Here is a 56,250-nt window from a genome sequence, read left to right as displayed (position 1 = left end):
CCAGCTGCCGCTGCGCGGCCTTGCCCAGCTCGTCGCGCTCCGCGGCGGTCAGCCGGTACGGGCCGACGGCGCGCGGATCGATGCCCGCGGCCGCCGCATCGGGCTTGAGCACCTGGTCGACCGCGAGCGGATCCACCACCGCGGACGGGGTTTTCGGCAACTGGGCGTCGTGCGGCCCGCCGGAGTCGGCGATCGGCACCCGCGACGTGGTCGTCAAGGTGATGCGCCGCCCGGTCTGCGCGGACAGGTCGGTGACCACCTGCTGGACCCCGGTCCACTGCGGATTCGCCGCCGCGTAGCCGAGCAGCGAATCGTAGATCTTGGCGTCGGTGGCCAGGGTTTCGCCGAGTTCCTGGTTGATCGCCCCGCTGGTGCTCTGCGCGGCCAGCCACGCGGTGGCGCCGATGGAACAGCCGGCCACCACCACCGACATCGCCAGCAGCCGGGCGAGCAGGCTATGCCGGCGCGCCATCGGCGGAGCCGTCCTGGAGCTTGTAGCCGACGCCGTACACGGTGAGCAGGTGGATCGGCCGCCGGGGATCGGGTTCGAGCTTGCGGCGCAGGTTCATCACGTGCACGTCGATGGTGCGCTCGGTGATGAACTTGTCCATGCCGAAGGCCTGGCTGAGCAGCTGGCCGCGGGTGAAGACGCGGCCGGGCTCGGCGGCCAGCACCGCGAGCATCCGGAACTCCGCGGGAGTGCAGTCCAGCGGGGCGCCGCCGAGGGTGATCTCGTGGCGCTGCTGGTCCACCACCAGATCGCCGACGCGCAACGGCTGCTGGTCGTTGTCCTGGCTGCGGCGGACGCGGCGCAGGATCGCGCGGATGCGGGCGGCGAGCTGGCGCGGGCTGTAGGGCTTGGTCACGTAGTCGTCGGCGCCGAGGTCCAGCCCGAGCAGCACGTCCTCCTCCGTGGTCCGCGCGGTGAGCAGCACGATCGGGACGTCCGATTCGGTCCGCAGGATCCGGCACACGTCCAGGCCGTCGACCTTGGGCATCATCACGTCCAGCACGATCAGGTCGGGTTCGCGTCGTCGCGCCTCGTCGATCGCCGCGCGACCGTCGTGCACGACCACCACGCGGTGGTTGTCGTGCTCCAGATATCGCCGGATCAACTCGGCCTGCTTCGGATCGTCCTCGGCGACCAGTACCTGTGCGCTCACATCGCGCATTATCGCTTTCCGTTCGCGCGCCGGGTGATCCGCCACCGGACCTTGACCACTGCTGAACGGGATCTTCACATTTCGGCGACCGGTGGCGGAATCGAACAGGTTCTTCACATCGATCAGACGGGATCTTGAAAAGACCGCCGCATGCTGAGTTTCGTCCGGCACTCCGGACGAACAGTCGAATGGAAGGACGCGATCGATGAAGCTTGGTCGTACGTGCGCGGCAGCCGCCCTGCTCGGCGCGGCGGCGCTGCCGCTGGCGGCGCCCATCAGCTGGGCCGACGAGGCGGGCACCGCGCCGGTGCGCGAGCAGCAGGCCCCGGAAGCGACCCGGGCGGAGCAGCCGAAGGAGTCGACCCCGGCCGCGCCGGTGCCCGAGGCGACCCGGTCGGAGCAGCCGAAGGAGTCGACCCCGGCCGCGCCGGTGCCGGAGGTCAGCGGCGATCAGGTGCGGCAGCGCCCGGTGGGCGCGCCGGAAACCGGTGGTGGGCCGGTGGAGTCGGGCTTCGACCCGGCCGTTCTCGGTGGCGCCGCCGCGGCCGTCGCGGTCGTGGGTGGCGGGGCCGCGCTGGTGCTGCGCCGCCGGCGCGCGGGCGCGAACTGAGGCGCACCGCATGAGCGTGCATCCCCGAGCACGGGGGAGCCGGGGTGGCCGCGGAACTGTCGCGGCCGCCCTGGTCCTCGCGGCCCTGGCGCTTTCCGGTTGTTCCTCGGGCGGCCAGCCCATCGATCTCGCCTCGCCCGCTTCGGCGCCGGTGCAGGCATCGTCGTCGTTGCCGCGATCGGAACCGGCGTGGATCGAGATCCCGCGGATCGGCGCGCGGTCGTCGCTCGTCCCGTTGGGGCTCAACCCGGACCGGACGATCGCCGTCCCGTCCGTTCATCAGCCGATGCAGGCCGGTTGGTACGAGTACGGCCCCACACCGGGCGAAACGGGACCGGCGGTGGTCCTCGGGCACGTCAACGGCGACGGCAAGGACGGGATCTTCGCTCGGCTGCGCGAATTGCGGCCCGGCGACGAGATCCTCATCGGCCGCCAGGACGGGCAGGTCGCCAGGTTCGTCGTCGATCGCATGGCGCAGCCGCCGAAGACCGGGTTCCCCGCCGACGAGGTGTACGGCGACACCGCGGGCCCGGAGTTGCGGCTGATCACCTGCGGCGGCTCGTTCGACCACACCGCCCGCAGCTACCGCGACAACATCATCGCCTTCGCCGCCCTGACCGGAGAGGTCCACTAAGGACAGTCTATTTCGGTCACGACGACTGGATCCCGGTGCTCAGGAGCATTGCGACGTCGAGCAGGGCGACGAGGACGACCGCGTGGAACGCGATGCGGGAGCCGGGGCGGCGGCCCAGCAGGAGACCGGCACCGAGCACGGCCGCCGCCAGCGGCAACACCACCCAGCTGGAAACGCCCGCCAGCACCGCCGACGCGGCCAGGACCAGGCAGGCCGCCACCGCAGTGCTTTTCGCCGCGCCGAGGCGGTGCGGCAGGCCGCGGACGCCGGTGGCAGCGTCGTCGGCGAGATCCGGCAACGCGTTCACGAAGTGCGCGGCCGAACCGAGCAGCGCCGCGGCGAGCATGAGCCGGACCGGCGGCCCGGTGCCGCCCAACGCCACGAACGCGGGCAGCAGCCCGAACGACAAGGCATACGGCAGCACCGAAAGCGGGCCTGCCTTCAAACCGAGGTCGTAGGCCCACGCCGACACCAGCGCGACGAAGTGGGCAGCCGTCGCGGCGACGCCGAACGGCAGCGACAGCACCACGGCCGCGGGCGCCGACATCAGCACCGCGATCAGCACCGATCGCCGCGAGACCTCCCCGGCCGCCACCGGCTTGCCGCGCCGCCGGACCCGGGCATCCCGGTCGGCGTCCACCAGGTCGTTGAGCCACCCGACGGACAGCTGCCCGGCCAGCACCGCCGCCGCCGTCAGGAGCACACCGCCCGCGTCGCGCCCGATGGTGACCGCGAGCCCGGCGGCGATCGCGGTGACCGCCAGCGCCGGCCCCGGATGCGAGGCCCGGAGCAGCGAGGACGCCGTTGCGAAATGCCGCACCCGGCCGAGTGTGCCAGCCTGGAGCGCATGGCACGCTCCGGACGGACCGTGCGGCGCAACGATCCTTTGCTGTACGAGGTTCTCGCCGACCAGTGGTGGCAGCCGCGTGGCGTCTTCGCGATGTTGCACTGGCTTGCCGCCGCGCGCGGCGCACTGGTGCCCACCGCCGCGCGAACCGGCGCGGTGCTGGCGGATCTCGGCTGCGGCGCGGGCCTGCTTGCCCCGCACGTGGCGGGCAAGGGATACCGGCACATCGGCGTGGACCGGTCGCGGACCGCGTTGCGGCAGGCCGCCGAGCACGGTGTGCAGCCCGTCGTCGGCGACGTCCTCGCGGTTCCGCTGCCGGACGGGTGCGCGGACTGCGTGGTGGCCGGGGAGGTGCTGGAACACGTGACCGATCTGCCTGTCGCGGTGGCGGAGGCCTGCCGGGTGCTGCGGGCCGGAGGCCTGCTGGTGCTGGACACGCTGGCGGCCACGACCCTGTGCCGGGTGGTGGCGATCGGGATCGCCGAACGCGTGCCGCACGTGGCGGTGCGCGGCGTGCACGATCCCGCGCTGCTGGTCGACCGCGCCGAGCTGATCGCCGAGGCGGCCCGGCACGGCGTCGCGTTGCGGCTGCGCGGTGTGCGCCCGTCGCTGCTCGACCTGCTGACCTGGGCCGCCGGCCGCGAGGGAAACGTTCGGATGCTCCCGTTCGCCTCGACCGCCGTGCTGTTCCAGGGCATCGGCCGGAAGAAGGGGTGAAAGCCGTTGTCGCTGTCCTTGGAACCGTCTTCGCCTGCCGCCGCGCACGAGGCGGCGTGCGACCTGGTGCCGCGCATCGCCGCGCGCGCCGGGCACTACGACGCCGAAGGTGCCTTTCCCCGCGAGGATTTCGCCGATCTGCGCGGCCGCGGGCTGCTGGGCCTCATGGTTCCAGTGGAACTCGGTGGGTTCGGCGCCTCGTTCGCCGATTACGCCGCGGTCGCGACCGAATTGGCCGGTGGCGCCGGTTCGACGGCGCTGATCTTCAACATGCACGCCTCCGTCACCGGAGCCCTCGCGCACACGCCGGAAGAACTGCTGCGGCAGCTGGGCGCATCGGAGAGCTGCTTCGCCGCGCGGGATCGGCTGCTCGCCGCGGCCGCCGATGGCGCGCTCTACTCGGTGGCGATGAGCGAACGCGGCACGGGCTCGCGGCTTTCGCGCACTGCCACGGTGTTTCGCCACCGCGACGGCGGGTACCGGATCACCGGCAGCAAGGCGTTCGTCTCCGGTGCCGGCCACGCCGACGCGTACCTGGTCACCGCCAAGGATGCCGACGCCGCCGAGCCGAAGGTGTCCTACTTCCTGGTGCCGGCCGGCGAGGGCATCCGGGTGGAGCCGACCTGGGATTCGCTGGGCATGCGCGCCACCGGAAGCCACGACGTGCATTTCGAGGTGTCGGTGGGCGCCGATGCGCTGCTGGGCGGGATCGAGGGCATCACGCTGCTGGTGGCGCAGGTGATGCCGCAATGGCTCGTCGCGTCGTACGCCGCCGTCTACGTGGGCGTGGCGCGGTCGGCGCTGCGCGAAGGCGGCGCGCACCTGCGCGAACGCGGGCTGCACACCCTGCCGTCCGTGCGTTCCCGGATGGGGCGGGCGGATGCGGCGGTTGCCGCGGCCGACGCCGTGGTGCGGGAGGCGGCTCGACGGGTGGCGCAGCGGCCGGGGGAGCCGGAGACGAACCGCTGGGTGTGGCGGGCGAAGCTGGTCGCAGGCGACACCGCCGCCGCGGTGGCCTCGTCGGTGCTGGAAGCGGCCGGGGCGTCGGCGACGCGGCGCGGCCATCCGCTGGAGCGGATCTACCGCGATGCCCGCTGCGGCGCGCTGCAGCCGGCGACCTCCGACGTCTGCGCCGACTGGCTCGGGGTGGCCGCGCTCGGCGGCGATCCCGACGATGAGACCGAGTCGCCCCGTTGGTGACGCCGTTGATCGCCGGACTCGGATCGGCGCTGCCGGACACCGCCGAGCAGCAATCGCTGTGGGACGGCTTCTTCCAGGAACACTTCCGCGGCAGCCGCCTCGCCCGGCGGGTGTTCGCCGGCTCCGGGGTGCGGCGCAGGCACACCGTGGCCAATCCGATCAAGGAGGACCTCTCCGGCTGGTCCACCGCGGCCCGGATGCGCCGCTTCGACGACGAGGCCCCGCGGCTGGGGCACCAGGCGGTCGCCGCCGCGCTGGCCGACGCCGGCATCGGTGTCGACGAGGTCGGTCTGCTCACCGTCGCCACCTGCACCGGCTACGGCACACCTGGCCTGGACATCAAGCTCGCCGATTCCCTCGGGCTGCGCCCCGACCTGCGGCGGCTGTTCGTCGGGCACATGGGTTGCTACGCGGCCCTGCCCGCGCTGGGCTGCGTAGCGGATTTCGTCGCGGCGCACGGCCGGGCGGCGGTGCTGCTGTGCCTGGAGCTGACCTCCCTGCACATCCAGCCGCCGACCGACGATCCGCAGCAGGTCGTCTCCCACGCGCTCTTCGGCGACGCGGCGGTGGCGGCGGTCCTGCATCCGGCGGCGGCGGGCCTCGCGGTCGTCGACATCGCCTCCTTCACCGACGCCACCGCGAGCGCGCACATGACCTGGGACATCACCGATCTCGGCTTCCGGATGGGGCTTTCACCGCAGGTGCCGGCCGTGCTGGCCCGGCACCTCGGCGCGGTGCTCGACGACCTGCTCGGCCGCAACGGCTTGCGGCGGGCCGACATCCGAGGCTGGGCGGTGCACCCGGGCGGCCCGCGCATCCTCGACACCGTGGCGGACACCCTCGACCTGCCGCCCGCCGCGCTGCAACCGTCGCGCGAGGTTCTCGCCGAACACGGCAACTGCTCGTCCGCGACGCTGCTGCTGGTCCTGGAGGAGCTCCTGGCCGGCGGGCTCCGCTCCGGAAACCACGTCGTGGCGCTGGCCTTCGGCCCCGGGCTGACGCTTTACGCCGCGCTGCTGAAAGCCATCATGTAGACCATGGAACCCGAACCGCTTGCGCCGCACCGCGTGCGCCTGTCGTTCAGCAAGCAGGGCTGGAGCGACGTCGTGTTCGTGCATTGGCCTTGCGCGGCAGGCGACATCGCGGCGCTGCTGCCGCCGCGCACCAGGCCCGACCTGTTCGACGGCACCGCCTGGGTCGGCGTGGTCGGCCTGGTGATGTCGGTGCGCAGCCCGTTCCGGACCCGGTTCACCGAGCTCAACGTGCGGACCTTCGCCGTCGACGAGCGCGGCCGCCGCGGGCTCGTGTTCTTCTCCCTGGAGGCGTCGCATCCGGCTTTCGTCCGCGTGGCCAGAGCGGTCGGCCGCCTGCCGTACCGGTCGGCGACGGTCGAATGCTCGAAGACGGCGACCGAAACCGCCTACCGAGTCGAACGATCCGGCGTCGGCCTGGAGCTGCGCGTCCGGCGTGGCGGCCGGATCGCGCCGACCGGCGCGGACCGGTTCCTCACCGAGCGCTGGCGGATGTTCTCGACCTGGCACCGCTGGCCCATCGAGATCCCGGTGGCGCACGAGCCCTGGGCCCTGGATTCCGCGGAACTGCTGGACTTCACGGACACCGGGCTGCTCGCCGAGTTCGGGCTGGCCCCGCCGAGCCGGCCCGTCGTCCGGTTCGCGTCCAGAGTGGACGCCCGGTTCGGCCTGCCCGCGCCGTTGTGACGCGACACGGCGGGCCCGGCTCCGAGTGGAGCGCGGGCCCGCCGGTTCAGGGGAAAAGCCGCTCAGTCGATCAATTGCCGCCGACGTTGAGGTCGATGCAGGCGTAGAAGGCGTTCGCCGTGTCGGCGACGTTCCAGACCGCCAGCACCTTCTGCTTGCCGCTGACGCCGCCGAGGTCGACGGTGTGCGACAGCTGCGACGGCGGCTGCTGGCCGCCCTGGTCGAACACGGCGACGCGGTTGCCGCCGATGAAGTACTCCCAGGTCGAGGTGCGGTGCGCGGCGGTGAGCGTCCAGTTGAAGGTCACGGAGTTGCCGACCGGCGTCGCGGTCCAGCCCTTGCCGTCGTCGTCGAGCTCCGCGAAGCCCTCGTTGCCACCGCTGCAGCTCTGCAGGCCCTTCGGCCCCTCGACGCTCTGCGGCTCGTACTTGATGGCGCCGCACGGGACGGTTCCCTGGGCGCACTGGGCCTGCCGGCTCGGCGGCGAGTTGACGTAGCCGTGGGCGCTGGCGGTGCTGGTCGGGATCGCGACCAGGGCGGGGGCGAGCGCCGCGCCGACGATGGCTGCGGCGAGTTTCGGCTTCTTGTTCATCTCAGCTCCTTCGGGGGAAACCGCCAGGTCAGATGGGTGGTGCCGGACCGGCGGTGCTGGGTGGAACTTGGCCGAGGAAGGGAGAGGGGACTCCGACGACCACCGGCCCCGGCGGGTCGGACCCCGCGTTGAGCCGATGGTCTGGACCATAAGTTTCGGACATTGCGGCGGTCAAGATTTGCCCGGTCCGCTTTTTTCCCAGGACGTTTGCCAGTTTTCACCTATCGTTCATGAAACGGACCCGGGATCACGTGTGTCCAAATAGGACTAATACGCCCTGTTGTGTCGGGTTCTCGCCGCGTTTTCGGGTGCCGGTCCGCGTGGTGGGACGATCGGTGCCGTCGTTGACATCCGGTGTCGGGCCGCTCGACGATTGCCCGGTGATGATCACGTTCACCCGCCGCCGGCACGTCGACCTGCGTCGCGTGGCGAGCCAGGCGTGTCGCCGGTGATGCCGCGCAACGCGGCGCATCGAGCTTTCCAGTCCGAATAGGACATTCCAATTCCGGATCTTTTCCCGGGTTGCCGTCGGTGACCCACCTGGAGGTGCGTGGACGTGCAGTTGGGCATCCTGAGTCTGGGCAGCACGGAGCCGGACCCGCTGACCGGCGAAACGCGGTCGGCCACCGAACACTTCGACGACGTCGTGCGCCTGGCCGAGTTCGCCGAGCAGCTGGGCCTGGACTACTTCGGCTTCGGCGAACATCACGCGGGCCGGACGGTGGCCACGGCGCCGCCGGTGGTGCTCGCCGCGATCGCGGCCCGGACCAGCCGGATCCGGCTGATCACCACGGTCACGCTGCTGAGCACCCTCGATCCGCTGCGGGTGGCCGAGGACTACGCGACGCTCGACCACCTGTCGCACGGCCGCCTCGAACTGATCGTGGGCAAGGGTAATTCCGCCGATCCCTACACCATGTTCGGCTACGACCGCGCGCACCAGTGGGACCTCCAGGCCGAGCACTACGAGCTGCTGCACCGGCTTTGGCGCGAGGAGGACGTCACGTTCACCGGGCGGTTCCGCAGCCCGATTGAGGGCGTCACCAGCCTGCCGAGACCGCTGCAGACCCCGCCGCCGGTCTGGCACGGCGTCGCCACCAGCCAGGCCTCGCCGGATCTCGCCGCCCGCTACGGCGACCCGATCTTCGTGGCCAACGCGATCCAGCCGATGGAGAACTACGGGAAGCTGGTCGACCACTACCGGGAGCGCTGGGCCGCCTACGGCCACGACCCGGCGCGGGCCAGGGTGGGCTCCGGCGGGCTGCTGTTCGTGGGCAAAACCTCCCAGCAGGCAAGGGAAACCCTGCGCCCGTACTACGAGGCTCAGTGGACCGACCGCGACCCCACCCGGGATCGCGGCGGGGTCGGCGACGAGCCGGCCGGGCAGACGCTGGAGAGCAACATCGCCGGCGGCGGGCTGTTCGCCGGTAGCCCCCAGGAGATCGTGGACAAGGTCGGCACCTACCGGGAGCGGTTCGGCCACGACCTGATGATCTTCGGCCCGCAGATCGGCGGCATGCCCTACGAGCTCGTCGCCGACTCCCTCGACCTGTTCGCCGCGGAGGTGGCACCGCACCTGCGATCCCTTTGACCCGCGAGCCGCGGCTCGTGGCGGAGAGCACAACGAACTCGGCGGCTCCGGAGCTCGACTTCCGCGCCGGTGCTGTGTTCGACTGCCGGGAGTTTTCGTGCGGCGAAGGGCGGTGTGGTGAACGCTCGTGTCGCGCTCTACATCGGCGGGTTGCTAGGACCGTTCGGTGGCGGCGTGGTCTCCGCCATGCTGCCGGAGCTCAGCCACGGATTCGGCGTTTCGCAGGGCATCGCGGCGACGTCGCTGACGGTTTACCTGCTGCCGTTCGCGATCGTCATGCTGGTCTCCGGCAGCCTCGGCGAGCGGTGGGGCATGAGCCGCAGCATCCGCGTCGCCTATGCCGGCTACGCGGCCGTGGCGTTGCTGGCCGCGGTCGCGCCGTGGTTCTGGCTCTTCCAGACCAGCCGCGCGTTGCAGGGCATCGCGAACGCGTTCACCACGCCGCTGCTGCTGGCCAAACTCGCCGCCGTCACGCCGAAGGAGCGCCTCGGGCGGGCCTTGGGCACCTACGGCGCGATGCAGGCGATCGGGCAGACGTCGGCGCCGCTGGTCGGCGGGCTCGCGGCGGAAGGCGCCTGGCAGTGGGCCTTCGTCGGCCTCGCCGCGATCGCCGCGGCGCTGGCGATCAGCCCGCTGCCGGCCGACTCGCGGGACGGCGCGGCGCAGCGTCCCGCCGCGCTGCGGGACGCCTGGCGGAAATCCGTGCTGCTGACCGGCGGCGTCGCCTTCGTCGCCTGGGCCTGCCTGGCGGGGCTGCCGTTCCTGGTCTCGTTCCGGCTGGACGACGCTTTCGCGTTGAGCCCGGGTGCGCGCGGGCTGGTGCTCACCGCCTACGGCGTGGCGGGCGCGGTCGGCGCCCGGTTGACCGGCGGGGCGGTGGACCGGTTCGGCCAGCGCGCCATCGTGTGCGTCGGGCTGCTGTTCGCCGCCCTGGCGGTCGGGGCCGTCGGTCTGGTCTCCTGGCTGCCCGCGGTCGCGGTCGCCTGGGCGGTCGGCGGCGTTTGCGGGCAGCTGATCCTGGTCGGCATCCACGCCACGGTGCTCACCGGCGGGGCCGGCGGGCGCGGCGGGATCATCTCCGTGGTGACCGCGCTGCGGTTCCTCGGGATGTCGGCCGCTCCGGCGGCGTTCACCGGCCTCTACCGGCACGACGCGGCGCTGGGCTTCCTGCTCCCGGCCGCGCTGCTGGTACTGACAATTCCCGTTGTTGCCGTTTGGTGGCCGCGCAAAACGCCCGGTTGACCGATCCCGGTGGCGGCATTTTCCCAGTTTGCGCCGGATCCGTGCCGATCTGGACACCGTGCGTTACCGAATCCGATCACCGTCCGACACCGGACCGCGCCAATTGGTTCACCCAATGGTGATCGTTCGTGTGGCAGGCTTCCTCCTGCTTGAACGACAGTCCCTGCCGGCCGGGCACGGGCGCGGATGTTGTGCGGCGCGGCCGGCGAAAGAGGCGAGAGGACAACGCCCGTGAAGATCGCCCGTTGGAAACCGCTAACCCTGTTATTCAGCGCCGCGTTGGTGGTCGTGCCCACGACCGCCACGCTGGCGGCCCCCGATGCCACGGCGGATTCCGCCGTCGAGGACTACTACCAGGACGCGATCGGCAAGACCGGTCCTGAGCTCAAGACCGCACTGCACGGGATCATCAGCAGCGGCACCGCCACCTTGTCCTACGACCAGGTCTGGGACGCGCTGAAGGTCACCGACGAGGACCCGAACAACAACGCCAACGTGATCCTGCTCTACACCGGCCGTTCGCAGGGCAAGGACACCAACGGCGGCGACGCCGACGACTGGAACCGGGAGCACGTCTGGGCGAAGTCCCACGGCGACTTCGGCACCTCGCCGGGCCCCGGCACCGACGTGCACCACCTGCGCCCGACCGACGTCACCGTGAACTCGGATCGCGGCAACAAGGACTTCGACATGGGCGGCACCGAGTCCGTGGAAGCGCCCGGCAACTTCACCGACGGCGATTCGTGGGAGCCGCGCGACGAGGTCAAGGGCGACGTCGCCCGGATGATCTTCTACATGTCGGTGCGCTACGACGGTGGCGACGGCTTCGCCGACCTTGAGGTCAACGACAACGTCGACAACGGCAGCGCGCCGTTCATCGGCCGCGTGTCGGTGCTGAAGGAGTGGAACCAGCAGGATCCGCCGGACGCCGGCGAGCAGCGCCGCAACCAGCTGATCTTCGACCAGTTCCAGCACAACCGGAACCCGTTCATCGACCACCCCGAGTGGGTCGCCGAGATCTGGTGACGATCCCCAGCTGAGGGGCGCCCTCCGTCGACTCGCTCGGCGGAGGGCGCCCCTCACTCCGTTCCGGGGGCGGCCGCTTCGGACAGGAAGCCGGCGAGGATTTCGTTCAGGCGGGCGGCTTTTCCGGTCGGGAGCGCGTGGTGACTGACGCCGGGTAGCACCGCCGTGCGGACATCGGGCACCACGCGTTCGGCCTGCGCGATCAGGCGATGCGGGTCGTGCGCCTTGCTGTTCTCCGCCGCCAGCACGAGGGTCGGCACGGTCAGGCGCGCCGGATCGGGATTCGGGCTGGTGATCGGCTTCGCCGCCCGGAAATCCGCGCCGCGGGCCTGCAGTTCGAGGCAGGCCGGATCGATACCGCTGCCGCCGGTTTCCCAGCGCAGGAAGTCCCGTGTTCGCCGCGGCGTGGGACGCAGCAACATCGGCAGGGCGCGCAGCAGGTAGCGCGGATTCCAGCGGGTGAAGCACGCCGTGGGGTCGAGCAGCGCGAGGCTGCGCACCCGGGGCGAATGGATGGCGTAGTGCAGGGCGATCCACGCTCCGTAGGAATGCCCGCACAGGTCCGCCGTTTCGACGCCGAGCTGGTCGAGCACCGCATCCAGCCACGCCATCTGGTCGCCGACGCCGGTGACGGCCTCGCCGTCGGCGACGCTGCGCCCCGCCTCGCCGATGAGGTCGATGGCGTAGATCCGGTGCCGCTCGCCGAGGTCGCGGACGTTGGCGAACCAGACCGTCGAGGTGGCGCCGCCGCCGTGCAGGAGCACCAACGGCGTGCCATCCGGTGCGCCGCAGGCGTGCACGCGGGTGGTGCCGTAAGCCGTCGGGACTTCGAGCGCGTCGACCGGGCCCGGCCATTTCGCCAGCACCGCGTCGTAGGCGGCGAAGAAATCATCGGCGCCGCGGGAGGTCCGGAAGGCCATCGTGCACCTCGCTCGTCGAGAATCTCGATGATCGAGAGACTAGCGCCTCCTCAGCCCTGATCGGCGCGCATCGCGGCCAGGACCTCGTCGCACCAGGCCAGCATCGACTCCTCGGTGCGGATGCCGCCCCGCAGCACCAGGTACTGGTGCAGCTGCTGCCCGGAAAGTCGTTGCGGCGCGGGGAAATCTCGCTCCTCGATCGCGCAGTAGACGGCCAGTCGCTCGTCGTGCCCACGGCGGTGGCGGGCGATTTCCTCGACGACCCGCTCGATGTCGCCGAAGGACGCGCCGCGGATCTTCACCGACAGCTCGTTGCGGACGGTCGGCTGGTCCACCGGTTCGGCGAGCCAGCGAGCCAGCTCGGCGGCGCCGGCCTCGCCGACCCGGTAGACCTTCTTGTCCGGGCGCTTGTCCTGCGCGACCTCGTCGCAGGACACCCAGCCCAGCTCGACCATCCGCTTCAGGCTCCGGTAGATCTGCTGGTGGCTGGCCGACCAGAAGAAACCGATGGACTTGTCGAACCGGCGCGCCAGCTCGTACCCGGATCCCGCGCGTTCCTGCAGGGAAACCAGGATGGCGTACTCCAACGACACCGACCGCTCCTCAGCTCAGCCACCAACGCCACGCCGACGATAGTCGGCTCAGCTCGTCGCGCCGATCAGCCCGCCCAACCGCGCCCGGATCAGCTCAGCGGCCTCGCGCACGATGCGCTCCACCAGCTCGCCGACCGCGGGAACGTCGTTGATCAGCCCCTGGACCATGCCGGCGCTCCAGATGCCGAGCTCCGGGTCGCCCTGCTCGTAGACCTGGCGGCCGCGGGCACCGGCGACGAGGTCGCGGACGTCCTCGAAGGCCGCGCCGTCGGCCAGCTTCGCCACCACGGCGCGGCTGACGGTGTTGCTGGCGACTCGCGCGGTGTTGCGCAGCGGCCGGAAGATCAGCTCGGTCTCCAGCTCGCTGGCCTCGGCGATGCGCTTCTTGACCGCGTCGTGGATCGGCGATTCGGCCGTGCACATGAACCGGGTGCCCATGTTGATGCCGTCCGCGCCGAGCGCCAGCGCCGCCACCAGGCCGCGGGCGTCGGCGAAACCGCCGGAGGCGATGATCGGGATGCTGAGCTCGTCGGCGGCGCGCGGGATCAGCACCAGGCCGGGGATGTCGTCCTCGCCGGGGTGACCGGCGCATTCGAAGCCGTCGATGCTGACCGCGTCCACGCCGAGCTGTTGCGCCTTGAGCGCGTGCCGGACGCTGGTGCACTTGTGCAGCACCCGCACCCCGGCGGGCTTGAACGCGGCGACCTGGTCGGCCGGGTTGGATCCGGCGGTCTCGACGATCGTGATGCCGGATTCGATGATCGCCTGCCGGTACTCCGCGTACGGGGGCGGCGTGATGGTGGGCAGGATGGTCAGGTTGACGCCGAAGGGCTTGTCGGTCATCTCGCGGCAGCGCGCGATCTCCTTGACCAGGTCCTCCGGCGTCGGCTGGGTGAGCGCGGTGATCATGCCCAGCGCGCCGGATTCGGCGACCGCCGCGACGAGTTCGGCCCGGCCGACCCACTGCATGCCGCCTTGCACGATGGGGTGTTCGATGCCGAATTCCTCGGTGAACCTGGTTCGAAGCACGTTGCTCATTGCTCGCCTCCCGCTGCGCTGCCGACACGGGCGCCGAGGCGCCCGTGCCGGTCAAGCTACTATGCAACAAGATGCAATGCAACGAGTTGCATAGTCGGCCAGGTCTTTGTCTTGTCTTTGAAGCGGCGCAGCCGCTTAGCCCACCTGAGCAACTCGCACCGCTGCGGGTTCTCAGGGGTCTTCTCGCGAGGACAGCCCCGACGTGGTGAATTGGCATTCATGAGTCGGGGATCCCACAGCGAGAAGGCGCCTGAGATTCCGCTACCCGCACCGCTACTCAAAACGAGCGTGGAAAACTCTTAGAAGGAGATGTAGCCGCCGTCGACCGTGATGGTGTCGGCGGTGTGGAAGGCGCTCGCCGGGCTCGCCAGGTAGACCGCCAGCGCGCTGAAGTCCGAGGGCGCGCCCCAGCGGCCCACCGGCATCCGGGGCAGCACCTTGCGCTGGAACCCCTCGGATTGCAGCGCCGGGTCGGCCAGCGGCGTGCTCACCCAGCCCGGCAGCACTGCGTTGGCCCGGATCCCGTGCCGGGCCAGCTCGATCGCGATCGACTTGATCATCGAGATCAACGCGCCCTTCGACGCGGCGTAGGCCTGGCCGCGCGGCTGCCCCTGCCTGGCCGCCAGGCTTGACGTGCCGACCAGGCTGCCGCCCTCGTCCTGCGCCAGCAGCCGGCGCGCCGCCGCGCGCAGCGTGAGGAACGCGCCGTCGACGTTCACCCGCGTCACGCGGTGGAAATCGCTGAGCTCGGTGTCCACGAAGCGGGTCTTGCCGCCGCCGACACCGGCGTTGGCGAAGCACGAGTCCAGCCGCCCGAACTCCTCGACGGTGCGCGACATCGCCGCCTCGACCTGCTCCTCGTCGCCGACGTCGCAGCGCAGCGCGAGCACCTCGCCGCCGTGCTTCTCCAGCTCCCGGGCCGCCGTCTCGTTGCGCTCGGCGTTGGTGCCCCAGATGCAGACGCCCGCGCCGGCGGCCGCCAGCGCGTCGGCCATCGCCAGGCCGATGCCCGAATTGCCGCCGGTGACCACGGAAACGTGCCCGGTGAGATCGAAGGGGTTGGCGGTGTCGCCCATGTGCGTGCCTCCTAGACGGGATCAGTTCTCGACGGGGGATTCGCCGGCCGAGTGTTCGCGGCGCAGCTGGGTCTTGAGGACCTTCCCGCTGGGGTTGCGCGGCAGTTCGGCGACGACCGCCAGCCGGCGCGGGCGCTTGTAGCCGGCGAGCCGCTGCTTGCACCAGTCCTCGATGTCGGCGAACGTCGGCGGATCGGCCGGGTCGCGCGGCGCGACGACCGCCAGCGGCGTCTCGCCCCACCTCTCGTCCGGCACCCCGATCAGCGCGGTCTCGGCGACCTTGGGGTGCGCGGCGAGCACGTCCTCGACCTCGGCGCAGTAGATGTTCTCGCCGCCGGAGATGATCATGTCCTTCTTCCGGTCGACCACGTAGAGGTAGCCCTCGTCGTCCTGGCGCACCAGGTCGCCGGAGTGGAACCAGCCGCCGTGGAACGCCTCGGCGGTCTCCGCCGGTTTGCCCCAGTACTCCCGCATCACGGTCGGGCCGCGGTAGACGATCTCGCCGACCTCGCCGCGCGGCACGTCGTTCATCTCGTCGTCGACCACCCGGGCCTCGACGTTGAGCATCGGGGTGCCGACGGAGCCGATCTTGCGCAGGGCGTCCTCGCCGCGCAGCATCGTGGTCACCGGGCTGCACTCGGTCTGCCCGAACGATGTGGTGATCTCGGCCTGTGGGAACGTGTCGATCATCTTGCGCAGCAGCGTCGTCGACGCTGGCGCGGCGCCCCAGCTGATCCGCCGCAGCGCCGAGAGGTCGTGGTCGGCGATGTCCGGCAGGTCGCAGATCGCCTGCCACTGCGCGGGCACGAAGAAGCACGACGTGATCCGCTCCCGTGCCAGCATCCGCACCGTTTCGGCCGGGTCGAACCGGCCCGACGCGCTGATCACGATCCGCCCGCCGAGCAGCAGGTACGGCAGCATCCCGGACACCCCGGCGATGTGGAACAGCGGCACGCCCACCAGCCAGACGCGGTTGTCCGCGGTGACGCCGTTGTGCACCAGCGAGCTGAAGCTGTGCATCAGCAGGTTGTGGTGGCTGAGCACGGCGCCCTTGGGGCGGCCGGTGGTCCCGGAGGTGTACATGATGAACGCCGGCGACTGCTCGTCGACGGGGGTCTCGGTGTACTCATCGGACGCCGCCGCGAGCGCCGCGTCGTAGTCCTCGGTGTCCTGTCCCGCGCCGCCGCCGATTGCCAGGCAGACGCGCACGTCGGATGCCTTTTCCCTGGCCTTGGCCATGGTTTCGGCCAGGAACGAGTCGACGATCACGGCGGCGGCTCCGCTGTCGGCGAGCGCGTAGGCGACCTCGTCGGCGACCAGCCGGAAGTTGATCGGCACGCAGATCGCGCCGAGCCGCGCGCAGGCGAGGTAGGACTCGACGATCTCCAGCCCGTTGAGCCCGGCCACCGCGATCCGGTCGCCGGGTTCGATGCCGCGGTCCCGCAGCGCGTTCGCCAGCCGGGTGACCCGCTCGTCGAACTCCCGGTAGCTGCGGCTGACGTCCTGGAAGCGCAGTGCGATCTCGTCGGGGATCTTGCGGGCATGCCGGGCCAGCTGGTCGCCTGCGGTCATGCCTCGGCCGGTCACGGATTGCGCAGCAGCGGACATCGTTACCTCGCCGGTGAGGGTGACGTGACGGGCTCATACTGCGTCGCCGAACGGTGGTGGTCAACCCGGGACGGGCGGCCGGGCCCGCGGAAACGACCGGCGCGCAACGCAGGTCATCCGGCTTTGAAGTCCATTATGGACGTAAAAATAGAACATGTTCAGTTCGCCTCGGTTCGGTTACAGTCGGCGTTGACGGATTCGGCTGCCACCGCACCGCCGGGGTGGAGGGAGAGCACATGGACGTCGACGAGTTCCGCGCGAGGGCGCGCGAGTTCCTGGCCGCCAACGCGCCGGAACCGCTGGGCGACCGCGCGCCGGCCGAGCTGCTCCGGGAGGCCAAGCGGTTCCAGGCGGCCGCCTACGACGCGGGCCTGATGGGCATCACCTGGCCTGCCGAGTTCGGCGGGCAGGGCCGCACCGCCGCCGAGCAGCAGGCCTACAACGAGGAAGCGGCCCACTACGACCTGCCGGGCTCGCCGTTCATGGTCGGGATGGGCATGTGCGGCCCGACGCTGCTGGATCTCGGCACCCCGGAGCAGAAGGCGCGCTACCTGCCGAAGCTGTTGCGCGGCGACGAGATCTGGTGCCAGCTGTTCTCCGAGCCCGGCGCGGGCTCCGACGTGGCCAGCCTGCAGACCCGCGCGGTGCGGGAAGCTGGGGGCACCTCCCGCTCGAGCGAAGCCGAGAGTGGGGGAGAATGGGTGATCAACGGCCAGAAGGTGTGGACCTCGGGCGCGCAGTGGTCGGACTTCGGTGCGCTGCTGGCCCGCACCGACCCGGACGTACCGAAGCACCGCGGCATCACCATGTTCGTCATTGACATGCACGCCCCGGGCGTGACGGTGCGGCCGCTGCAGGACATGACCGGCCGGGCGCCGTTCAACGAGGTCTACTTCGACGACGTGCGCATCCCGGCCGATTCGGTGATCGGCGAGGTCGGCGGCGGCTGGTTGGCGGCGGTCACGATGCTCGGGCACGAGCGGGTGTCGATCGGCGGCACGGTGCGGCGCGGCAGCGACCCGCTGGCCTACGACAACCTGGTGGAGCTCGCCCGCCGCCATGGTCGCGCCGAGGACCCGGTGGTGCGCGGCCGGTTGGCCGAGATCTACGCCCAGGAACGGGCGCTCGGCCTGTTCAACAGCCGGTTGCGGCAGGAGGCGGAAGCCGGATCGCCGCCCGGCGCCCGCGGCTCGGTCTCGAAGCTCGCCGGCGCGCTGCTGCTGTGGCGCGCGGTGGACACCGCCGGGCTCATCGCCGGGGCGGAGCTCGCGGCGTGGGAGCCGGGCGACTCGGCGGCCGAGGAGATGGCGATCGCGATCAACTCGACGCCGGCGTCGAGCATCGCCGGCGGCTCCAACCAGATCCAGCGCAACATCATCGGAGAGCGGATCCTCGGCCTGCCGAAGGAGCCCCAGGTGGACCGCGACGTCCCGTTCCGGGAGCTGAAGGTCGGCACGCAGCGCCCCGCGTGAACCGAACGACCGCCGAAGACTTCCTAGGAGTGTGCAATGCAGCTGGTGTTGACCCGCGAGCAACGAGAACTCCGCTCCGCGGTCCGGAAGTTCCTGGCCGAGCACGCGCCGCCGGCGCGGGTGCGCGAGCTGATCGACGGCGACGGCCACGACGCCGGGCTGTGGCGACGGCTCGCCGGTGAACTCGGTGCGACCGGGCTCGTGGTGCCCGAGGAGCACGGCGGATCCGGCGCCGGGCACGTCGAGCGCGCCGTGGTGCTGGAGGAGCTGGGGCGGGCGCTGGCGCCGGTGCCGTTCCTGGCGTCGGCGGTGCTGGCGACCGATGTGCTGCTGGCGCTCGACGATGCCGAAGCACAGGCGGAACTGCTGCCGCGGCTGGCGGCCGGCGAGCTGATCGGCGCGGTCGCCTGGGACGCGGAGTCGATGCCGGCGGCCACTCGGCGGGACGGCTCGTGGGTGCTGGACGGCCGCGCGCCCCAGGTGATCTCCGGCGACATCGCGGACTTCGTGCTGGTGTACGCCAGGGCCGAGCAGGGCGGTTCGTGGTTCCGGGTCGACGGCGCGGATGGCGTGACGAAGACGCCGCTGCGGACGCTGGATCCGACCCGGCGGATCGCGCGGCTGGACTTCGCCGGCGCCCCGGCGCGCCAGGTGTCCACAAAGGACGCCGATGCCGTGCTCGCGAAGGTGCGGGACGCCGCGGCGGTCGCGCTCGCCGCCGAGCAACTGGGCGGGATGGAGCGGGTCCTGGAACTGACGGTGGAGTACGCCAAGGTCCGGGTGCAGTTCGGTCGCGCCATCGGCTCCTACCAGGCGGTCAAGCACGGCTGCGCGGATATGTACAGCGCCTGGGAACAAGCCCAGTCCGCCGTGCGCTACGCCGCCTGGGCCGCCGACGAGGACAGCGCGCAACTGCCGCTGGCGGCGGCGATGGTGCAGGTGCTCGTGTCACCGGCGTACTTCCAGACGGCGGCCGACACCGTCCAGCTGCACGGCGGCATCGGCTACACCTGGGAGCACGACGCCCACCTGTACTACAAGCGCGCAAAGACCTCGGAGCTGCTCCTCGGCACCCCGGACCAGCAGCGCGCCCGCCTCGCGGGTCTCCTCGCGATCTGATCGGGGGGTGCGTGAACGGCGCTGTTCGTCAAGTAAGTTGACCAAGGGTGCCGGCGTGCGGAGATTGGTGGACGATGGGTGAGCGCTCGTTCGAGCTGAGAACCGTTGCGCTCGCGGCATTCGGGCCGACCCTGCTGTTCTCGACGGGCGAGGGCGCCATCATCCCGATGATCCCGCTCATCGCCGCCGACCAGGGCGCGGATCTGGGAACGCTGGGGCTGATCGCCGCCATGATCATGGTGGGCGAGCTCGTCGGCGACGTGCCCAGCGGCGCGCTGGTGCACCGCCTCGGCGAGCGGCGGGCGATGATCGGCGCCGCGATCGTGTCGGTGCTGGGCCTGCTCGGCTGCTACCTCTCGACGAGTCCGTGGATGCTGGGCGCGTGCGTCTTCCTCGTCGGCCTGTCCACGGCGGTGTTCGCGCTCGCCAGGCACGCGTTCATCACCACGGCCGTGCCGCTGCGCTACCGGGCGCGGGCGTTGAGCGTGCTCGGCGGGGTGTTCCGCGCGGGCTACTTCATCGGCCCCTTCCTCGCGGTGCTGGTGCTGATGGCGACGCCCGACAAGCGGGCGGTCTTCCTGATCCACATCGCGTTCGCCCTCGCCTCGGTGATCCTGCTGCTGTGCACGAAGGACCTCGGCACCGGCGGCGAGAAGGCCACCGGACCCGCGCACCAGGGACTGCTCGGCACGCTGGTGCGCCACCGCGGCGTGCTGGTGCGGATGGGCGCCTGCGCCGCGCTGATCGGCGGGCTGCGGGCGTCCCGGATGGTGGTGCTGCCGTTGGTGGCGGTCGCGGCCGGGCTGCCGCCTTCGACCACCGCGCTGATCATCGGAGTCGCGGGCGGGATCGACTTCGCGCTCTCCTACACGTCGGGTCAGATCATGGATCGCTTCGGCCGGATGTGGGCGGCCGTGCCGTCGATGACCGGCCTGGCCGTCGGGCACCTCGCGCTGTTCGCGGTGGACAACGTGCCGACCTTCGCGGTCGTCGCGGTGTTCCTGGCGCTGGCCAACGGAACCAGCAGCGGAATCCTGATGACGCTCGGCGCGGACCTCGCGCCGCAACCCGGCCCGGCGCCGTTCCTCGGCGCCTGGCGGTTCACCGGCGACTTCGGGCAGGCCGTCGGGCCGGTCACGGTGTCCGGCCTGACCGCGCTGGCCGGCGTCGGGTTCGCCGGGGCGGGCATGGGCGTGCTCGGGCTGCTGGGCGCAGGCCTGCTGCTGCGCTACATCCCCCGCTACGTCCCGCGGGCCCGGGTGAGCGGCTGACCACCGGTGTGCCGGGCCACACTACCCGCCCGGCGGAGTGAGCGGCCGCGCCGCGAGATGATCGAATGGGCGGCAACATCGCTGCCGAGCCAGGGGAGAGGCGCATGGCCGCCAAGAAGTCCGTGTGGACGTCGATCGTGGCGGTCGCGCTGCTGGGCCTGATGTGGATCGTGTTCGAGTCCGGCATCTTCGACGCGAAGGTCAGCGCCACCACCGGCCCCGCGGGCGAGCAGCTCGCCGAACTGCGCGTCGCCCCGGCGGGATCGATGGACGGCTACTCGCGCGAGCGGTTCAAGCACTGGACCACGAAGCCCGAAGCCGGGAAGAACTGCAACACCCGCGAGGCGGTGCTGGCGCGGGACGGCCAGAACGTCCGCACCAACAACGCCTGCGAGTCCACCTCCGGCACGTGGACCAGCGTCTACAACGGCCAGCAGCTGACCGACCCGTCGACGATCGACATCGACCACATGGTCCCGCTGGCCAACGCCTGGCGCAGCGGCGCGAACAAGTGGGACGACCAGCGCCGCGAGCAGTTCGCCAACGACATGCAGCTGCCGCAGCTGGTGGCCGTCGACGCGAGTTCCAACCGCAGCAAGGGCGACCAGGACCCGTCCCAGTGGAAGCCCGAGCGCGCGAACTGGTGCAGCTACGCGACGAGCTGGATCACGGTCAAGCGCTCCTACGACCTGACGGTCACCGAACAGGAGCGGAAGGCGCTCCAGGAAATGGTCGCGACCTGCGGCTGATCAGCTCAGGCGCTGTAGCCCTTCGGCGGGATGAGCGTGCTCAGCTGGTCGAAGGTCAACCATTGACGTCCTCTCTGGCCTGACGGCGGGAGATTCCTCGATGTCATGCTGCGGTGACGTTCGAGGATGGTTCACGCAACCGGCTACCCATAGGGGTGCCTTGCCCATGTGGACTGCGCGTGCTCTGCGAACTACCGCGACCGCTCGCAGCAGTCCCCGCCTCCCACGCGGTGGTGGGTTTCCGTCCGGCGGTGCTGAGTGCTCGATCAAGGATGATGATGGCGGCGTTGCGGTCAGCGTGTTCGGTGTGCCCGCAATGCACACATGCGAACAACCGGCCGCAACCCTCACGGGATTCGGGGTCGCGGGTATGGCACTTCGAGCACGTCTGCGACGAACACGGCGCCGGGACCGCGACAAGCTCACTGCCGCACCGGCGGGTCTTGTACTCGAGCTGGCGGCGGATCTCGAACCATCCTTGATCGGCGATACTTCGGTTCAACCCAGCCTTCTGGCGTACGCCTCGGCCGGGCTGCTCGGCAGTGCCTTTGGCGGAGCGGACCATGTTGCGGACCTTCAAGTCCTCGACCGCGATCAAGCCGTGGTTTTTGGCCAGATCATCAGTGAGCTTGTGGTTCCAGTCCGCGCGCCTGCGGGCCTGCCGAGCCTTCACCGCAGCGATCGCCGCGATGGTCTTGCGGAGCCTGTTGGAATACTTTCCCCCGTTGTGTTTTTTGGCGTACTTGATCTGCCGGGCTTTGCGTTGTTCCAATCCTCGCAGCCGCGCCCGTTCGCCAGGAGTCAAGGTGTCGGGTCGTTGACGTTCGGTGCCTTCGCCTGAGACGAACGCCGAGCAGGCGATTCCTACATCCAGCCCGACGGGTGTCCCGGTGTTGACCGGGCGCTGGGCTGGTTCTGGCTGGTGGATGCCGAACGAGATGTGCCATCCCAAGCCATCACGGGACACCGTGGCGTTGCGGACTGCGCCATCCAGCGGGCGAGACAGCCGCAGCCGCACCCACCCCAATTTGGGGAGCTTCACCTGCGCCATGCGGCGCGACACTTTGCGGACCTGCACCGCCTGACCGGGGAACGTCACACCCTGCCGGTGATGCTTGCGCTTGAACTGCGGAAATCCAGCTGGGTGGTTGGGGTTCCAGAAGTTGTCGTAGGCGGTATCGAGCTGCCGGAGAACTTGCTGGGCGCACTGCGCGGGAAGGTCCCGAAGCCAGGCGTGTTCCTTGCGTGCTTCGGTAAGTCCAATGCACTGCTCCGCAGAGCGCACGGTGGCTCGCTGCGCGGACTTGTATGCCCAGATGCGCTGCGCGAGCGCAATGTTCCACACCGCTCGACAGGTATGTGACCACGCCGTGAGCCGTTCCGCCTGTACCTGGTTTGGGTACAGGCGGAACCTCGCCGCCGTGTTCGCCTTCATACTGATCATTTTATGGCCGGTGTATGACAGCGCGGGTTACCGAAGGACTGGTCTGACGGCCAGCGGTCAGCCGTACCTCAGTCCTGAAGACGGAGCACTGCCCGATCGTCGCGGCCTGCTGTAGGGGAACGTCAGCCGGCGAGACCCTGTTCGGCGCCCGGGTGCAGCGGGATCGGGTCGGTCTTGGCGGCGTTCTCCTTCGTGATCTCCTTGGCCGACGGGTGGACCTGCTCCAGGTCGGCCCGCTTGTCGAAGATCAGCTTCGTGATCGCGCAGGCGTTGCCCGCCGCGAAGTCCTCGCGCACCACCAGGAGGTTCGGTACCGCGATCGTCGGCACGTCCGCGGGCAGCTTGTAGGTGGCCGCCGGGATCGTGCTCGCCTCGTAGACCGGGCTGATCTGCCGCATCGCGCCCAGCTGCGGCGTGATGTCGACGAACTTCACCGCGCCGCCCAGCGACGTCGTCAGGTCGGTGATCTCCGGCGTCGGCAGGCCGCCGGACCAGAACAGGCCGTCGACGGTGCCGGATTTCATGCCGTCCACCGCCTTGCCCAGCGCCAGGCGCTGCGCCTGGATGTCGGTGTCCGGGTTCAGCCCGGCCGAGGACAGCACGCGGTTGGCGATGACCTCGGTGCCGGACTTCGGCGAGCCGGTGGAGATCCGCTTGCCGCGCATGTCGGCGACGCTGTTGATACCGGAATCCGCGCGCACCACGACCTGCGTCGAGTTCGGGTAGATCCGGGTCAGCGCCTGGATCTTCTGCGGCTTGCCCTCGAAGCTCGCCTTGCCCTGCACCGCGTCGGCGGCGGTGTCGGCGAGGGTGAACGCGATGTCGTAGTCGCCGGCCACCAGCTGCTGGATGTTCTGCACCGAGGCGCCAGTTTCCGCCGCGGTGGCGCGCAGTTTGGTGTTGTTGCTGATCAGCTGCGCGAGCCCGCCGCCGAGCACGTAGTACACGCCGCCGGTGTTGCCGGTGGCGATCGTCAGCCGGCCGTCCGCCGCCTCGCAGGCCCCGCCCGCGCCGGCCTGGTTGTCCTGCACCTGCTTGCCGCCGCAGCCGGACACGACGAGCACCGCCGCCGCGGCCGCCACCAGCAATGCCTTAACCCGCATCACGAACCTCCTTGATCGTTTCCCTGCGGCGCAGGACGAGCTGTGCGACGAGCCCCAGCACGCAGCAGCCGAGGCCGATGGCCACCACCGGCGGCTCCAGGTACAGCAGGCACAGCGCGCCGGGCACGAACAGCAGCCGCACCGGGAGGCTCACCGGCCCGGCCAGCCAGCCGCCGGTCACCACGCTCAGCGCGGCGACGGCCACGACGGACGCCGCCGCGACCCACAGGACGGTGAGCGGGTCGGTCTGCAGCAGCAGCGCCGATCCGTTGTCGGTCAGCACGAACGCGATCGGCACCAGGAACGCGGGCAGCGTGTACTTCCAGGCCTGCATCATCGTGCCAGTGATCCGCCCGCCGGTGATCGCCGCGGACGCCACCGCGGCCAGCGCGGTCGGCGGTGTCACCTCGGAGAGCACGGCGTAGTAGAAGATGAACATGGCCCGTTCGGCGTCGGCGACGCCGAGGGCGCCGAGCGCAGGCCCGATCACCACCCACGCGATGATGAACGACGCCGTCACCGGCACCGCGAGCCCGAGCACACCGACGGCGAGCGCGGAGAACACCACGGTGAGCACCAGGATCGCGGTCGGGTTGCTGGTGAGCGCCTGAGCGGCTTGGACCAGCGCGTCGGCGAGCTCCTGGCCCAGCCCGGTCTTGGTGATGGTCGAGGTGATGATCCCGGCCGCCGCGCACACCGCCACCACCGGCAGAGCGCCGCGAACCCCGGCCGAAAGCGCGTCCACGATGTCCCGCAACCACTTCAGCGCCGCGGGCCCGGGGCCGTGTTCGGCCCGGACGAGCCCGGAGATCAGCGCGAACAGCGCGGCGACGCCGGTCGCGTAGACGACGGCCGCGAACGGCGGGATGTCCATGGCGAGGAACACCACGATGATCGCCAGCGACAGGAAGTGGTATCCGCCGCGCAGCAGCAGCCGCCACGCGCTGCCGTGCTCGGTTTCGACCGCCTTGGCGCCGAAGCGGCGGGCGTCGGCCTCCACCGCGAACACGATGCCGAGGTAGTACAGCACCGTCGGGATCGTGGCCCAGATCAGCACCGTCAGGTACGAGGTCTGGAGATATTCGGCGATGATGAACGCGGCTGCGCCGAGCGTCGGCGGGGACAGGATCGCGCCGATGCCCGACGCCGCCAGCAGGCCGCCCGCCTGCTCCTTCGGATACCCGGCGCGCCGCAGGATCGGCCAGGTGATCGCGCCGAGGCTCACCGCCGTCGCGGTGCCCGATCCGGAGACGGTGCCGAGCAGGAACCCGGAGAGCACCGTGGTGCGGCCCGGCGCGGTGCGGGAGCGCTTGAACGCGGCGAAGGAGAAGTCGACGAAGAACTGGCCCGCGCCGGAGGCGTTGAGCACCGCGCCGTAGATGGTGAACAGCACGATGTAGCTCGCCGCGACGTCCAGTGGCGTGCCGTAGAACCCGCTGGCGTCGTTGTAGAGCGCGTTGATGATCTGGCTGAAGTCCACGCCCGCGTGCGCGATTCCCCAGTTCTGCGGCAGGAATCCGCCGTAGTAGGCGTAGCCGATGAACGCCGCGCAGATCACCGGCAGGATCCAGCCGGTGGTGCGCCGGGTCGCTTCGAGGACGAGCAGGAGCAGCAGCGCACCGGCCGCGATGTCCAAGGTGGACAGGCTGCCCTGCCGGTCGAGGAACGCGTCGAAGCCGCCGGAGGGGATCGGGAGCACCGGGTAGAACCCGACGAGCAGGGCGATCGCCGACAGCGCCCAGTCGTACCAGGCCGGGTCGTCGCGGTCGCCCTTCGGGCGGCGGCCGCCGGGCCGGTAGCAGATGAACACCAGCGGCAGCGTGCAGCCGAGGAAGATCACCAGGTAGTACTGGTTGCCCTTGGTGAGCGGGTAGAAGACCTGTTTGAGCACCAGCACCGCGACGGCCAGGGCGACCAGGTAGACGAGCAGGTCCGGCCGGCGGGACAGCTGCCGGGCCGGGCGCTCTTCGTCGTGCGCGGCGACGATCTCGCCGACGTCGGTCTTGGCGGCGCCGCGATCGGGCAGCTCGTCGTCGTGCTCAGGCTGCGTCGCCTGGCTCATGCGGTCGCCTTTCCGTGCCGTTCGGCGGTGTTCGGACAAGCGCATGGCCGCCGTCCGGGGAATCGACGTGCAGAAGTCCTTTTTGCGGCGGGAATGTAACTGGCGTCACTCGTCCGGGTCAATAGGCGCGGTTCCCGGATTCGGGGCCACAGTGGATGATCAGGTGCGGGGCACGATCCGGCGGAGGTTCTCGTGCTGCGACGGGCCGGGCGCGGCCTCGGAGATCCACGGGCCGTCCGAGGACGCGTCCAGGATCCCGTCTTCGAGCCAGGAGTAGCGGCCGTCCAGGACATTCCGCGCCAGCCGCCGGTCGGCGGCGTCGGTGTTGTGCCAGAGCCGCCGGAACAGCGTCTCGACGCGGCGGCGAGCTTGGCGGCAGAACGCGTCGGCCAGCTCCACGGCCGACTGGTCCTGGCCCGCCGACCTGGCGTAAACGCAGCTGGCGCTCATCGCGTACAGCTCCGCGCCGATGTCCACGATGCGGCCGAGGAAGAGCTGCCGGTGCTCGAGTTGGCCCTGCCAGCGCGACATCCCGTAGAAGGTCTGCCGCGCGATGCGCCGGCTGGCGCGTTCCACGAACCGCAGGTGTCCGGCCAGCGGCCCGTATCCGCCGAAACCGCCCGGCACCTGGCCCTTGCCGGCCAGCAGCGTCGGCAGCCAGCGCGCGTAGAAGCCGCCCGCGCGGACCGCCGCCCGCGCCTTGCGGGACAGGTCGGCCTTCGGGTCGATGATGTCGCCCGCCACGGACAGGTGCGCGTCGACCGCCTCGCGGGCGATCAGCAGCTTCATGATCTCGCTGGAGCCCTCGAAGATCCGGTTGATCCGCAGGTCCCGCAGGAGCTGTTCGACGGGCACGCCGCGTTCGCCGCGCGCCGCCAGCGAATCCGCCGTCTCGTAGCCGCGCCCGCCGCGGATCTGCACCAGCTCGTCGGCGACCTGCCAGGCCAGCTCCGACGCGTAGAGCTTGGCCAGGGCCGCCTCGATGCGGATGTCGTGCCGGTCGGCGTCGGCCAGCCGGCCGGAAACCTCGAGCACGGCCTCCAGGGCGAAGGCCGTGGCGGCGATGAACGAGACCTTCTCGGAGATCGCCTCGTGCTCGCCGATCGGCCGTCCCCACTGGACCCGCTGCGCCGACCAGCCGCGGGCCACCAGCAGGCACCACTTCGCGGCGGCGGCGCACATCGCGGGCAGCGACAGGCGCCCGGTGTTCAGCGTGGTCAGCGCGATCTTCAGGCCTTCGCCCTCGTGGCCGATCCGGTTCGCCGCGGGCACCACCACGTCGTGCAGCCGGGTCACGCCGTTCTCGATGCCGCGCAGCCCGAGGAACGAGTTGCGGTTCTCCACGGTGATGCCCGCGGCGTCGGCCTCGACGACGAAGGCCGTCACGCCGCCGCGATGTCCCTCCGAGCGCGGCACCCGCGCCAGCACCACCAGCAGGTCCGCGAGCACGCCGTTGGTCGTCCAGAGCTTGACGCCGTTGAGCGTGTAGCTCTGGCCGTCCGCGCTGGGCACGGCGCTGGTGGCCAGCCGCGCCGGATCGCTGCCGACGTCGGGCTCGGTGAGCAGGAAGGCGGTGATCTCGCGGACGCAGCGCGGCAGGAACCGCTGCTTCTGCTCCGCGGTGCCGAACATCTTCACCGGCTGTGGCACGCCGATGGACTGGTGCGCGGACAGCAGCGCGCCGATCGACGGATTGGCCGTGGCGACGAGCATCAGCGCCCGGTGATAGTAGACGGCGGGCAGTCCCAGGCCGCCGTACTCCGCGGGGATCTTGATGCCGAAGGCGCCGATGTCCTTCAGCCCGTTGATCACCTCGTCCGGGATCCGCGCGTCCCGCTCGATCTGCCGCCCGTCGACCTTCGTCGCGCAGAACTCGCGCAGCCGTTCGAGGAACGCCTCGCCTTCCGGCGAGGTCCGGTCCTCGGGCATCGGGTCGATCAGGTCCAGCCGCAGTCGGCCGAGGAACAGCTCCTTGCCGAAACTCGGCCGGTCCCAGCGTGATTCGCGCGCCTCCTCGGCCACCTGCCGGGCCTGCTCGGCGTCGACCCGGATCTCGCGGCTGCTGTCCACTGTGGTCATCGCTGCCCCCAACAAGCCGGACTGAAGTGATGCTGGTCACACAACGGTACTACCGAACGGTAACCGGCAACACCCGGCGGCCGGGGGGTCGGATCCCGGCCGCCGGGCATCAGCCGAGCAGGGCGTCGGGGTCGTGGGCGGGTTGGCCGCCGATGATGGTCGCCGCGATGCCGATCTGGTCGAGGGAATCGGTGGGAACCGCCGTCGGGTCTTCGGCCAGCACGACCGCGTCGGCGAGCCTGCCGGGGGCGAGCGTCCCGAGCTGGTGCTCCAGGAACGCGCTGTGCGCGGCGTTGACCGTGTAGCAGCGCAGAGCTTCTTCGAAGGACACCGCTTCATGCGGGGAGAAGACCTGTCCGTCGGCCGTGCGCCGGGTCAGCATGCGCTGAATCGCTTTCATCGGCGCGCCGTCCGCGACCGGTCGGTCGGAGCTGCCCGCCGCCGGGATCCCGGCGGCGAGCAGGGACCGGAGGCGGTAGACCCAGTCGCGGCGCTGCGGGCCGACGTTGGAAAGCACCGCGTCGCCCAGCGTGTGGATGAAGTAGTTCTGCAGCACCGGAACGACACCCAGCTCGGCGAGCGCGCTGACGTGTTCGGGCGTGGTCACGGAGCAGTGCTCGATGCGGTGGCGCGCGTCCGCGCGCGGCCACCGGGTCAAGGCCTCCCGGTAGGCGTCGATGGCGAGGCCGACCGCGCGGTCTCCGATGGCGTGCGTGGCGACCTGCCAGCCCGAGCGGTGCGCGCTGAGGATCCGGTCCCGGAGCTCTTCGGGTTCCAGCTGCAGCACGCCTCGGTTGCCGGGCTCGTTGGAGAAATCGTCGGTCATCGCCGCGGTGCGGCTGGCCAACGCTCCGTCGGCGAAGATCTTCACCGCGCCCAGCCGCAGCATCGGATCGCCGAGTCCGGTGGTCAACCCGAGGTCGAGGCCGAGTTCGAGCTCGTCGGTGTCGTGTCCGTTGAGTTCTCGCAGTGTTTCGTAGGCGGGCATCAGGGTCGTCCGGACGCGCAGTTTTCCTTCGCGCAGCGCGGTTTGGTAAGCGGCCAGCTCGACCGGGCTCAGCCCGATCCAGCCGCCGCCGATGCCCGCTTCCTGGCAGGCGACGAGGCCCTCGGCGACGTACCGCTGGTGCGCCGCGCCGATCGCCTCGACCAGTTCCCGGACCGCTACCGGCACCAGCAGGTCGTTGACCAGTGCCTGTGCCTGTTCCTGCAGCAGCCCGGTCGGCTCGCCTGCGCCGTCGCGCTCGATGATCCCGCCGCGCACCTGGTCGATGTCGAACACTCCGGCGTCCTCGAGGACCAACGTGTTCCCGACGCCCATGTGCTCGCTGCGGTGCTTCAGCCAGACGCGGTGGGCCGGGGCGATCCGGTCAAGGTCGGCGCGGCGCGGGTGCCCGCCACCGTATCCGGCGGGCTCGTAGCTGTGCCCGATCAGCCAGGCGCCGGCCGGCAGGTCCGCCGCGCGGCGGACCACCCGCTGGTAGATGTCGTCGAGGCCGGCGGCGTCCGACAGGTCCAACTGGGTGAGCCCGAGGCCGAAGCGGCCGGTGTGCGCGTGGGCGTCGTGGAAGCCGGGGACGACGGTGCGACCGCCGAGATCGACGATTCGGTCCGCTTCGAGGCCGGTGACGTCGTCGCCGACCGCGACGATCCGGCCGCCGAGGATGCCCAGTGCGTGGGTTCGTCCCGGCTCGCCCATCGTCCACACGTGACCGTTGCGCAGGATCAGATCGATCTTCATCGGTTCTCCGAAGTCCTTCCACCGGACGGAAAAGCGGCACTCTGCTCCATTGTGGACGAATGTTCGCCGACGTCGGCGCCGAGCATAGCCGAAGGACGCGGGATCGGGTGAAGACGTTGTTTCGGCTAGGATCGGCCGCTGCGCATCGGACGCGGAAACACCAGTGGTGGATCCACCAATAGCCGCGGTTTGTTTCTCGCTTTCGCCAATGACAGCGCCGCGCGGGGTGTTGAGCATTTCCACATCGCATTCCGCTGCCAGGCCGGGCACGCCGTCGACGGCATCGAGTGCTCGCCCGTGAAGGGACCGCTTATGCCAGAGGCGACAGCCGCCGAACCGGCCACCAAGCCGGACCGGTCCACGGAGATCCGCCGGATCGCCCTGGCCACGTACTTCGGCACCGCCCTCGAGTGGTACGACTACTTCATCTACGGAACGGCGGCCGCCCTGGTCTTCCCGGGGCTGTTCTTCCCCGCGCTGGACCCGGTCATCGGCGTCATCGCCTCGCTGGTGACCTTCGCGCTGGGCTTCGTCGCCCGCCCGGTCGGGGCGGTGATCTTCGGCCACATCGGCGACCGCCTCGGCCGACGGGCGGCCCTGATCGGCACCGTGACGCTGATGGGCGTGGCCACCGGGCTCATCGGCTTGCTGCCGTCGTACCAGACCATCGGGATCGCGGCGCCGATCATCCTGGCCGTGCTCCGGCTGTTGCAGGGGATTTCGGCTGGTGGCGAATGGACCGGCGCGGCGCTGCTGGCGATCGAGCACGCCCCGCCGGAGCAGCGCGGGCGCTACGCGGCGGTGCCGCAGCTCGGCTCGCCGACGGCGACCCTGGTTTCCTCCGGCGTCTTCGCGGTGCTGACGCTGCTGCCCGACGAGATGTTCCAGTCCTGGGTCTGGCGGGTGCCGTTCCTGGCCGCGTTCGTGCTGCTGGCCATCGCGCTGTACCTGCGGGTCAAGGTGGAGGAATCGCCGTTGTTCCGGGCGGCGCTGGCCGAGCAGAAGGAGGAGAAGCTGCCGGTGCTGGAGACGATCCGCACCGCGTGGGGCCGGTTGATCATCGGCGGCGCGGCGTACCTGGCGGGAACTGCGGCGTTCTTCGTGCTCACCACCTTCATGATCAGCTACATCTCGAAGACGTTGAAGCTGAGCAGCACGCTGGCGCTGAACGCGACGCTGGTCGGCGCCGTGGTCGAGATCTTGGTGATCATCGTCGCCGGCCGCCTCGCCGACCGGATCGGCGCGGCGAAGGTGTGCGTCATCGGCGCAACGATCTCGGTGCTGGTCGCCTTCCCGGTGTTCTGGCTGGTCGACACCAAGATCCCGGTGCTGGTGATCGCCGGTGTGACGCTGGGCATCGGCGCGATCTCCATCCCGTACGGGCCGATCGGCGTCGCGCTGTCGGTGATGTTCCCGGCCCGGCTGCGCTACAGCGGCGTCGCCCTGTCGGTCGGGCTGGCGAACATCCTGGCCGGGTTCGGGCCGCTCGCCGGCACCTGGGCGCTGGGTGCGACCGGCGGGCAGTCGTGGGGACCCGCGCTGCTGCTGGCGCTGATCGCGTTCATCACGCTGGTCGGCTCCGTGGGCGCACACCGCGTCAGCCGCCGCGCCCCCGAATGGGACGCCGTGTGATTCCAAGCCCGGCGAGCGAGTGAGGGGAGCAAACAGTGAACACGGCTCGCAGCGGTGGCGAACTCGTCGTCGCGCAGTTGGAGAAGCACGGTGTCACCACGGCGTTCTGCGTGCCGGGGGAGAGCTACCTTGAGGTGCTCGACGCGCTGCACGACTCGCCGATCAGGCTCGTCGTCTGCCGCCATGAAGGCGGCGCGGCGTACATGGCCGACGCGGACGCCAGGCTCACCGGCGGCGTCGGCGTGTGCCTGGTGACGCGGGGACCGGGCGCGTCGAACGCCCTGGTCGCCCTGCACACCGCCTGGCAGGACCGGGTGCCGTTGCTGCTGTTGGTCGGCCTCATCCCGCGCGGCGAACGCGATCGCGAAGCGTTCCAGGAGTTCGACCTGGCTCGCACGTTCGGTGCATCGGCGAAGTCCGTGCTGACGATCGACCGGGCCGACCGGATCCCCGAACAGCTCGCGCAGTCCTTCCTCATCGCGCGCAGCGGTCGCCCCGGTCCGGTCGTGGTGGGGCTGCCGGAGGACATGCTCCGCGATGCCGTCGAGGTGAGGGACGGGGAACCGTTCCCGCTGCCGCGAACGGCGATCGAGGACGGCCAGGCGAACTCGGTGGCGGCCCTGATCGCCGACGCCCGGCGGCCGCTGGTGGTGCTCGGCGGTTCGCCGTGGGAACCCGGCGCAGCCGCGCTGATCCGGCAGTGGGCCGAGAACTGGGAGCTACCGGTCGTCACCGACTTCCGGCATCAGGACCTCCTGGACAACGAATCGGCCTCCTACGCGGGGTTCCTGGGATTCGGCCGCGACGAGGAAACCGCTCGCGCACTCGCCGACGCGGATGTCGTGATCGCGGTCGGCACCCCGCTCGGCGACGTGGCCTCGGACGGCTGGTCGCTGGTGCGGCCGGACACCGCGGTCGTGTCGGTGTTGCCGGACCCGGAAGGGCATTCCGCGATCCACCGGCCGCGGCACCGGTTCCTCGCCACCCCGGCGGCCTTCGCCGAGGCCATGGTCGCGACGTCGCCACCCGACGAGCGCCCGTGGGCCGCGCACACGCGCGAGTTGCGGGAACGTTTCGAGTGGTTCCGCACGCCGCAACCGGTCGGCGACCGGCTGGACCTCGGAATCGCCATGGCAGAGCTGCAAAAACGCCTGCCGGTTGACGCCGTCGTAACGTTCGGCGCGGGCAACCACGCCCTGTGGGCGCAGCGCTACCTGTCCTACCGCACCTATCCCGCGCAGCTCGCGCCGCGCAACGGGTCGATGGGCTACGGCGTCCCGGCGGCGGTGGCCGCAGCCATCCGGCATCCGCAGCGGCGGGTCGTTTCGGTGGCCGGAGACGGCTGCTTCCTCATGAACGGCCAGGAGTTCGCCACGGCCGTCGCCGAGGGCGCCGCGCCGGTGATCGTCGTGGTCAGCAACGGCATGTACGGCACGATCCGCCAGCACCAGGCGCTGCGGCACCCCGGCCGGGAATCTGGAACGCGCCTGGTGAATCCCGACTTCGCCGCGTACGCCCGAGCCTTCGGTGGGCACGGCGAACTGGTCGAGGAAACCGAGCAGGTCGGTCCGGCGCTGGACCGCGCCTTCGCCACCGGCCTCCCGGCCATCGTCGAGCTGCGCATCGACGGCGCCCGGATCGCCCCGGAAACCACGCTCGACGACCTGCGGAAATGACCGTGCGACCGGCAACCTCGGATGACCCGCGCGTGATCCGGCGGTTGCCTGAACGCTACCCGCCACGTGCAGGATGGGCGGGTGAGGATCCTGCCCGATGACGGCCCGCTGCGCCTCGCGGACCTGCTCGCCGAGGCGGAGCTGGGGCTGCGGCTGCTGACCGCGGCCGACACCGGCCCCGCCCGCCAGATCGACGGCGCGCACGCCATCGAGATCGCCAACCCGTCACGGTGGGTGCCGCCGCACTGGCTGCTGCTGACGACCGGCATGCGCATCCAGCGCAAGCCGACGGAGCAGCGGGCGCTGGTTCGGGAGCTCGCGGGATCCAACATCGCCGCGCTCGGCTACGCGACCGGCATCGTCACGCGGCGGGTCCCGACGGCACTGCTGGACGAGGCGGATCGGTTGGGGTTCCCGGTGATCGAGGTGCCGCTGGAGACGCCGCACCGGGACGTGATCGGCTTCGTGCAGCAGAAGGTGCTGGGCTCTTCCCCGGAACTGCTGCAACGGGTGCTGCAAACCCAGGCATATCTGATGGGCGTGGAGGAGGACGACCCGCTCGCGCACGCCGAAGCCCCCGAGATCGCGCTGCTGCGGCGGTTGCAACCGCTGGTGGGCACCGAAGTGATCCTGCTGCGCACCGATGGCCGCCCCAACTGGCCGGAAGACCACCTGCACGCCAGGGAGTTGCGCGAAGCCCTGCACGCGCAGCCGGCCAACGGCCCGGCAGAAGTCGGCGTCGACGATCTGCGATACCTGGCGCTGCCGGTGCGAACCGGGCCCTACATGTTCGGCTGGCTGGTCCGGGAAGCCCGGGACGGGGATGGGGCGCAGCTCCTGCCGGTGTTGCGTTCGGCGGCCCAACTCCTGGGCGTGATGTACGTGGCTCGTGAGCACGAACCTGCGGAACTCCGCGCACAGCGCCGGCATCTGCTCGAAAGTGCGCTGTTCGACGGGGTCACCACGAACGGCGACGGAGACCTGGACCGGCGGGCCCGCATCGTCGGCTTCGACTTCGGCTCGGACTGTCGCGTGCTGGTCTACCGGCCGGCCGGGAACCGCTCCGAGCTGGGCCAGGTGGAGGCGGCGCTGAACGCGGCCAGGATGCCGTTCCTGGCCACCGCGCACGGTGCCGATGTCATCGTTTTCGCCCAGGGCGAGGGAGAAATCTTGGCCGGCTCCGTTGAATCGCTGCCGGCGGGGCGGGTCGGTGTCGGCCGCGCGGTGCGATCGCTGGGGCGGGCGAAGGAGTCGCTGGCCGACGCCGAGTTCGTGCTCGGCCGGATGACCGCAGTGCCCGGCAAGCTGACCGTGGCGGACTTCTCGGAGCTGTCCCTGGCGAACTGGCTGATCGCCCGGCTGCCGAGCCCCGAGATCGCCGAGAAGTCGGGCGATTTCCTGGCCGGGCTGCGGGAGCAACCGCTGCTGTTCGAAACGGTCGTCGCCTACCTGGGCGCTGACCTCGACACGACGGCCACGGCGGAGGCCTTGCACCTGCACCCGAACTCGGTGCGCTACCGGCTCACCCGGGCCGAGCACGCGCTCGGTGCGCCGCTGCGCCGTCCGGAGACGATCGCCGGCCTGCACGCCGCTCTGCTGTCCGAAGGCCTGCTCTGAATCTTTGGTGGAAGTCCAATCGGTGGCGCCTCGTTTTTCGTCTCCGCAGCCGCGGCCAGTCCTACCACGGCACGCACGGCCTGGGCGCCAGCATCGCGGGCATCCAGGAGAACCGGTGATCGGCGCGAAGTTCTCTAGTCGGCCTTCGGCCAAGGAACGCGCATAGCGAAGTGCAGCCACGTCGCCAGCACCACCAGGGCTGCCGTCGCACCGCCGAGCACCATGACCGTCGACGGGGAGGTGCGGTCCAGGATGACACCGCCGACCAAGGCTCCCGCGGAGAAGGTCGCCTGGAACGACGCGGTGAACAGCACCGACGCCGCTTCCGGCGCGTGCGGGGCGGACTTCGCGAACCACGTCTGCGAGGCGACCGGCACGGCGCCGTAGGCGATGCCCCAGACGGCGAGCAGCCCAACCGCACCGACACCGGACCGGCCGAGCACCGGCAGCAGCAGGGTCGCCCCGGCGATCATGCCTGCGGCGATCCCGAATGCGGCGTGTGGACGACGCGCCACGATCGCCCCTCCGGCGAAGTTCCCGACGATTCCGGCGACTCCGTAGGTCAGCAGAAAGGCCGTGATCAGACCCGGGCCGATGCGGGTGACTTGTTCGAGGAACGGCGTCACGTAGGTGTAAGCGCCGAAGTGGGCGAGCACGACGAGGAACGTCAGCAGCAGCGCGAAGCGGGTGTTGCCGCTGCGGAACATCCCGCGAAGCACGCTCAAGCGGGTGACCTGAACCGGAGGCATCGCGGGAACGACCGCGAGCAGCATGGCGAACACCACCGCCGCCAGCGCGCCCATCACGGCGAAAGCCGCCCGCCAGCCCGCGAGATCCCCGATGAACGTGCCCACGGGGACCCCGAGCACGGATCCAAGGGGTACCGCGGCGAAGATCACCGCGGTCGCCCGGCCGACCGACTCCGCGCGCACCAGCCGCCCGGCCAGGCTGGCCGCGATCGACCAGAACCCACCGATGGTGATCCCCACCAGCACCCGCGAGACCAGGACGAGCCAGTAGTCCGGCGCGACCGCGGCCAGGAAGCTCGCCAGCGCCAGCAGCGCCATGAAGCCGCTCAGCATCAGCCGGCGGTCGATGCGCGCGAACACCACCGTGACCAGCGGGGCGGAGATCGCCGCGAGGAAGCCCGGCATGGTCATCATCAGCCCCGCCATCCCGTCCGAGATCGCGAAACCGGCGCCGATCGACGTTAGCAGCCCGATCGGCAGGATCTCGATGGTGACGATCGAGAAGATCCCCAGCATCACGGCGACGACGCCGAGCCAGCCGAGCAAGGACGATCGCGTTGGTGCTGCGGGGGTTTCGGTCGCAGCGGTGATTGTGGACAACGGCTCCATGCGGACCAGTGCAGCAACGACCGGGGCCGGGATCTGGCAGGTTTGAGACCTCACCCCGGCGAACCACGTCGACGTCGCATTCCTGCCGGTCGGACGAATGCGCCACGCCGGTGAGCTCGGACTTGCGGGTCGACCTAAGCTCTGAGCATGGCGAAGTACTTCGACGTGCATCCGGAGAACCCGCAGCGGCGCGCTATCGGGCAGGTGGTGGACATCGTCCGCGACAACGGCCTGATCGCGTACCCGACGGACTCGTGCTTCGCGCTCGGTGCCCAGCTGGGCAACAAGGACGGCATCGACCGGATCCGGGCCATCCGGCACCTCGGCGACCGGCACCACTTCACCCTGGTGTGCCAGAACTTCGCGCAGCTCGGCCAGTTCGTGATCATCAACAACGCGGTGTTCCGCGCCATCAAGGCGTCGACGCCGGGCAGCTACACCTTCATCCTGCCCGCCACCAAGGAAGTGCCGCGCCGGCTGATGCACCCGAAGAAGAAGACCGTCGGCGTGCGCATCCCGGACCACGTCGTGGTGCAGGCGCTGCTGGCGGAGCTCGGCGAGCCGATGCTGTCCAGCACGCTGCTGCTGCCCGGCGAGGAGGAGCCGATGACGCAGGGCTGGCAGATCAAGGACGAGCTCGACCACGTCCTGGACGCCGTGATCGACTCCGGCGACTGCGGCACCGAGCCCACCACCGTGATCGACTTCTCCGGTCCGGAGCCGGAGGTGATCCGCCACGGCGCCGGCGACACCTCGCGCTTCGAGTAACGCGCCGAACACTCGCCGCGACGGCTCCCACCATCTGGTGGGGGCCGTTTTTCATTGTCCTGACCAGTGGATTCGTTCGCGCGCGACATTGCGGACGTTCACATCGTGGAACGTATACACAAATCTTTGACGTGTACACATTCGCGACAGAGGATGCATCCAACGAATCCGGACGGAGGACGCACCGATGGGCGAGAAGGAGTCACCGGCGACCCCGCCGCGACTTGACCACGTCGTGATCGCCACACCGACGCTGGACGAGACGGTCGCCGAATTCGCCGCCCGCACCGGCGTGCGGCCCGCCGCGGGCGGCGCGCACCCGGACCGCGGTACCCGCAACTACCTGGTCTCCTTCGGCGGCGACAGCTACCTGGAGATCATCGGCCCGGACCCCGACCGCACCGTCGGCGACGATGCCCTCACCTTCGGGCTGGCGGCGCTGAGCGAACCCCGCGTCGCCGCCTGGGCGGTGCACCCGGCCGACATCGACGAGGCCGCGGCGCACATCGGCCCGGTCGGCCCCGGGCAGCGCCGCACCACCGCCGGCGAGCTGCTCGAATGGCGCCTCACCGAACCGCCGAACGGGCTGCCCGGCGGCGTCGTCCCGTTCCTCATCGACTGGGGCGCCACGACCTCGCCCGCCGTCGGGCCGCCGGCGGTGGAGCTGGTGTCGTTCACCGGCAGCCACCCGGATCCCGGCACCGTGCGCCCGGTTCTGGACGCGATCGGCACCTCGTTGCGGCTGACCACCGGCCCCGCCGCGCTCGCCCTCACCATCTCCGGCGCGCACGGGCTCGTCGAATTCCGCTGAACAGCCAGGAAAACCGAACACGGATGGGAAAGCACCACCGATGACCGACACGATGCGCGCGCTGGTCCTGGAAGGTCACGGCGACCTCGACCAGCTGCGCCTGCGCGACGACCACCCGAAGCCCACCGCCACCCCCGGCCACGTCGTGATCAAGGTGCGGGCGACGTCGTTCAACTACCACGACATCTTCACCACCCGCGGCATGCCGGGCATCAAGATCCCGTTCCCGGTGGTCATCGGCCTGGACCTGGTGGGCGACGTCGCCGAGCTCGGCGAGGGCGTGACCGGCTGGTCGGTCGGTGACCGCGTGCTGGTGCACCCGATCCACCCGGAGCGGGGCCTGATGGGCGAGACCCTCGACGGCGGCCTCGCGCAGTACGCGCTCGTGTCGGCGGAGCAGCTGATCCCGCTGCCCGACGAGGTCGAGTACGCGCAGGCGGCGGCGCTGCCGGTGGCCTACGGCACCGCGCACCGGATGATCGTCGGGAAGGAGACCGTCAAGGCCGGCGACAAGGTGCTGATCCTCGGCGCCTCCGGCGGCGTCGGCACCGCCTCGGTGATCCTCTGCAAGAAGCTGGGCGCGCACGTGATCGCCGCCGTCGGCGACGACGACAAGGGCGAGAAGCTCAAGGCGATCGGCGCCGACGAGGTCGTCAACTACAAGACCGAGAACTTCCTTGACTACGTCAAGAAGCACCACGGCAAGCCGCAGCGCTACAGCTACGACACCGGCGTCGACGTGGTGATCAACTACACCGGCGGCGACACCTGGGCGCCGACGCTGCGCTGCGTGAAGCTCGGCGGCAAGATCCTGGTCTGCGGCGCCACGGCGGGCTACGACCCGACCGAGGACCTGCGCTACATCTGGACCTTCGAGCTCCAGGTGATCGGCTCCAACGGCTTCTCCGGCGACGACTTCCGCGCCCTGCTGGACGGTGTCGCGACCGGCGACTACGAGCCGCTGATCGACCAGGTGCTGCCGCTGTCGCGGGCCCGCGAGGGGCTGGCCCGGCTGGAGGACCGCAAGTTCATCGGCAAGATCGTCGTCGACCCGTGGGGCGACGAGTGATGGCCGGGCTGACCGCCTCCGACGTCGAGGAAAAGCTGCGGGCCGCGCCCTTCCACCAATGGCTGGACCTGCGGGTCGTGGAGCTGACCAAGGACCGCATCGAGCTCACCGCGCGCTGGCGCGAGGAGTGGATCAGCGACCCCGAGACCCGCACCACGCACGGCGGCATCCTGGCCTCGCTGCTGGATCTCGCCGCCGACTGGGCGCTCACCGGCACCATCGGCCGCGGCGTGCCCACGGTGGACCTGACCGTCAACTACCTGCGCGCGGCGCTGCCGGGCGACCTGCGGGTGATCGGCCGCCTGATCCGGCCCGGCCGGCAGGTGTCGGTGGCCGAGGCCGAGGTGCTCGACCAGGACGGCAAGACCGTCGCCATCGGGCGGGGCACCTTCCTGTCCGCCGCGGCGCAGTGAGGAAGAGCATGAGCGACTTCGACTACCGCAACCAGGGCGACGTCGTCACCGCGGACCGCCCGGACGCGCCGGCCATCATCGCCGTGACCGAAACCGGCGCCCGGCAGCTGACCTACCGCGAGTTCGACGCGGCCGTCGACGCGGTCGCCGCCTGGACCTCGGGCCAGGGCCTGAGCCGGGGCGACGCGGTGGGGATCATCGGCGAGAACACCCCGGAGTGGCTGGTGGCGTTCTACGCCTTGCAGCGCGCCGGGCTGGTGCCGGTGCCGGTCAGCTACAAGCTGCCCAGCGACGGCGTCGCGTACGTGCTGGAAAACGCCGGTGCGCGGGCGGTTTTCGCGGACGCTCGCGGCGGCGAGCTCGTCGCGGGCACCGGCGTGCAGGTGTGGGAGCTCGACGGCCTGATCGAGCGGACGCCGCGCAGCGACGGGAAGTTCGCCTCGATCGTGCCCGATCCCGAAGACCCGGCGATGATCCTCTACACCTCGGGCTCCACCGGCCGCCCGAAGGGCGTCGTGCTGTCCCAGCGCAGCCACCTGTGGGTGCTGGGCCTGCGGGCGAGCGCTCCCGGTCCGGCCGACGCCCGCTACCTGGTGGCCGCGCCGCTGTACCACATGAACGCCTTGGCCAACTGCCAGCAGGCGTTCGGTGTCGGCGCGACCGTGGTGCTGCTGCCGAAGTTCTCCGCGCGGCAGTTCCTCCAGGCGGTGGGGGAGCACCGGGTGACCCGGGTGACCGGCGTTCCGCCGATGTTCGCGCTGCTGCTCCGAGAGGACGACCTGGTGACCACCGTGGACACCAGCAGCGTCATCGACGTGTTCATGGGCTCCGCGCCCGCATCGCAGGCGCTGTTCCACGACGTTCGCGCGCTGTTCCCACACGCGGATCTGTACTTCGGTTACGGGACAACGGAATCCGGCCCGGTCGCGTTCACCGACCACCCGGGCGGCCTGCCCACTCCCGACGGCTCGGTCGGCGTGGCCGATCCCAACGTCGAGCTGCGGCTGGTCCCGCTGGCCGGGGTCGTGAGTGATTCTTCCGGTAAGAACCGGAACGATCACTCACGAGAGGGCGTGCTGGAGATCCGCTGCCCGGCCCTGATGACCGGCTACCACCGGCGGCCCGACCTGGCCGGCCCGGTGACCGCGGACGGCTTCTACCACACCAAGGACGTCTTCCGCGTCGACGAGAACGGGTTCTACTTCTTCACCGGCCGCGAGGACGACATGTTCACCAGCGGCGGCGAGAACGTCTACCCGGCGGCGGTGGAGGAGATCCTCGAATCGCATCCGGCCGTCCGCCAGGCCGCGGTGATCGGGGTCCCGGACGAGATCAAGGGCCACAAGCCGGTCGCGTTCGTCAGCCTCCGCCCTGCCACCCAGGCCGGTCCCGACGAGCTGCGGAAGCACGTGCTGGACAACGCCGAACCGTACGCGCACCCGCGCCAGGTCTGGATCGTCGACGAGCTGCCGCTGTCGTCGACCAACAAGATCGACCGCAACGTGCTCGCGCGCCGCGCGGCGGAACTGCTCGGAGGTGCGGCGACGTGAGCACCGCCGACGCGGCTGCCGAGCAGTACGCGAACCTCCGCAGGCTGATCCTGGAGCAGCAGCTCAAGCCGGGCACCCTGCTGCTGGAAACCGCGCTGGCGGCCCGCTTCGGCGTGTCCCGCACGCCGGTCCGGGAGGCGCTGGCGCGGCTGGCCCAGGAAGGCTTGATCACCAAGCAGAAGCGCGGCTACGTCGTGGACGAGCTGAGCCCGGAGGAGATCATCGAGGTCTTCGACGTGCGCATCCTACTGGAGTGCGCCGCCGTGGAGAAGGCCGCCACCGACTGCGACGACTTCCGGCTCGCGCACCTCCAACAGCTCACCGAGCAGCTCGACGAGCTGATCGCGACGCTGCGGACCGCGATCGACACCGGCGACACCGCGACGCAGGCCGCCACCGGCGAGGCGATCCTCGCCGCGAACGTGCGCTGGCACGAGGCGCTGCGCGCCGGCAGCCGCAACCGGACGCTGATCCGGATGATCAACCAGCTGATGGACGTGCAGAAGATCTACAACCCGCTGATGAAGGTGCACGACCTGGCGGAGATCTCGAAAGGCCAGCAGCAGCACCACGAACTGGTGGCCGCGCTGCGCGACCGCGATCCGGCCCGGGCCCGCGAGATCATGACCGACCACCTCACCAGGGTGCGGCAGATCCGGGTGGCCGAGTTCGCCCGCAGCCTGCATTCCGCCGAACAGCGCGGGGGCTCGTCATGACCGCCGTGCACACCGCCCGGGCCATCCGGCCGGGCTGGCAGCTGGCGACGGGCACCGTCGTGATCCTGCTGGTGCTGGAGGAGATCCTCACCCGCACCGGCATGCTCCCGGCGGACTACTTCCCGCCGGTCAGCCAGATCGTCGTGGCGCTGCTGCCGGAACTGGCCGGGGCGCAGCTGTGGCTCCAGCTTGGCCAGACGCTGCAGGGCTGGTTCGTGGCGCTGGTGCTGGCGACCGTGCTGGCGGTGCCGCTCGGGCTGCTGCTGGGCACGGTGTGGTGGGTGCGGGCGCTGACCAGGCCGATCGTGGAGTTCCTCCGCCCGGTCCCGTCGGTGGCGCTGATCCCGCTGGTCGTGCTCGCGCTGGGCACCGGCAAGCAGAGCGAACTGTTCCTGGCGACCTTCGCGGCGTTCTGGCAACTGCTGGTGGCCACGACGGCGGGCGCGGGAGCGGTCGACCGGGTCACCGCGGAAACCGCCCGCTGCTACGGGCTGACCAGGGCGCAGACCCTGCGCTGGGTGGCGCTGCCCTCGGCGCTGCCGTACCTGATGACCGGCATCCGGGTCGCCTCGGCGACCTCGCTGATCCTGGTCGTCACGGCCGAGATCATCATCGGCGTGCCGGGCCTGGGCGCGCAGATCAGCCTCAACCGCGCCGGCGGCTCGCCGGACCTGATGTACGCGTACATCATCGTCACCGGCCTGCTCGGCTGGCTGATCAACACCGCGCTGTCCGCGGGGGAGCGGCGGCTGCTGCACTGGGATCCGGCGAATCGGGACGCGGCGAATCGGGGCGCGCGATGAACCGACGAGTCCTTTCCGCACTGCTCGGCGTGGTCGGCGCCGTCGCCACCGTGGCGATCTGGTGGCTGGCCACCGAGAACTCCGCCAGCGTCTACTTCCCGCCGCTGAGCCGGATCCTGGAAACCGCCCAGGAGCACTGGCTGTCCGCCGAGGGCCGCGCCGACATCGCCTCCAGCATCGGCAACCTGCTGTCCGGGCTGGCCATCGGCGTCGTCGCGGGCATCGTGGTCGGCGTGGCGCTCGGCCAGGTCTCGCTGCTGCACCGGGCGCTGTCGCCGAGCATCGAGTTCGTCCGCGCCATCCCGGCCACCGCGCTGCTGCCGTTCGCGATGATGCTGTTCGGGCTGGGCACCGAGATGAAGGTGTTCCTGATCGCGCTGGGCTGCGTGTGGCCGGTGCTGCTCAACGCGCTGGACGGCACGCGTTCGCTGGAGCCGACGCTGCGCGACACCGCCAGCGTCTACGGCATCACCGGCGTGCGCCGGCAGCTGAACATCGTGCTGCCCTCGGCCGCGCCACGCATCGCCAGCGGCATCCGCGTCGCCATCCCGCTGAGCCTGATCCTGACGGTCACCAGCGAGATGGTCGGCAGCCACCAGGGCATCGGGTTCGTCATCGTCGACGCGCAGAACACCTTCCGGATCACCGACATGTGGTCCGGGGTGCTGCTGCTCGGCGTGCTCGGCTTCGCCCTGACCTGGCTGTTCGGCGTGGCCGAGAAACTGCTCCTGCCCTGGGAGAAACGCGCGGAGCGGACGCGATGAGGCGCGCTCCACTTCGGACACCGGTGAGGAAGACATGCTCGAAGTAACCAACATCGCCAAGGAATTCCCCACCCGCACCGGAACCGCGCGGGTCGTCGACGACGTCACCTTCACGGTCGGCGAGCGGGAGTTCTTCACCATCGTCGGCCCGTCCGGCGCGGGCAAGACGACCGTGCTGCGCTGCCTCACCGGGCTGGCCAAGCCCACCGAGGGCACCGTCCGGTTCAACGGCAAGGAGATCACGGGCCCGCCACCGGAGTTCGCGGTGGTGTTCCAGGACTACGCCCGCTCGCTGATGGCGTGGTTCACCGTGCGGCGCAACGTCGAACTGCCGCTGCGCAACCTCGGGCTGTCCGCCGCCGAGCGGCGCGAACGGGTCGAAACCGCGCTCGTGCAGGTCGGCCTGTCCGAGGCGGGGGCGAAGTACCCGTGGCAGCTCTCCGGCGGCATGCAGCAGCGGGTGGCGATCGCCCGCGCGATCGCCTACCGCCCGCAGGTGCTGATCATGGACGAACCGTTCGCCTCGGTCGACGCGCAGACCCGCGCCGACTTGGAAGACCTCCTGCTGCGGGTGCGTGACGAGACGGACCTGGCGCTGGTGTTCGTCACCCACGACGTGGACGAGGCGGTCTACCTCAGCGACCGGGTCGCGATCCTGAGCCGCTCGCCCAGCCGAATCGACGAGATCGTGCCGATCGACCTGCCCGCGGAGCGGGACCAGATCGGCACCAAGGAACTGCCGGAATTCGCCCGCCTGCGGGCACACGTGTTCAGCCGGATCAGGGCAATGGTCAACACCGCCGAGCCCCAGTCCGCGCATTAGGTTGGAGGAGAAAATGCGGGGAATCCCCAGGGTCTTCGCGGCGCTGGTCGCGTTGCTCGCGGTGACGGCGTTGGCCGCCTGCGGCGGGCCGGAACTCACCAAGACCGCCGACGGCCGCACCGCGCTGCGCGTCGGCATCATCCCGACCATCGACGCCGCGCCGCTGTACCTCGGTGTCAGCGAAGGCATCTTCGCCAAGCACGGGCTCGACGTGACGGTGCACGTCGCCGACAGCGGGGCCGCGCTGATCCCGGCGACGATCAAGCAGGAGAACCAGATCGGCTACGCCAACGTGATCAGCGACTTCCAGGCCGCCGAGCAGGGGCTGGACATCAAGCTGGTCCACAACTGCTGCGGCTCCGGCGCGGACCCGGCCAAGGACGTCTCGCAGGTGCTGGTCAAGCCGGACGGCCCGATCCGCACCGTCGGTGACCTGGCGCACGCCAACATCGCGGTCAACTCGCTGCACAACATCGGCGAGGTGAGCATCAAGATGGCGCTGGAGAAGCGCGGCGTGGACGTCTCCGGCATCCGGTTCACGCCGATGCCGTTCTCGGACATGAACGACGCGCTCAAGCGCGGTGACGTGGACGCGATCTGGCAGGTCGAGCCGAACGTGCAGGCCGCCCTCGCCGCCGGGTTCACCCCGCTGATCTCGAACTTCGTCGAGGCCCGCCCGGAGGCGACGCTGGGCTACTACCTCACCAGCGGCGCGTTCGCGAAGCAGAACCCGCAGGTGGTCCAGGCGTTCTCGGACGCCATGGACGAAGCGAACCGGTTCGCCACCGAGAACCCCGACAAGGCGCGCGAGGCGGTGATGATCAACATGAGGTTCAACCCGGAGATCGTGTCAACCGCCAACCTGCCTACCTACCCGCAGGGACTCGACCGCGCCAGCGCCGAGGAATACGCCACCTACGCGGTCAAGTACGGAGCCATCGAGAAGGCCCCTGACCTGGGCGGACTCTTCTGGTCCGGGCCCGGGAACTGATCATGCGGGCGACCGCGACACGCCGGGAGAACCAACCCGACACGATGCCCGTAGACCGTGTAGTGTTTACGGCGGTCGTATTTCTGGGGTCGTGTTCGCGCACACTCGCAGGATGGTGATGCGGGCGTGCTGCTATCTGGTGTAGCTGGAGAAGTCGCCGTTCGAAAACCGCGACCCAGGTGGTCACGAAGTGTGAGCGCCTGTAGTAGTACCGGCTCCCAGAAGGAGAGAGACATGGCACAGGGAACCGTGAAGTGGTTCAACTCGGAAAAGGGCTTCGGCTTCATCGCGCCTGACGACGGCGGCGCGGACGTCTTCGTCCACTACTCGGCGATCGACGCTCGCGGTTTCCGCAGCCTCGACGAGGACCAGAAGGTCACCTACGAGGTCACCCAGGGCCCCAAGGGCCCGCAGGCCAGCGACGTGCGCGTCGTCTGAGTTCGGGTGAACCGGCCGGTACCGGACTCCGGGCCGGCCCCTGAGCTACGCGAAGGCCCCGCACCCCACCGGGTGCGGGGCCTTCGCCCTTTCTTCAGGCGCGTCGGCGGCGGAGCAGACCGAACAGCGAGGCGACGAGCAGGACGCCCGCGATGATCGTGACCGCCAGGCCCATCCGGTGCAGCCCGGCGTCGTCCGCGTGGACGCCGATCACCAGTGCCAGGAGCGCGGCCGAGAGGTTCGCACCGACGTACTGCGAGGTGCGGTAGAGCCCGGATGCCGCGCCCATCCGCTCCGCCGGAGTGGCCGCGTACATCGCGCTCTGGTTGCCCATGTTGTTGAACCCGTTGGGCAGCCCCAGCATCGCGGAGATCACCAGCAGCAGCGGGATCGGCGAGTCGGCGTCCGGCACGGTCAGCAGCAGCCCGCCGACGCACAGCGCGGCGGTCCCGACGATCAGCGCCGCGCGCGGCCCGCGGTTGCGCTGCAGCCGGGTCGCCAGCAGCGTGGACACGGCGCCGACGGCCGCGATCGGCAGCACCACCAGGCCGGCGCCGACCGGTCCCAGCCCCCGGGTTTCCTCCAGCCATTGCGGCAGGCCGTAGAAGATGCAGTAGAACGCCGTGTAGGTCACGATCGTGCGGCCGTAGGTGAACGACAGCCCGCGCCGCGCCAGCAGGCGCATGTCCAGGAACGGATCGCGGGCTCGCAGGCCCCACCAGACGGTCATCGCGGCGGCCGGGACGGCGACGCCCAGCCACCACCACTCCGGGGTCGCGGCCAGCGACAGCAACCAGAACATCAGCGCGGTGATCGAGACCGCGAACAGCAGCATGCCGACCGGGTCGATCTGCGCGAGCGCCTTCAGCCGCCCGCCGCCCCGCGCCGGAGGATCCGCCGGGCCCCACCGCATTATCACCGCGCCGCCGACCAGCGCCAGCGGCACGTTGATCCAGAACACCCCGGCCCAGCCGAAGCCGCCCACGAGCAACCCGCCGAGGGTGGGCCCGAGCGCGGCGGTGACCTGCGAGCAGATGGCGAGCGCGGCCAGCGCGTTGGTCGGGCGGGAGCGCAGCTGGTCGGCGGCGCGGCGGATCATCGCGACGCCGCACGGGTACTGAGCGGCGGTTCCGATGCCGATCAGGACGCGGCAGACCACCAGCGCCGCGATGTTCGGCGCGAACGGGGCCGCCACCGAGGTGATGCCGACCAGGACGAGCCCGGCGAGGCTGGTGCGGCGCGGGCCGAGCACGTCGGCGATGCGGCCCATCGCCGGGGCGGCGACGGCGGTGGCCAGGTAGAGCGCGGAGACCAGCCAGGTCACCGAGGTGCCCGCGTCGAAGTAGGAGCGGATGGCGACCAGGGCGACCGCGATCATCGACGAGTTGAGCGGCTGCAGGATCGTGCCGAAGGCGATCGGCGTGATGAACCTGCCCGGTAGCTCCGGTTCGGGCGCGGGCTTCGCCGACCGCAACAGATCTTCAGCGTTGCTGTCTTTTTGGGAGGATGGTTCGGGCGTCGTTCGAGGCATCGGTCAATCTCGGATCGGAGCTGGGATCAGGAGTCGGCGAGGCGGTCCAACAGCTTGGCGGAGAGCACCAGCAGCTCCCGCTCGACGTCGGTGAGCCCGGTCATGGCCTGGGCCAGCCACGCCTCGCGCTGGCTCCGGTCCCGCATGATCTGGCGGCGGCCCGCTTCGGTGATCCGGACGATGGCGGCCCGGCGATCTGCCGGGTCCGCGTCGCGCTCGGCCAGCTCGGCATCGATGAGGCGCTGCACGATCCGGGCCATGGACTGCGGCGTGACGCGCTCGGCGGCGGCCAGCGCGCTGGCGGTCGCCGGACCGTCGCGCTCCAGGCGGCCCAGCACCGCCAGGCGCCCCAGGGTCAGCTCGCCGGGCTCGCGCTCGGCGCGCAGCCGCCGCGCTAGGCGCATCACGCCCATCCGGACCTCGGTGGCCGCCTGAGCGATCCCGGCGGTGTCATCGGCGGCGGGATCGTCACGAGTCATGTATTCAGCATAGCTGTGTTTCTCGGAGCGGTCAGATGCGCTGCAGCCGGGCGGTGACGTGCGGCGTCATCGGCAGGCCGACCATCGCGCGGCTCTCGGCGTACTGAAGCGCGCCGTCGGCGTCGAGCGCGTAACTGCGCTGCGCGGCCTCGACGTCCTTCGCGGTCGCGGCGCGGACGACGCTGTCGGTGGACAACTCCCAGCGCTGCGGGCTCGCCGTGCCGTAGAACAACTCCAGGATTCCGGTGCAGTGGCTGATCAGCAGCTCCAGGCTCCCGCCGGGTTGCGGCCGCCACCAGCCGGTTTCCCACGCCGCCGGCCGCAGCACGTTGCCCTCGGCGTCGAGCAGCCAGGCCCGCGCCTCGTGACGCAGGAACGGCCGCCCGTCATGGGCGATCGTGACCTGCTGCCCGAACCGGTACGGCCCTTCGATGCTCGGGTAGTCGACCTCGCCGCCTCCGCGCCACACGCCGACCAGCTCCCGCAGCGGGGCACACGTGTCGTGCAGCGGCGGCCCGCTGCGCAGGTCCGTGGTCTCGGCCGGGATTGGCAGCGGAGCGTGCTCACTGGAAGAACCCATGCCGGCAGGGTAGCGGCACGATCAAACCGGGCCGCACAGACTAATCGTCCACTGTGGAATTCTGCTGGTGCCGGTTTTTCGGGCCGGTGCCGCGCTGCAGCCGGGCCTGCAGGCCGTCGAGGTTGCGGGCCAGCGCGTGCTCGAAGAGGCCGTCGATGTCGTCGACGGCCTCGGTGCGCAAACCCGCGAGCATCGGGAACCGCCCGGTCGCGTACAACGCCTGCACCTGGCCGTCCAGCGACCTCCACCACTGCTCGGCGACGACGCCGGTCGCCTCCTCGGCCTCGGCTTCGGATTCCCGGGACAGCGCGAGGCCGCGCACCATCGAGGGCAGCGTCAGCGCCTCACGCGTGATCTCGTCCGGGTCCAGCCCGAGGCCGTCCAGGGCGCGCAGGGTCCATTCGGTGTGCGCCATCGCCTCCGGGATCAGCTTCGGTCGCGTCACGGACACCGCGCTCGCCATCCAGGGATGCCGCCGGTAGAGCTCCCACTGCGTCCGGCAGACGAGTTCGAGCTTCGCCCGCCAGCCGGGCGGGCCCGGTTCCGGCAGTGGTCGTTCGAGGAACACGGCGCGCATCATCTCGTGCACCAGCTCTTCCTTGCTGGCCACGTGCCGGTACAGCGACATCGGGCCGACTCCCAGCTCGGCCGCGATCCGGCGCATGGACACCGCTTTCGGCCCTTCGGCGTCCGCCGCCGCCACCGCGACGGCGACGATCCGCTGCAGGGTCAGCGCCGGTTCGGCCGGGCGGTCCGGTGGCGGTGGCGACTGCGATGCGCTGACGACCGTGCCCGCGCCGCGCCGTGCTTCGACCAGCCCCTCGCGGCGGAGCTCGGCGAGCGCTTTCGTGGCGGTGGCCATGGCCACGCCCCATTCGCGGGTGATCGATCGGGTGGACGGCACGCGGTCGCCGGGGCGCAGTTCGCCACGCGCGATGCGATCGCGGATCGCGGAAACGATCCGCAGGTACGGGGGCTCGGTCGCTCCAGTCATCAACACCTCCAGCGGCATCGTAATCGTACTAGTGCACTATGGTGACGAGCTAGTGCACTTTTTGGCCAGTCCCGCAAAATCGCCGATTTTGTGGGAATTTAATCCGGACCGATTATCGGTTGACGGGATTCGATACGGTGTACTCATGAATGAGTACGGCGTATCGCGGAGGTCTTGATGCACGATCCCGAAGCCGTTGTCGGCGCGCTCGTGGCGGCGTTCGACGACGACCCGTTGACGAGCTGGTTGTTCCCAGGCGCCGAGGACCGGCGAGCGGCGCTGCCCCACGTCTTCGCCGCGGCGGTCGCGGCGTCGATCGAGGCCGGGGAGCTCGCCGTGGCCGGTGACGGCTCGGCGGTGGCGGTGTGGCTGCCGCAGGCGGCGCACGATCCGGGGTTCGGTGACGACGGCGAGCTCCCGGCCGTGTTCCAGCCGCACCTCGAACGGCTGGAGATCTTCAGCCGGCTGGTGCTGGCGCGGCATCCGCGCGGGCGATCCCACCTGTACCTGCCGTTCCTCGGCGTCCGGCCGCAGCGGCGTGGCGCGGGGCTGGGATCCGCGCTGCTGGCCGACCGGCTGGCCCGGGCCGACGCCGAAGGCGTGCCCGCCTATCTGGAGGCGAGTTCGCCCCGCAACCGGCCGCTGTACGAGCGCCACGGCTTCCGCGAGCTGGGGGAGCCGATCGTGCTGCCCGACGGGCCACCGATCTGGCCGATGTGGCGGGACCCGAAGACCAACTACGAGGAGAGCTGACATGAGCGTGACGAGCGAGATCATCGCCGGTGGCGACGACGACTTCATGGCGGTGCGGAAGGTGACCGCGGCGGGCAGCCAGCTGGAGATCGGCCGCGCGCTGGCCGCCGAAGCCGCCGCGACGTTCGGCTGGGCGCCGGTCCCGGCCGACCCGGTGATGGCCCGGGCGCGCCGCGCCTGGTTCGAGCGGAACTGGCCGCAGCACCACGAGCGGATGCGCGGCGCGGCCGAGGCCGCCGGCGTCGACTTCGACGACGACCGGGTGCACCTCGACGGGCTGACCGGCGTGCCGAGCGGGTCGGCCTGCTCGGTGACCTACCTCCGGCCGTCCACGACGAAGGAGGGGCACGGGCTCTTCGGGCGCAACTACGACTTCTTCACCACCAGCGCCGAGGAGATCTTCGCGGCGCTCGGCGGGCCCGAACCGGCCGGGCCGCGACCGCCGATGGCGTCCAGGCCCTACGTGCTCAACAGCATCCCGGACGCCGGCCCGACCACGACGGTGCTCACCATGAACGAGCTCGACGGCTGCATGGAGGGCATCAACGAGCACGGGCTCGCGGTGGCCCTGCTGATCGCCGACGCGGAGAACACCGCCCCGCCGGTCGAGGCGGGCCCGCAGGTCGGGATCTCCTCGGCGCAGCTGCCCAGGTTCGTGCTGGACACCTGCGCCACTGCGGACGAGGCGAAGCAAGCGCTGCTCGGCGCCAAGCAGTACGACCTGGGCGTGCCGCTGCACTACCTGATCGCCGATGCGGCGGGCAACGCGTTCATCTGGGAACGCGGCGACGCCGGCATCGAGCACATCATCGACATCGACGGCGACGCACTGTGCCTCACCAACCACCTGGTGCACAAGCAGCAAGCGGGAGAACTGCCGCCGGACAACGAGGAAACCCTGCGGACCTACGGGCGCTACCGGACGCTGCTCGACCGGACCGGCGGCTCGGTGATGTCCGGCGAGCGGCTGCGCGCGACCCTCGACGAGATCGGATTCGACGCCACCAACGCCGGGCACTACCCGGTCCGGACGCTCTGGCGCACGGTGTTCGACCTCGACGAGCGGACCATGTCGACGAGGTTCTACCTCGGTGACACCGCGACCGGTGGCCTCCGGCACAGCGCCGAGCTGACGTTCGGCCCCGGCCTGCTGGCCGGCTGACCGGAGCCCTGCGCCGCCTACCCTTCGATGTCCGATGTGGACGGTTCGCGGCGCAGGGTCTCGCGGACGAGGTCGCGCAGCCAGTCCGTGCCGGGTGCGGGAAGGGCCCGCCGGTACGTGTAGAGCGAGACCTCGACCGTGGGGATCTCGAACGGCAGCTCGAAGGTCCGCACCTGCGACGAGCGGGTGAACAGGCCCGCGACGCCGCTGGGCACCGCCGAGAGGTACCGGGTGCGGGCGAGCAGCTCGGGCAGCACCGCGAAGTGCGGCACCCGCGCCGCGACCTCGCGGCGGTGCCCGAGCCGGGTCAGCTCCTGGTCCGCGTCGATGTGCCCGGCGGCCGGATCGACCACGATGTGCCGTTCCCGCAGGTATTCCTCCAGGGTGGGGCGCTCGCCGATGCGCGGGTGGTCGCGCGCGATCAGCCCGACGTAGTGCTCCTGGAACAACGCGTCGCGGCGCAGGTCCGGGGCGTCGATGCGCGGCGTGCAGATGACGGCGTCGGTGCGCCCCTGGCGGAGCTGCTGCGGCGCGGCAGCCATGTCCAGCGGCGTCACCTCGACGGCGCAGCGCGGCGCCTGCTCCTCCAGCCGGGCCAGGATCGGCGGCAGCAGGCTGATCTCGCCCAGGTCGGTCGCGCAGATCCGGAAGGTGCGCACCGACGTGGCCGGGTCGAACCGGCCCGCCCCGGACACCGTCTCGTCGATCACCTCCAGCGCCTGCCGCAGGCGCGGGTACATGCGCTCGGCGATCTCGGTCGGCGCGAGGCCGTCGGGCGAGCGGACGAACAGCTCGTCGGTGAACTGGCGCCGCAGCCGGCGCAGCGCGTGGCTCACCGACGGCTGCGTGATGAACAGCGCCTCGGCGGTCTTCGTCACGCTGCGGGTTTCGTAGAGCAGCACGAAGGTCCGCATCAGGTTCAGGTCCACGTCGACCACCCAGTGAGAATAAGGCCTGTCTATGGCGGGATCAACAGCATTCATTAGGACTATGACCACTGCTTGCCTAGGGTGGCGGGCATCACCGACAGGCCCTCCGAGCCGGAAGCGAGCAACGATGCCCGACGTGCGCCAGGCGACCTACGACCTGCTGCGATCGCATGATCTGACGACGATCTTCGGCAATCCCGGATCCAACGAGCTGCCGTTCCTGGCCGGGATGCCGGCGGACTTCCGGTACGTGCTCGGCCTGCACGAGGGCGCCGTGCTGGCGATGGCCGACGGGTATGCGCTGGCCCGCGGCGGATCGGCGCTGGTCAACCTGCACGCGGCGGCCGGCACCGGGAACGCGCTGGGCCCGCTGACGAACTCGGTGTACTCGCACAGCCCGCTGATCATCACCGCCGGGCAGCAGGTGCGCTCGACCATCGGCCAGGAGGTCATGCTGGCCAACGTCGACGCCGCGACGCTGCCGAAGCCGCTGGTGAAGTGGAGCTGCGAACCGGCGTGCGCGCAGGACGTGCCGCGCTCGATCAGCCACGCGATCCACATCGCGAACCTGCCTGCGAAGGGCCCGGTGTACGTGTCGGTGCCCTACGACGACTGGAGCCAGGAGGCGCCGCCGGAGGCCCGGCACCTGCTGGAGCGCACCACCGGCACCGCCGGATCGCTGAGCGCCGCGCAGCTCGCCGACCTGGCCGGCGCGCTCGACGCGGCCGAGAACCCGGTGCTGGTGCTGGGGCCGGAGGTCGACGCCCAGTACGCCAACGACGACGCGGTGCGGCTCGCGGACCGGTTGGGCGCGCCGGTGTGGATCGCGCCGTCGGCGTCGCGCTGCCCGTTCCCCACCCGGCACCGCAGCTTCCGCGGCGTGCTGCCCGCCGCGGTCCAGGGCGTCACCGACGCCCTGGCGGACCACGACCTGATCCTGGTCGCCGGCGCGCCGGTGTTCCGCTATCACCAGTTCGTGCCCGGCGAGTACCTCCCGACGGGTGCCCGGCTGATCCAGCTGACCGGCGACCCCGGCGAGGCCGCGCGGGCGCCGATGGGGCAGGCGCTGGTCGGCGACGTCAAGGACGCGCTGTCCAGGCTGGCCGACGCCGTCACCGCCGGCCGCAAGCCGGAGCTGCCGCCGCTGCCGGAGCACCCGCCGGTGCGGTCCGGTGGCGACCGGCTGCACCCGGCGGAGCTGTTCGCGGTGCTGCGGGAGAACGCGCCTGCGGATGCCGTCTACGTCAAGGAATCCACCGCGACGGCGGCCGACTTCTGGGCCCAGATGGACCTCTCCAGGCAGGGCAGCTACTTCTTCCCGGCCTCCGGCGGGCTCGGCTTCGGGCTGCCCGCCGCCGTCGGCGCGCAGCTGGCCCACGACGACCGGCAGGTGATCGGGCTCATCGGCGACGGCTCGGCCAACTACGGCATCACGGCGCTGTGGACGGCCGCGCAGTACGAGATCCCGGTGATCATCGTGATCCTGAAGAACGGCACCTACGGCGCGCTGCGCTGGTTCTCGAAGGTGCTCGACGCGGGGGAGACGCCCGGCATGGACGTGCCCGGCATCGACTTCGTGCAGATCGCCGGCGGCTACGGCGTCGCGGCGACCTCGGTGCGCACCCGCGAGGAGTTCGCCGATGCCCTGGCCGCCGCGCTGCGCTCCGGAAAACCGGCCGTGATCGAGGCCGAGACCGAACTCACCGAACCCTGACCGGCCTTTCCCCGCGGACTTTGATTGTAATTCCCGCAGGGGTTCCGCTACCCGCACCGCTAGGCAAAACGAGCCTGGAACCTGCCTCTAAGGAAAACCTTTGTCCCAGCAGACTGTCGGGGCCGTCGTCGGCGGCGCCCGGCTCAACGGCTTCCACCTCAAGGTCCTGATCATGTGCTCGTTGCTGATGATCGTGGACGGCTACGACATGGTGTCCTACGGCACCGTGATCTCGCACTTGATGGACGAGTGGCACATGGACCCGGTCACGGCCGGGACGCTCGGCTCCGTCGCGCTGGTCGGCATGCTCGTCGGCGGCCTGTTCGTCGCGCCGCTGGCCGACCGGTACGGCAGGCGGCCGCTGATGATCACCTGCGTGACCATCGCCAGCATCGCGTCGTTCAGCTGCGCGTTGGCCACCGGGCCGGTGCAGCTCGGCGTGCTGCGGTTCGTCGTCGGCGTGTCGCTGGGCGCGCTGGTGCCCAACTTCAACGCGCTGGCCGGTGAAATCGCGCCACGGCGGGCGAAAGCGCTTTTCGTGACGCTGGTTTCGTCGTTCTACTCGGTGGGCGGGATCGCCGCCGCGGTGTTCGCCATCTACATCGAGCCGATGTGGACCTGGCGCGGCGTGTTCTACGTGGCGGCGCTGCCGCTGCTGATGGTGCCGTTCCTGCTGCGCCACCTCCCGGAATCGCCGGACTTCCTGGCCAGCCGGGGCGACCGGGAGCGGCTGCTGGCCGTGCTGCGCAAGATCGACCCGGCCGCGGAGCTGGACGACGTGGTCGTCGAGCGGCCCACTGCGGCGGGCAAGGCCCGGCTGCGGCAGCTGTTCGCCAACGGCAACGCGCTCAACAACGTGCTGATCTGGGTCTTCTTCGCGATGTGCATGCTGCTGAGCTACGGGCTCAACACGTGGCTGCCGAAGCTGATGCAGACCGCCGGCTATCCGCTGGGCTCGGCGCTGTGGAACCTGGTGGTGCTCAACCTGGGCGGCATGGTCGGCGCCATCGCCGGCGGCTGGATCGCGGACCGCTGGAACTACCGCAACACACTGGTGACGTACTTCGTGCTGGCATCCGTGTCGCTGGTCGGCCTGTCGTTCAACCCGAACTCGGTGGTGCTCAACGTGCTGCTGTTCGTCGCCGGTGCGGCGACGGTCGGCGTGCTGGCGATCATCCACGCGTTCGCCGTGGAGTACTACCCGGCCGAGGTGCGTTCCACCGGTGTCGGCTGGGCGGCCGGGATCGGCCGCATCGGCGCGATTGGCGGCCCCACGCTCGGCGGCGCGCTCTTGGCGCTGGAACTGCCGTTCCAGCAGAACTTCATCGCAGTCGCGGTTCCCGGCGTCGTCGGCGCGCTCGCCGTGGCGCTGGTGGCCAAGAAGAAGTTCCGCAGCCCGGAACCGGAACGGGCAGCGGCGAGCTGACCAGGACCAAAAGTTCGATTCGCTTGAGAAAGGCCGTTATACATGACGATTCTGGATGTCGAACGCTGGGCGAAGCGGGTCTTCACCGGCAGCTGGAGCCCGGCGAGCGGCACCCCGACGGAGGTCGTCGAGCCGGCGACCGGGCAGGTGCTGGGCCACGTCGGCGCCGCCACGCCCGGCGACATCGACGAGGCGTGCGCCAAGGCCGCCGCCGCGCAGCGGGAGTGGGAGAACACGCCGTTCGAGGAGCGCGCCGCGATCATGCGCCGCGCCGGGCGGCTGTTCGAGGAGCACGCCGAGGAGATCCGCCGCTGGATCATCCGCGAGGCCGGTTCCATCCCGCCGAAGGCGGAGCTTGAGGCACACAGCGCGGCCAACGAGTGCTTCGAAGCGGCCGCGCTGCCGTCCCACCCGGCCGGTTCGCTGCTGCCGTCGGCGGACGGCCGGCTGAGCCTCAGCCGCCGGGTGGCCGCCGGTGTCGTCGGCGTCATCGCGCCGTTCAACTTCCCGCTGATCCTGTCGATCCGCGCCGTTGCCCCGGCGCTGGCGCTGGGCAACACGGTGGTGCTCAAGCCCGACACCCGGACCGCGGTGTGCGGCGGCGTGGTGCTGGCGGCGATCTTCGAGGCCGCCGGTGTTCCGGAAGGCGTGTTCCAGATGCTGCCGGGCGGCGCCGACGCCGGGGCGGCGCTGGTGGCCAACAAGCACACCCGCGTCATCGCGTTCACCGGCTCCACCGCCGCCGGTCGCAAGGTCGCGGAAGCCGCCGCGACCCACCTGAAGCGCGCGCACCTGGAGCTCGGCGGCAACAACGCGCTGATCGTGCTGCCGGACGCCGACATCGCCGCCGCCGCGTCGGCGGGCGCATGGGGATCGTTCCTGCACCAGGGGCAGATCTGCATGGCCTCGGGCCGGCACCTGGTGCACGAGTCCATTGCGGACGAATACGTGGCCGCGCTCGCCGAGAAGGCCCGCAACCTGCCGGTCGGCGACCCGAACACCGCCGAGGTGGCGCTGGGGCCGATCATCGACGAGCGGCAGCGCGACAACATCCACCGGCTGGTCACCGACAGCGTCGCGGCCGGTGCGACGCTGGCCGCCGGCGGCGAGTACGACGGGCTGTTCTACCGGCCGACCGTGCTCGACCACGTTCGCCGCGACACCCCGGCGTTCTGCGACGAGATCTTCGGCCCGGTCGCACCCGTGCTGCGCTACCGCACGATCGAGGAGGCCATCGAGATCGCGCGCGACACCGAGTACGGCCTGTCGCTGAGCGTGCTCGGCGGCGACGCCATGGCGGCGTGGGAGGTCGCCAAGCAGATCCCCAGCGGCCTGGTGCACGTCAACGACCAGACCGTCGGCGACCACGCGCACATCCCGTTCGGCGGCGTGGGCGCCTCCGGCAACGGCGGTCGCGTCGGCGGCGCGGAAGCGAACCTGGAGTCGTTCACCGAAACCCAGTGGGTCACCATCCAGGGCAAGATCCAGCAGTACCCGTTCTGATCCGCGACGGCGGCTGATGGAGGGCCGGCTCGACCTCTCCTGACACCGGCGCGGGGCAGCCGGGCGGGCGGAAGCTGATCGACAACGTGCGGGGCTTCACGCTGACCGCGAACGGGCCGCGCGAGTTCGGCAGCC

Annotated in this window: 53 protein-coding genes (1 of these 53 only partly in view); 33 read left to right on the top strand and 20 right to left on the bottom strand. The window is 70.7% G+C overall.

Annotated features, from left to right (window positions below):
- Together AB0I53_RS24110 and AB0I53_RS24105 are read right to left on the bottom strand one after the other, a co-directional pair.
- On the bottom strand, window positions 1–472 hold the 5' portion of the coding sequence (locus AB0I53_RS24110; RefSeq protein ID WP_358606984.1) for an ATP-binding protein. The gene continues 1,355 nt to the left of window position 1, outside the view; 472 of the gene's 1,827 nt are visible here — the first part of the coding sequence; its start codon is at window positions 470–472; its stop codon lies off the left edge, out of view.
- Window positions 456–1,163, bottom strand: coding sequence for a response regulator transcription factor (locus tag AB0I53_RS24105; protein ID WP_358606981.1), 708 nt, complete (start codon window positions 1,161–1,163; stop codon window positions 456–458). Before AB0I53_RS24105 ends, AB0I53_RS24110 begins: the two co-directional genes overlap by 17 nt.
- A 205-nt stretch (window positions 1,164–1,368) precedes the next feature.
- Between AB0I53_RS24105 and AB0I53_RS24100 the strand changes: the two genes are divergently transcribed.
- Window positions 1,369–1,773: a hypothetical protein gene (locus AB0I53_RS24100; protein ID WP_358606978.1), complete on the top strand. Its 405-nt coding sequence runs from the start codon at window positions 1,369–1,371 to the stop codon at window positions 1,771–1,773.
- A gap of 10 nt (window positions 1,774–1,783) precedes the next feature.
- Window positions 1,784–2,407, top strand: a complete 624-nt coding sequence (locus AB0I53_RS24095; RefSeq protein WP_358606975.1) for a class F sortase — start codon at window positions 1,784–1,786, stop codon at window positions 2,405–2,407.
- A gap of 16 nt (window positions 2,408–2,423) precedes the next feature.
- Here the strand turns inward: AB0I53_RS24095 and AB0I53_RS24090 are convergent, their stop codons facing one another.
- Window positions 2,424–3,227 (bottom strand): UbiA family prenyltransferase, encoded by an 804-nt coding sequence (locus AB0I53_RS24090; protein ID WP_358606972.1) that lies wholly within the window; start codon window positions 3,225–3,227, stop codon window positions 2,424–2,426.
- A 27-nt stretch (window positions 3,228–3,254) separates the two neighbouring features.
- Between AB0I53_RS24090 and AB0I53_RS24085 the strand changes: the two genes are divergently transcribed.
- Genes AB0I53_RS24085 through AB0I53_RS24070 form a run of 4 tightly spaced genes read left to right on the top strand, consistent with a single transcriptional unit; the run spans window position 3,255 to window position 6,889 of the window.
- Complete coding sequence (locus tag AB0I53_RS24085; protein WP_358606969.1) at window positions 3,255–3,971, top strand: methyltransferase domain-containing protein; 717 nt, start codon at window positions 3,255–3,257, stop codon at window positions 3,969–3,971.
- A 6-nt stretch (window positions 3,972–3,977) separates the two neighbouring features.
- Entirely contained in the window at window positions 3,978–5,171 is a 1,194-nt protein-coding gene (locus AB0I53_RS24080; RefSeq protein ID WP_358606966.1) for an acyl-CoA dehydrogenase family protein, read from the top strand.
- Entirely contained in the window at window positions 5,168–6,205 is a 1,038-nt protein-coding gene (locus tag AB0I53_RS24075) for a 3-oxoacyl-[acyl-carrier-protein] synthase III C-terminal domain-containing protein (protein ID WP_358607091.1), read from the top strand. The genes AB0I53_RS24080 and AB0I53_RS24075 overlap by 4 nt, the downstream gene beginning before the upstream one ends.
- A gap of 3 nt (window positions 6,206–6,208) precedes the next feature.
- A complete protein-coding gene (locus AB0I53_RS24070; protein ID WP_358606963.1) occupies window positions 6,209–6,889 on the top strand; it encodes a DUF2071 domain-containing protein in 681 nt (226 codons plus the stop codon).
- 70 nt (window positions 6,890–6,959) lie between these two features.
- On the opposite strand, the gene AB0I53_RS24065 is transcribed toward AB0I53_RS24070, so the two are convergent.
- Window positions 6,960–7,481: a lytic polysaccharide monooxygenase auxiliary activity family 9 protein gene (locus tag AB0I53_RS24065; protein ID WP_358606960.1), complete on the bottom strand. Its 522-nt coding sequence runs from the start codon at window positions 7,479–7,481 to the stop codon at window positions 6,960–6,962.
- 230 nt (window positions 7,482–7,711) lie between these two features.
- Between AB0I53_RS24065 and AB0I53_RS24060 the strand changes: the two genes are divergently transcribed.
- The 4 genes from AB0I53_RS24060 to AB0I53_RS24045 all read left to right on the top strand — a co-directional run bounded on the left by AB0I53_RS24060 (window position 7,712) and on the right by AB0I53_RS24045 (window position 11,340).
- Complete coding sequence (locus tag AB0I53_RS24060; protein ID WP_358606957.1) at window positions 7,712–7,933, top strand: putative leader peptide; 222 nt, start codon at window positions 7,712–7,714, stop codon at window positions 7,931–7,933.
- 98 nt (window positions 7,934–8,031) lie between these two features.
- On the top strand, window positions 8,032–9,072 hold the full coding sequence (locus AB0I53_RS24055) for an LLM class flavin-dependent oxidoreductase (RefSeq protein ID WP_358606954.1): 1,041 nt from the start codon (window positions 8,032–8,034) through the stop codon (window positions 9,070–9,072).
- 117 nt (window positions 9,073–9,189) lie between these two features.
- Window positions 9,190–10,314: an MFS transporter gene (locus tag AB0I53_RS24050; protein ID WP_358606951.1), complete on the top strand. Its 1,125-nt coding sequence runs from the start codon at window positions 9,190–9,192 to the stop codon at window positions 10,312–10,314.
- 231 nt (window positions 10,315–10,545) lie between these two features.
- Complete coding sequence (locus AB0I53_RS24045; RefSeq protein ID WP_358606948.1) at window positions 10,546–11,340, top strand: endonuclease; 795 nt, start codon at window positions 10,546–10,548, stop codon at window positions 11,338–11,340.
- Window positions 11,341–11,393: 53 nt separating this feature from the next.
- Here the strand turns inward: AB0I53_RS24045 and AB0I53_RS24040 are convergent, their stop codons facing one another.
- From AB0I53_RS24040 to AB0I53_RS24020, 5 genes are all read right to left on the bottom strand, one after another.
- Window positions 11,394–12,260 (bottom strand): alpha/beta hydrolase, encoded by an 867-nt coding sequence (locus AB0I53_RS24040; RefSeq protein ID WP_358606945.1) that lies wholly within the window; start codon window positions 12,258–12,260, stop codon window positions 11,394–11,396.
- Between the two features lie 50 nt (window positions 12,261–12,310).
- Entirely contained in the window at window positions 12,311–12,853 is a 543-nt protein-coding gene (locus tag AB0I53_RS24035) for a PadR family transcriptional regulator (protein ID WP_358606942.1), read from the bottom strand.
- Window positions 12,854–12,901: 48 nt separating this feature from the next.
- Window positions 12,902–13,882 (bottom strand): nitronate monooxygenase, encoded by a 981-nt coding sequence (locus tag AB0I53_RS24030; protein ID WP_358607088.1) that lies wholly within the window; start codon window positions 13,880–13,882, stop codon window positions 12,902–12,904.
- Between the two features lie 308 nt (window positions 13,883–14,190).
- On the bottom strand, window positions 14,191–14,967 hold the full coding sequence (locus AB0I53_RS24025) for an SDR family oxidoreductase (protein ID WP_358606939.1): 777 nt from the start codon (window positions 14,965–14,967) through the stop codon (window positions 14,191–14,193).
- A 21-nt stretch (window positions 14,968–14,988) separates the two neighbouring features.
- Complete coding sequence (locus AB0I53_RS24020; RefSeq protein ID WP_358606936.1) at window positions 14,989–16,575, bottom strand: long-chain-fatty-acid--CoA ligase; 1,587 nt, start codon at window positions 16,573–16,575, stop codon at window positions 14,989–14,991.
- A 236-nt stretch (window positions 16,576–16,811) separates the two neighbouring features.
- Between AB0I53_RS24020 and AB0I53_RS24015 the strand changes: the two genes are divergently transcribed.
- From AB0I53_RS24015 to AB0I53_RS24000, 4 genes are all read left to right on the top strand, one after another.
- The gene (locus tag AB0I53_RS24015; RefSeq protein WP_358606933.1) at window positions 16,812–18,047 is read left to right on the top strand and encodes an acyl-CoA dehydrogenase family protein; all 1,236 of its coding nucleotides are present in this window, start codon (window positions 16,812–16,814) and stop codon (window positions 18,045–18,047) included.
- Between the two features lie 36 nt (window positions 18,048–18,083).
- Entirely contained in the window at window positions 18,084–19,166 is a 1,083-nt protein-coding gene (locus AB0I53_RS24010; protein WP_358606930.1) for an acyl-CoA dehydrogenase family protein, read from the top strand.
- A 74-nt stretch (window positions 19,167–19,240) separates the two neighbouring features.
- Window positions 19,241–20,437, top strand: a complete 1,197-nt coding sequence (locus AB0I53_RS24005) for an MFS transporter (protein WP_358606927.1) — start codon at window positions 19,241–19,243, stop codon at window positions 20,435–20,437.
- A gap of 104 nt (window positions 20,438–20,541) precedes the next feature.
- Window positions 20,542–21,186 (top strand): HNH endonuclease family protein, encoded by a 645-nt coding sequence (locus AB0I53_RS24000; protein WP_358606924.1) that lies wholly within the window; start codon window positions 20,542–20,544, stop codon window positions 21,184–21,186.
- A gap of 103 nt (window positions 21,187–21,289) precedes the next feature.
- Here AB0I53_RS24000 and AB0I53_RS23995 read toward each other — a convergent pair whose 3' ends face one another.
- From AB0I53_RS23995 to AB0I53_RS23975, 5 genes are all read right to left on the bottom strand, one after another.
- A complete protein-coding gene (locus AB0I53_RS23995; protein ID WP_358606921.1) occupies window positions 21,290–22,621 on the bottom strand; it encodes a transposase in 1,332 nt (443 codons plus the stop codon).
- A 131-nt stretch (window positions 22,622–22,752) separates the two neighbouring features.
- Window positions 22,753–23,733, bottom strand: a complete 981-nt coding sequence (locus tag AB0I53_RS23990; RefSeq protein WP_358606919.1) for a TAXI family TRAP transporter solute-binding subunit — start codon at window positions 23,731–23,733, stop codon at window positions 22,753–22,755.
- Window positions 23,723–25,795, bottom strand: a complete 2,073-nt coding sequence (locus AB0I53_RS23985) for a TRAP transporter fused permease subunit (RefSeq protein ID WP_358606916.1) — start codon at window positions 25,793–25,795, stop codon at window positions 23,723–23,725. Before AB0I53_RS23985 ends, AB0I53_RS23990 begins: the two co-directional genes overlap by 11 nt.
- A 159-nt stretch (window positions 25,796–25,954) precedes the next feature.
- Complete coding sequence (locus AB0I53_RS23980; protein ID WP_358606913.1) at window positions 25,955–27,874, bottom strand: acyl-CoA dehydrogenase family protein; 1,920 nt, start codon at window positions 27,872–27,874, stop codon at window positions 25,955–25,957.
- Between the two features lie 109 nt (window positions 27,875–27,983).
- Window positions 27,984–29,615: an amidohydrolase family protein gene (locus AB0I53_RS23975; protein ID WP_358606910.1), complete on the bottom strand. Its 1,632-nt coding sequence runs from the start codon at window positions 29,613–29,615 to the stop codon at window positions 27,984–27,986.
- Window positions 29,616–29,927: 312 nt separating this feature from the next.
- Here AB0I53_RS23975 and AB0I53_RS23970 point away from each other — a divergent pair, with 312 nt between their 5' ends.
- The 3 genes from AB0I53_RS23970 (at window position 29,928) to AB0I53_RS23960 (ending at window position 34,540) form a co-directional block, all read left to right on the top strand.
- Window positions 29,928–31,247 (top strand): MFS transporter, encoded by a 1,320-nt coding sequence (locus AB0I53_RS23970; RefSeq protein WP_358606907.1) that lies wholly within the window; start codon window positions 29,928–29,930, stop codon window positions 31,245–31,247.
- Window positions 31,248–31,282: 35 nt separating this feature from the next.
- The gene (locus AB0I53_RS23965; RefSeq protein ID WP_358606904.1) at window positions 31,283–32,923 is read left to right on the top strand and encodes a thiamine pyrophosphate-binding protein; all 1,641 of its coding nucleotides are present in this window, start codon (window positions 31,283–31,285) and stop codon (window positions 32,921–32,923) included.
- An 81-nt stretch (window positions 32,924–33,004) separates the two neighbouring features.
- Window positions 33,005–34,540, top strand: coding sequence for a PucR family transcriptional regulator ligand-binding domain-containing protein (locus AB0I53_RS23960; protein WP_358606901.1), 1,536 nt, complete (start codon window positions 33,005–33,007; stop codon window positions 34,538–34,540).
- Window positions 34,541–34,674: 134 nt separating this feature from the next.
- Here AB0I53_RS23960 and AB0I53_RS23955 read toward each other — a convergent pair whose 3' ends face one another.
- Window positions 34,675–35,889 carry an MFS transporter gene (locus tag AB0I53_RS23955; protein WP_358606898.1) on the bottom strand — a complete coding sequence of 405 codons (1,215 nt, stop codon included), beginning with the start codon at window positions 35,887–35,889 and terminating at the stop codon, window positions 34,675–34,677.
- A 156-nt stretch (window positions 35,890–36,045) separates the two neighbouring features.
- On the opposite strand from AB0I53_RS23955, the gene AB0I53_RS23950 reads away from it, so the two are divergent.
- From AB0I53_RS23950 to AB0I53_RS23900, 11 genes are all read left to right on the top strand, one after another.
- A complete protein-coding gene (locus AB0I53_RS23950) occupies window positions 36,046–36,666 on the top strand; it encodes an L-threonylcarbamoyladenylate synthase (protein WP_358606896.1) in 621 nt (206 codons plus the stop codon).
- A 187-nt stretch (window positions 36,667–36,853) separates the two neighbouring features.
- Entirely contained in the window at window positions 36,854–37,477 is a 624-nt protein-coding gene (locus AB0I53_RS23945) for a VOC family protein (RefSeq protein ID WP_358606893.1), read from the top strand.
- A gap of 40 nt (window positions 37,478–37,517) precedes the next feature.
- Window positions 37,518–38,546 carry a zinc-binding dehydrogenase gene (locus AB0I53_RS23940; RefSeq protein ID WP_358606890.1) on the top strand — a complete coding sequence of 343 codons (1,029 nt, stop codon included), beginning with the start codon at window positions 37,518–37,520 and terminating at the stop codon, window positions 38,544–38,546.
- Window positions 38,531–38,959, top strand: a complete 429-nt coding sequence (locus tag AB0I53_RS23935) for a PaaI family thioesterase (RefSeq protein WP_358606887.1) — start codon at window positions 38,531–38,533, stop codon at window positions 38,957–38,959. The genes AB0I53_RS23940 and AB0I53_RS23935 overlap by 16 nt, the downstream gene beginning before the upstream one ends.
- Window positions 38,960–38,967: 8 nt before the next feature.
- Window positions 38,968–40,509 (top strand): class I adenylate-forming enzyme family protein, encoded by a 1,542-nt coding sequence (locus tag AB0I53_RS23930; RefSeq protein WP_358606884.1) that lies wholly within the window; start codon window positions 38,968–38,970, stop codon window positions 40,507–40,509.
- Window positions 40,506–41,225: a GntR family transcriptional regulator gene (locus tag AB0I53_RS23925; protein ID WP_358606881.1), complete on the top strand. Its 720-nt coding sequence runs from the start codon at window positions 40,506–40,508 to the stop codon at window positions 41,223–41,225. Before AB0I53_RS23930 ends, AB0I53_RS23925 begins: the two co-directional genes overlap by 4 nt.
- On the top strand, window positions 41,222–42,028 hold the full coding sequence (locus tag AB0I53_RS23920; RefSeq protein ID WP_358606879.1) for an ABC transporter permease: 807 nt from the start codon (window positions 41,222–41,224) through the stop codon (window positions 42,026–42,028). Before AB0I53_RS23925 ends, AB0I53_RS23920 begins: the two co-directional genes overlap by 4 nt.
- Window positions 42,025–42,792: an ABC transporter permease gene (locus AB0I53_RS23915; RefSeq protein ID WP_358606876.1), complete on the top strand. Its 768-nt coding sequence runs from the start codon at window positions 42,025–42,027 to the stop codon at window positions 42,790–42,792. Before AB0I53_RS23920 ends, AB0I53_RS23915 begins: the two co-directional genes overlap by 4 nt.
- Window positions 42,793–42,826: 34 nt before the next feature.
- Window positions 42,827–43,615, top strand: a complete 789-nt coding sequence (locus tag AB0I53_RS23910; protein ID WP_358606873.1) for an ABC transporter ATP-binding protein — start codon at window positions 42,827–42,829, stop codon at window positions 43,613–43,615.
- 13 nt (window positions 43,616–43,628) lie between these two features.
- On the top strand, window positions 43,629–44,606 hold the full coding sequence (locus AB0I53_RS23905) for an ABC transporter substrate-binding protein (protein WP_358606870.1): 978 nt from the start codon (window positions 43,629–43,631) through the stop codon (window positions 44,604–44,606).
- A 234-nt stretch (window positions 44,607–44,840) separates the two neighbouring features.
- The gene (locus AB0I53_RS23900) at window positions 44,841–45,044 is read left to right on the top strand and encodes a cold-shock protein (protein ID WP_358606867.1); all 204 of its coding nucleotides are present in this window, start codon (window positions 44,841–44,843) and stop codon (window positions 45,042–45,044) included.
- 94 nt (window positions 45,045–45,138) lie between these two features.
- On the opposite strand, the gene AB0I53_RS23895 is transcribed toward AB0I53_RS23900, so the two are convergent.
- From AB0I53_RS23895 to AB0I53_RS23880, 4 genes are all read right to left on the bottom strand, one after another.
- Window positions 45,139–46,518: an MFS transporter gene (locus AB0I53_RS23895; RefSeq protein ID WP_358606865.1), complete on the bottom strand. Its 1,380-nt coding sequence runs from the start codon at window positions 46,516–46,518 to the stop codon at window positions 45,139–45,141.
- An 83-nt stretch (window positions 46,519–46,601) separates the two neighbouring features.
- Window positions 46,602–47,054: a MarR family transcriptional regulator gene (locus tag AB0I53_RS23890; RefSeq protein ID WP_358606862.1), complete on the bottom strand. Its 453-nt coding sequence runs from the start codon at window positions 47,052–47,054 to the stop codon at window positions 46,602–46,604.
- A 31-nt stretch (window positions 47,055–47,085) separates the two neighbouring features.
- A complete protein-coding gene (locus AB0I53_RS23885) occupies window positions 47,086–47,634 on the bottom strand; it encodes an FABP family protein (RefSeq protein WP_358606859.1) in 549 nt (182 codons plus the stop codon).
- A 40-nt stretch (window positions 47,635–47,674) separates the two neighbouring features.
- Complete coding sequence (locus AB0I53_RS23880) at window positions 47,675–48,628, bottom strand: GntR family transcriptional regulator (RefSeq protein WP_358606856.1); 954 nt, start codon at window positions 48,626–48,628, stop codon at window positions 47,675–47,677.
- Window positions 48,629–48,805: 177 nt separating this feature from the next.
- Here AB0I53_RS23880 and AB0I53_RS23875 point away from each other — a divergent pair, with 177 nt between their 5' ends.
- Both AB0I53_RS23875 and AB0I53_RS23870 read left to right on the top strand, forming a co-directional pair.
- Window positions 48,806–49,381, top strand: coding sequence for a GNAT family N-acetyltransferase (locus AB0I53_RS23875; protein WP_358606853.1), 576 nt, complete (start codon window positions 48,806–48,808; stop codon window positions 49,379–49,381).
- Between the two features lies 1 nt (window position 49,382).
- On the top strand, window positions 49,383–50,543 hold the full coding sequence (locus AB0I53_RS23870; protein WP_358606850.1) for a C45 family peptidase: 1,161 nt from the start codon (window positions 49,383–49,385) through the stop codon (window positions 50,541–50,543).
- Between the two features lie 17 nt (window positions 50,544–50,560).
- Here the strand turns inward: AB0I53_RS23870 and AB0I53_RS23865 are convergent, their stop codons facing one another.
- A complete protein-coding gene (locus AB0I53_RS23865) occupies window positions 50,561–51,481 on the bottom strand; it encodes a LysR family transcriptional regulator (RefSeq protein ID WP_358606847.1) in 921 nt (306 codons plus the stop codon).
- A gap of 118 nt (window positions 51,482–51,599) precedes the next feature.
- Between AB0I53_RS23865 and mdlC the strand changes: the two genes are divergently transcribed.
- The 3 genes from mdlC (at window position 51,600) to AB0I53_RS23850 (ending at window position 56,115) form a co-directional block, all read left to right on the top strand.
- The gene (gene mdlC, locus AB0I53_RS23860; protein ID WP_358606844.1) at window positions 51,600–53,186 is read left to right on the top strand and encodes a benzoylformate decarboxylase; all 1,587 of its coding nucleotides are present in this window, start codon (window positions 51,600–51,602) and stop codon (window positions 53,184–53,186) included.
- Window positions 53,187–53,286: 100 nt separating this feature from the next.
- Window positions 53,287–54,612, top strand: coding sequence for an aromatic acid/H+ symport family MFS transporter (locus AB0I53_RS23855; protein WP_358606841.1), 1,326 nt, complete (start codon window positions 53,287–53,289; stop codon window positions 54,610–54,612).
- Window positions 54,613–54,654: 42 nt separating this feature from the next.
- Window positions 54,655–56,115 carry an aldehyde dehydrogenase family protein gene (locus AB0I53_RS23850; RefSeq protein ID WP_358606838.1) on the top strand — a complete coding sequence of 487 codons (1,461 nt, stop codon included), beginning with the start codon at window positions 54,655–54,657 and terminating at the stop codon, window positions 56,113–56,115.
- The last annotated feature ends 135 nt before the right edge of the window (window positions 56,116–56,250 follow it).

Source organism: Saccharopolyspora sp. NPDC050389, assembly GCF_040655595.1.
Lineage (GTDB): Bacteria > Actinomycetota > Actinomycetes > Mycobacteriales > Pseudonocardiaceae > Saccharopolyspora.
This window is presented reverse-complemented; position numbering and strand designations above follow the sequence as displayed.

Excerpts from the sequence above, each read along its gene's own strand:
- AB0I53_RS24100 (WP_358606978.1), top strand. The coding sequence starts at position 1,369 with ATGAAGCTTGGTCGTACGTGCGCGGCAGCCGCCCTGCTCGGCGCGGCG.
- AB0I53_RS24095 (WP_358606975.1), top strand. The coding sequence starts at position 1,784 with ATGAGCGTGCATCCCCGAGCACGGGGGAGCCGGGGTGGCCGCGGAACT.
- AB0I53_RS24085 (WP_358606969.1), top strand. The coding sequence starts at position 3,255 with ATGGCACGCTCCGGACGGACCGTGCGGCGCAACGATCCTTTGCTGTAC.
- AB0I53_RS24070 (WP_358606963.1), top strand. The coding sequence starts at position 6,209 with ATGGAACCCGAACCGCTTGCGCCGCACCGCGTGCGCCTGTCGTTCAGC.
- AB0I53_RS24065 (WP_358606960.1), bottom strand. The coding sequence starts at position 7,481 with ATGAACAAGAAGCCGAAACTCGCCGCAGCCATCGTCGGCGCGGCGCTC.
- AB0I53_RS24060 (WP_358606957.1), top strand. The coding sequence starts at position 7,712 with ATGAAACGGACCCGGGATCACGTGTGTCCAAATAGGACTAATACGCCC.
- AB0I53_RS24040 (WP_358606945.1), bottom strand. The coding sequence starts at position 12,260 with ATGGCCTTCCGGACCTCCCGCGGCGCCGATGATTTCTTCGCCGCCTAC.
- AB0I53_RS24025 (WP_358606939.1), bottom strand. The coding sequence starts at position 14,967 with ATGGGCGACACCGCCAACCCCTTCGATCTCACCGGGCACGTTTCCGTG.
- AB0I53_RS24020 (WP_358606936.1), bottom strand. The coding sequence starts at position 16,575 with ATGTCCGCTGCTGCGCAATCCGTGACCGGCCGAGGCATGACCGCAGGC.
- AB0I53_RS24015 (WP_358606933.1), top strand. The coding sequence starts at position 16,812 with ATGGACGTCGACGAGTTCCGCGCGAGGGCGCGCGAGTTCCTGGCCGCC.
- AB0I53_RS24010 (WP_358606930.1), top strand. The coding sequence starts at position 18,084 with ATGCAGCTGGTGTTGACCCGCGAGCAACGAGAACTCCGCTCCGCGGTC.
- AB0I53_RS24005 (WP_358606927.1), top strand. The coding sequence starts at position 19,241 with ATGGGTGAGCGCTCGTTCGAGCTGAGAACCGTTGCGCTCGCGGCATTC.
- AB0I53_RS24000 (WP_358606924.1), top strand. The coding sequence starts at position 20,542 with ATGGCCGCCAAGAAGTCCGTGTGGACGTCGATCGTGGCGGTCGCGCTG.
- AB0I53_RS23995 (WP_358606921.1), bottom strand. The coding sequence starts at position 22,621 with ATGAAGGCGAACACGGCGGCGAGGTTCCGCCTGTACCCAAACCAGGTA.
- AB0I53_RS23990 (WP_358606919.1), bottom strand. The coding sequence starts at position 23,733 with ATGCGGGTTAAGGCATTGCTGGTGGCGGCCGCGGCGGCGGTGCTCGTC.
- AB0I53_RS23985 (WP_358606916.1), bottom strand. The coding sequence starts at position 25,795 with ATGAGCCAGGCGACGCAGCCTGAGCACGACGACGAGCTGCCCGATCGC.
- AB0I53_RS23980 (WP_358606913.1), bottom strand. The coding sequence starts at position 27,874 with ATGACCACAGTGGACAGCAGCCGCGAGATCCGGGTCGACGCCGAGCAG.
- AB0I53_RS23975 (WP_358606910.1), bottom strand. The coding sequence starts at position 29,615 with ATGAAGATCGATCTGATCCTGCGCAACGGTCACGTGTGGACGATGGGC.
- AB0I53_RS23970 (WP_358606907.1), top strand. The coding sequence starts at position 29,928 with ATGCCAGAGGCGACAGCCGCCGAACCGGCCACCAAGCCGGACCGGTCC.
- AB0I53_RS23950 (WP_358606896.1), top strand. The coding sequence starts at position 36,046 with ATGGCGAAGTACTTCGACGTGCATCCGGAGAACCCGCAGCGGCGCGCT.
- AB0I53_RS23945 (WP_358606893.1), top strand. The coding sequence starts at position 36,854 with ATGGGCGAGAAGGAGTCACCGGCGACCCCGCCGCGACTTGACCACGTC.
- AB0I53_RS23940 (WP_358606890.1), top strand. The coding sequence starts at position 37,518 with ATGACCGACACGATGCGCGCGCTGGTCCTGGAAGGTCACGGCGACCTC.
- AB0I53_RS23930 (WP_358606884.1), top strand. The coding sequence starts at position 38,968 with ATGAGCGACTTCGACTACCGCAACCAGGGCGACGTCGTCACCGCGGAC.
- AB0I53_RS23920 (WP_358606879.1), top strand. The coding sequence starts at position 41,222 with ATGACCGCCGTGCACACCGCCCGGGCCATCCGGCCGGGCTGGCAGCTG.
- AB0I53_RS23915 (WP_358606876.1), top strand. The coding sequence starts at position 42,025 with ATGAACCGACGAGTCCTTTCCGCACTGCTCGGCGTGGTCGGCGCCGTC.
- AB0I53_RS23910 (WP_358606873.1), top strand. The coding sequence starts at position 42,827 with ATGCTCGAAGTAACCAACATCGCCAAGGAATTCCCCACCCGCACCGGA.
- AB0I53_RS23905 (WP_358606870.1), top strand. The coding sequence starts at position 43,629 with ATGCGGGGAATCCCCAGGGTCTTCGCGGCGCTGGTCGCGTTGCTCGCG.
- AB0I53_RS23900 (WP_358606867.1), top strand. The coding sequence starts at position 44,841 with ATGGCACAGGGAACCGTGAAGTGGTTCAACTCGGAAAAGGGCTTCGGC.
- AB0I53_RS23890 (WP_358606862.1), bottom strand. The coding sequence starts at position 47,054 with ATGACTCGTGACGATCCCGCCGCCGATGACACCGCCGGGATCGCTCAG.
- AB0I53_RS23885 (WP_358606859.1), bottom strand. The coding sequence starts at position 47,634 with ATGGGTTCTTCCAGTGAGCACGCTCCGCTGCCAATCCCGGCCGAGACC.
- AB0I53_RS23880 (WP_358606856.1), bottom strand. The coding sequence starts at position 48,628 with ATGACTGGAGCGACCGAGCCCCCGTACCTGCGGATCGTTTCCGCGATC.
- AB0I53_RS23875 (WP_358606853.1), top strand. The coding sequence starts at position 48,806 with ATGCACGATCCCGAAGCCGTTGTCGGCGCGCTCGTGGCGGCGTTCGAC.
- AB0I53_RS23870 (WP_358606850.1), top strand. The coding sequence starts at position 49,383 with ATGAGCGTGACGAGCGAGATCATCGCCGGTGGCGACGACGACTTCATG.
- mdlC (WP_358606844.1), top strand. The coding sequence starts at position 51,600 with ATGCCCGACGTGCGCCAGGCGACCTACGACCTGCTGCGATCGCATGAT.
- AB0I53_RS23850 (WP_358606838.1), top strand. The coding sequence starts at position 54,655 with ATGACGATTCTGGATGTCGAACGCTGGGCGAAGCGGGTCTTCACCGGC.